Annotated in this window: 60 protein-coding genes and 2 tRNA genes (2 of these 62 only partly in view); 24 read left to right on the top strand and 38 right to left on the bottom strand. The window is 66.3% G+C overall.

Annotated features, from left to right (window positions below):
• The 6 genes from hemA to M8A51_RS14605 all read left to right on the top strand — a co-directional run.
• Positions 1–202: the 3' portion of a glutamyl-tRNA reductase gene (gene hemA / locus M8A51_RS14630; RefSeq protein WP_251779205.1), read on the top strand. The gene continues 1,079 nt to the left of window position 1, outside the view; only the last 202 of its 1,281 coding nucleotides appear in the window; its start codon lies off the left edge, out of view; its stop codon occupies positions 200–202.
• 70 nt (positions 203–272) lie between these two features.
• The gene (gene prfA / locus M8A51_RS14625; RefSeq protein ID WP_251779204.1) at positions 273–1,370 is read left to right on the top strand and encodes a peptide chain release factor 1; all 1,098 of its coding nucleotides are present in this window, start codon (positions 273–275) and stop codon (positions 1,368–1,370) included.
• 43 nt (positions 1,371–1,413) lie between these two features.
• Positions 1,414–2,274: a peptide chain release factor N(5)-glutamine methyltransferase gene (gene prmC, locus M8A51_RS14620; protein ID WP_251779203.1), complete on the top strand. Its 861-nt coding sequence runs from the start codon at positions 1,414–1,416 to the stop codon at positions 2,272–2,274.
• Positions 2,275–2,470: 196 nt separating this feature from the next.
• Entirely contained in the window at positions 2,471–3,142 is a 672-nt protein-coding gene (locus M8A51_RS14615) for a hypothetical protein (protein WP_251779202.1), read from the top strand.
• Between the two features lie 130 nt (positions 3,143–3,272).
• Positions 3,273–3,593 (top strand): Grx4 family monothiol glutaredoxin, encoded by a 321-nt coding sequence (gene grxD, locus M8A51_RS14610; protein WP_251779201.1) that lies wholly within the window; start codon positions 3,273–3,275, stop codon positions 3,591–3,593.
• Positions 3,594–3,604: 11 nt separating this feature from the next.
• Positions 3,605–4,165: a UbiX family flavin prenyltransferase gene (locus M8A51_RS14605; RefSeq protein ID WP_251779200.1), complete on the top strand. Its 561-nt coding sequence runs from the start codon at positions 3,605–3,607 to the stop codon at positions 4,163–4,165.
• Here the strand turns inward: M8A51_RS14605 and M8A51_RS14600 are convergent, their stop codons facing one another.
• Positions 4,166–4,792: a lytic transglycosylase domain-containing protein gene (locus M8A51_RS14600; protein ID WP_251779199.1), complete on the bottom strand. Its 627-nt coding sequence runs from the start codon at positions 4,790–4,792 to the stop codon at positions 4,166–4,168.
• Positions 4,789–6,534, bottom strand: a complete 1,746-nt coding sequence (locus tag M8A51_RS14595) for a proline--tRNA ligase (RefSeq protein ID WP_251779198.1) — start codon at positions 6,532–6,534, stop codon at positions 4,789–4,791. The genes M8A51_RS14600 and M8A51_RS14595 overlap by 4 nt, the downstream gene beginning before the upstream one ends.
• 112 nt (positions 6,535–6,646) lie before the next feature.
• Here M8A51_RS14595 and M8A51_RS14590 point away from each other — a divergent pair, with 112 nt between their 5' ends.
• Positions 6,647–7,240 carry an RNA pyrophosphohydrolase gene (locus M8A51_RS14590; RefSeq protein ID WP_251779197.1) on the top strand — a complete coding sequence of 198 codons (594 nt, stop codon included), beginning with the start codon at positions 6,647–6,649 and terminating at the stop codon, positions 7,238–7,240.
• Positions 7,241–7,440: 200 nt separating this feature from the next.
• Here M8A51_RS14590 and proB read toward each other — a convergent pair whose 3' ends face one another.
• From proB to rplU, 5 genes are all read right to left on the bottom strand, one after another.
• The gene (gene proB, locus M8A51_RS14585; protein WP_251779196.1) at positions 7,441–8,559 is read right to left on the bottom strand and encodes a glutamate 5-kinase; all 1,119 of its coding nucleotides are present in this window, start codon (positions 8,557–8,559) and stop codon (positions 7,441–7,443) included.
• A 32-nt stretch (positions 8,560–8,591) separates the two neighbouring features.
• On the bottom strand, positions 8,592–9,689 hold the full coding sequence (gene cgtA / locus M8A51_RS14580) for an Obg family GTPase CgtA (protein WP_251779195.1): 1,098 nt from the start codon (positions 9,687–9,689) through the stop codon (positions 8,592–8,594).
• Entirely contained in the window at positions 9,686–9,880 is a 195-nt protein-coding gene (locus tag M8A51_RS14575) for a LiaI-LiaF-like domain-containing protein (protein ID WP_251779194.1), read from the bottom strand. Before M8A51_RS14575 ends, cgtA begins: the two co-directional genes overlap by 4 nt.
• Before the next feature lie 127 nt (positions 9,881–10,007).
• Positions 10,008–10,265, bottom strand: a complete 258-nt coding sequence (gene rpmA, locus M8A51_RS14570; RefSeq protein WP_251779193.1) for a 50S ribosomal protein L27 — start codon at positions 10,263–10,265, stop codon at positions 10,008–10,010.
• A gap of 35 nt (positions 10,266–10,300) precedes the next feature.
• Entirely contained in the window at positions 10,301–10,612 is a 312-nt protein-coding gene (gene rplU / locus M8A51_RS14565; RefSeq protein WP_251779192.1) for a 50S ribosomal protein L21, read from the bottom strand.
• Positions 10,613–10,902: 290 nt separating this feature from the next.
• Between rplU and ispB the strand changes: the two genes are divergently transcribed.
• From ispB to M8A51_RS14525, 8 genes are all read left to right on the top strand, one after another.
• Positions 10,903–11,832 (top strand): octaprenyl diphosphate synthase, encoded by a 930-nt coding sequence (gene ispB, locus M8A51_RS14560; RefSeq protein ID WP_251779339.1) that lies wholly within the window; start codon positions 10,903–10,905, stop codon positions 11,830–11,832.
• A gap of 63 nt (positions 11,833–11,895) precedes the next feature.
• Positions 11,896–11,972: transfer RNA gene (locus tag M8A51_RS14555), tRNA-Pro, on the top strand.
• Positions 11,973–12,147: 175 nt separating this feature from the next.
• Entirely contained in the window at positions 12,148–13,869 is a 1,722-nt protein-coding gene (pilB, locus tag M8A51_RS14550; RefSeq protein WP_251779191.1) for a type IV-A pilus assembly ATPase PilB, read from the top strand.
• 46 nt (positions 13,870–13,915) lie between these two features.
• Positions 13,916–15,136, top strand: coding sequence for a type II secretion system F family protein (locus M8A51_RS14545; protein WP_251779190.1), 1,221 nt, complete (start codon positions 13,916–13,918; stop codon positions 15,134–15,136).
• A gap of 12 nt (positions 15,137–15,148) precedes the next feature.
• Positions 15,149–16,003, top strand: coding sequence for a prepilin peptidase (locus tag M8A51_RS14540; protein ID WP_251779189.1), 855 nt, complete (start codon positions 15,149–15,151; stop codon positions 16,001–16,003).
• 10 nt (positions 16,004–16,013) lie between these two features.
• Positions 16,014–16,622: a dephospho-CoA kinase gene (gene coaE / locus M8A51_RS14535; RefSeq protein ID WP_251779188.1), complete on the top strand. Its 609-nt coding sequence runs from the start codon at positions 16,014–16,016 to the stop codon at positions 16,620–16,622.
• Positions 16,623–16,724: 102 nt separating this feature from the next.
• Positions 16,725–17,480, top strand: coding sequence for a cell division protein ZapD (gene zapD / locus M8A51_RS14530; protein ID WP_251779187.1), 756 nt, complete (start codon positions 16,725–16,727; stop codon positions 17,478–17,480).
• 1 nt (position 17,481) lies between these two features.
• Positions 17,482–17,694, top strand: coding sequence for a DNA gyrase inhibitor YacG (locus tag M8A51_RS14525; RefSeq protein ID WP_251779186.1), 213 nt, complete (start codon positions 17,482–17,484; stop codon positions 17,692–17,694).
• 40 nt (positions 17,695–17,734) lie between these two features.
• On the opposite strand, the gene M8A51_RS14520 is transcribed toward M8A51_RS14525, so the two are convergent.
• From M8A51_RS14520 to argB, 6 genes are all read right to left on the bottom strand, one after another.
• Positions 17,735–18,160 (bottom strand): NUDIX domain-containing protein, encoded by a 426-nt coding sequence (locus M8A51_RS14520; RefSeq protein WP_251779185.1) that lies wholly within the window; start codon positions 18,158–18,160, stop codon positions 17,735–17,737.
• Positions 18,157–19,035 carry an ATP-binding protein gene (locus tag M8A51_RS14515; RefSeq protein WP_251779338.1) on the bottom strand — a complete coding sequence of 293 codons (879 nt, stop codon included), beginning with the start codon at positions 19,033–19,035 and terminating at the stop codon, positions 18,157–18,159. Before M8A51_RS14515 ends, M8A51_RS14520 begins: the two co-directional genes overlap by 4 nt.
• Before the next feature lie 55 nt (positions 19,036–19,090).
• A complete protein-coding gene (pdeM, locus tag M8A51_RS14510) occupies positions 19,091–19,711 on the bottom strand; it encodes a ligase-associated DNA damage response endonuclease PdeM (RefSeq protein ID WP_368408554.1) in 621 nt (206 codons plus the stop codon).
• 82 nt (positions 19,712–19,793) lie between these two features.
• Complete coding sequence (gene slmA, locus M8A51_RS14505) at positions 19,794–20,462, bottom strand: nucleoid occlusion factor SlmA (RefSeq protein WP_251779183.1); 669 nt, start codon at positions 20,460–20,462, stop codon at positions 19,794–19,796.
• Positions 20,462–21,148 (bottom strand): pyrimidine 5'-nucleotidase, encoded by a 687-nt coding sequence (locus M8A51_RS14500; RefSeq protein WP_407062239.1) that lies wholly within the window; start codon positions 21,146–21,148, stop codon positions 20,462–20,464. The genes slmA and M8A51_RS14500 overlap by 1 nt, the downstream gene beginning before the upstream one ends.
• Before the next feature lie 61 nt (positions 21,149–21,209).
• Positions 21,210–22,133, bottom strand: coding sequence for an acetylglutamate kinase (gene argB / locus M8A51_RS14495; RefSeq protein ID WP_251779181.1), 924 nt, complete (start codon positions 22,131–22,133; stop codon positions 21,210–21,212).
• A gap of 158 nt (positions 22,134–22,291) precedes the next feature.
• Here argB and M8A51_RS14490 point away from each other — a divergent pair, with 158 nt between their 5' ends.
• From M8A51_RS14490 to M8A51_RS14480, 3 genes are read left to right on the top strand one after another with little or no spacing between them, the layout of a single operon-like run.
• Positions 22,292–22,852: a Spy/CpxP family protein refolding chaperone gene (locus tag M8A51_RS14490; RefSeq protein ID WP_251779180.1), complete on the top strand. Its 561-nt coding sequence runs from the start codon at positions 22,292–22,294 to the stop codon at positions 22,850–22,852.
• 47 nt (positions 22,853–22,899) lie between these two features.
• Positions 22,900–23,370 carry a DUF411 domain-containing protein gene (locus M8A51_RS14485; RefSeq protein WP_251779179.1) on the top strand — a complete coding sequence of 157 codons (471 nt, stop codon included), beginning with the start codon at positions 22,900–22,902 and terminating at the stop codon, positions 23,368–23,370.
• Between the two features lie 25 nt (positions 23,371–23,395).
• Entirely contained in the window at positions 23,396–23,680 is a 285-nt protein-coding gene (locus tag M8A51_RS14480) for a copper-binding protein (RefSeq protein ID WP_251779178.1), read from the top strand.
• Here M8A51_RS14480 and M8A51_RS14475 read toward each other — a convergent pair.
• On the bottom strand, positions 23,655–24,626 hold the full coding sequence (locus M8A51_RS14475) for a LysR family transcriptional regulator (protein ID WP_251779177.1): 972 nt from the start codon (positions 24,624–24,626) through the stop codon (positions 23,655–23,657). The genes M8A51_RS14480 and M8A51_RS14475 overlap by 26 nt on opposite strands.
• A gap of 91 nt (positions 24,627–24,717) precedes the next feature.
• On the opposite strand from M8A51_RS14475, the gene M8A51_RS14470 reads away from it, so the two are divergent.
• Positions 24,718–25,737 (top strand): zinc-binding alcohol dehydrogenase family protein, encoded by a 1,020-nt coding sequence (locus tag M8A51_RS14470; protein ID WP_251779176.1) that lies wholly within the window; start codon positions 24,718–24,720, stop codon positions 25,735–25,737.
• Here M8A51_RS14470 and bioD read toward each other — a convergent pair.
• From bioD to M8A51_RS14450, 4 genes are all read right to left on the bottom strand, one after another.
• On the bottom strand, positions 25,734–26,438 hold the full coding sequence (gene bioD, locus M8A51_RS14465) for a dethiobiotin synthase (protein WP_251779175.1): 705 nt from the start codon (positions 26,436–26,438) through the stop codon (positions 25,734–25,736). The genes M8A51_RS14470 and bioD overlap by 4 nt on opposite strands.
• Positions 26,435–27,655, bottom strand: coding sequence for an 8-amino-7-oxononanoate synthase (bioF, locus tag M8A51_RS14460; protein WP_251779174.1), 1,221 nt, complete (start codon positions 27,653–27,655; stop codon positions 26,435–26,437). Before bioF ends, bioD begins: the two co-directional genes overlap by 4 nt.
• Positions 27,645–29,015, bottom strand: coding sequence for an adenosylmethionine--8-amino-7-oxononanoate transaminase (gene bioA / locus M8A51_RS14455; protein WP_251779173.1), 1,371 nt, complete (start codon positions 29,013–29,015; stop codon positions 27,645–27,647). Before bioA ends, bioF begins: the two co-directional genes overlap by 11 nt.
• Before the next feature lie 239 nt (positions 29,016–29,254).
• On the bottom strand, positions 29,255–31,252 hold the full coding sequence (locus M8A51_RS14450; RefSeq protein WP_251779172.1) for an SDR family oxidoreductase: 1,998 nt from the start codon (positions 31,250–31,252) through the stop codon (positions 29,255–29,257).
• A 187-nt stretch (positions 31,253–31,439) separates the two neighbouring features.
• Between M8A51_RS14450 and M8A51_RS14445 the strand changes: the two genes are divergently transcribed.
• Positions 31,440–31,982 carry a phasin family protein gene (locus tag M8A51_RS14445; RefSeq protein ID WP_251779171.1) on the top strand — a complete coding sequence of 181 codons (543 nt, stop codon included), beginning with the start codon at positions 31,440–31,442 and terminating at the stop codon, positions 31,980–31,982.
• 134 nt (positions 31,983–32,116) lie between these two features.
• Complete coding sequence (locus M8A51_RS14440; protein WP_251779170.1) at positions 32,117–33,367, top strand: patatin-like phospholipase family protein; 1,251 nt, start codon at positions 32,117–32,119, stop codon at positions 33,365–33,367.
• Positions 33,368–33,376: 9 nt separating this feature from the next.
• On the opposite strand, the gene argJ is transcribed toward M8A51_RS14440, so the two are convergent.
• The 9 genes from argJ to petA all read right to left on the bottom strand — a co-directional run bounded on the left by argJ (position 33,377) and on the right by petA (position 43,367).
• The gene (gene argJ / locus M8A51_RS14435) at positions 33,377–34,606 is read right to left on the bottom strand and encodes a bifunctional glutamate N-acetyltransferase/amino-acid acetyltransferase ArgJ (protein ID WP_251779169.1); all 1,230 of its coding nucleotides are present in this window, start codon (positions 34,604–34,606) and stop codon (positions 33,377–33,379) included.
• Positions 34,607–34,720: 114 nt separating this feature from the next.
• Positions 34,721–37,465 (bottom strand): preprotein translocase subunit SecA, encoded by a 2,745-nt coding sequence (secA, locus tag M8A51_RS14430; protein WP_251779168.1) that lies wholly within the window; start codon positions 37,463–37,465, stop codon positions 34,721–34,723.
• A gap of 247 nt (positions 37,466–37,712) precedes the next feature.
• On the bottom strand, positions 37,713–39,026 hold the full coding sequence (locus M8A51_RS26565) for a M23 family metallopeptidase (protein ID WP_368408553.1): 1,314 nt from the start codon (positions 39,024–39,026) through the stop codon (positions 37,713–37,715).
• Between the two features lie 106 nt (positions 39,027–39,132).
• Positions 39,133–39,208 (bottom strand) — tRNA-Thr (locus M8A51_RS14415).
• Between the two features lie 35 nt (positions 39,209–39,243).
• Positions 39,244–39,792: a ClpXP protease specificity-enhancing factor gene (locus tag M8A51_RS14410; RefSeq protein ID WP_251779167.1), complete on the bottom strand. Its 549-nt coding sequence runs from the start codon at positions 39,790–39,792 to the stop codon at positions 39,244–39,246.
• A gap of 11 nt (positions 39,793–39,803) precedes the next feature.
• Positions 39,804–40,415, bottom strand: a complete 612-nt coding sequence (locus tag M8A51_RS14405) for a glutathione S-transferase N-terminal domain-containing protein (RefSeq protein ID WP_251779166.1) — start codon at positions 40,413–40,415, stop codon at positions 39,804–39,806.
• 130 nt (positions 40,416–40,545) lie between these two features.
• On the bottom strand, positions 40,546–41,322 hold the full coding sequence (locus M8A51_RS14400) for a cytochrome c1 (protein WP_251779165.1): 777 nt from the start codon (positions 41,320–41,322) through the stop codon (positions 40,546–40,548).
• 20 nt (positions 41,323–41,342) lie between these two features.
• Complete coding sequence (locus M8A51_RS14395) at positions 41,343–42,743, bottom strand: cytochrome b (RefSeq protein WP_251779164.1); 1,401 nt, start codon at positions 42,741–42,743, stop codon at positions 41,343–41,345.
• A 27-nt stretch (positions 42,744–42,770) separates the two neighbouring features.
• The gene (gene petA, locus M8A51_RS14390; RefSeq protein ID WP_251779163.1) at positions 42,771–43,367 is read right to left on the bottom strand and encodes a ubiquinol-cytochrome c reductase iron-sulfur subunit; all 597 of its coding nucleotides are present in this window, start codon (positions 43,365–43,367) and stop codon (positions 42,771–42,773) included.
• 206 nt (positions 43,368–43,573) lie between these two features.
• On the opposite strand from petA, the gene mscL reads away from it, so the two are divergent.
• Together mscL and M8A51_RS14380 are read left to right on the top strand one after the other, a co-directional pair.
• Entirely contained in the window at positions 43,574–43,984 is a 411-nt protein-coding gene (gene mscL, locus M8A51_RS14385; RefSeq protein ID WP_251779162.1) for a large conductance mechanosensitive channel protein MscL, read from the top strand.
• A 164-nt stretch (positions 43,985–44,148) separates the two neighbouring features.
• Positions 44,149–46,620 carry a DUF1631 family protein gene (locus tag M8A51_RS14380; protein WP_251779161.1) on the top strand — a complete coding sequence of 824 codons (2,472 nt, stop codon included), beginning with the start codon at positions 44,149–44,151 and terminating at the stop codon, positions 46,618–46,620.
• Between the two features lie 17 nt (positions 46,621–46,637).
• On the opposite strand, the gene pdxA is transcribed toward M8A51_RS14380, so the two are convergent.
• Positions 46,638–47,651 carry a 4-hydroxythreonine-4-phosphate dehydrogenase PdxA gene (gene pdxA / locus M8A51_RS14375; protein WP_251779160.1) on the bottom strand — a complete coding sequence of 338 codons (1,014 nt, stop codon included), beginning with the start codon at positions 47,649–47,651 and terminating at the stop codon, positions 46,638–46,640.
• Positions 47,648–48,397, bottom strand: a complete 750-nt coding sequence (locus M8A51_RS14370) for a Nif3-like dinuclear metal center hexameric protein (protein WP_280926088.1) — start codon at positions 48,395–48,397, stop codon at positions 47,648–47,650. The genes pdxA and M8A51_RS14370 overlap by 4 nt, the downstream gene beginning before the upstream one ends.
• 12 nt (positions 48,398–48,409) lie before the next feature.
• On the opposite strand from M8A51_RS14370, the gene M8A51_RS14365 reads away from it, so the two are divergent.
• Entirely contained in the window at positions 48,410–49,552 is a 1,143-nt protein-coding gene (locus tag M8A51_RS14365; RefSeq protein ID WP_251779159.1) for a S1C family serine protease, read from the top strand.
• A gap of 59 nt (positions 49,553–49,611) precedes the next feature.
• Here the strand turns inward: M8A51_RS14365 and tatC are convergent, their stop codons facing one another.
• The 9 genes from tatC to hisA all read right to left on the bottom strand — a co-directional run.
• On the bottom strand, positions 49,612–50,403 hold the full coding sequence (gene tatC / locus M8A51_RS14360; RefSeq protein ID WP_251779158.1) for a twin-arginine translocase subunit TatC: 792 nt from the start codon (positions 50,401–50,403) through the stop codon (positions 49,612–49,614).
• The gene (tatB, locus tag M8A51_RS14355; RefSeq protein WP_251779157.1) at positions 50,400–50,882 is read right to left on the bottom strand and encodes a Sec-independent protein translocase protein TatB; all 483 of its coding nucleotides are present in this window, start codon (positions 50,880–50,882) and stop codon (positions 50,400–50,402) included. Before tatB ends, tatC begins: the two co-directional genes overlap by 4 nt.
• A gap of 66 nt (positions 50,883–50,948) precedes the next feature.
• On the bottom strand, positions 50,949–51,182 hold the full coding sequence (tatA, locus tag M8A51_RS14350) for a Sec-independent protein translocase subunit TatA (RefSeq protein WP_251779156.1): 234 nt from the start codon (positions 51,180–51,182) through the stop codon (positions 50,949–50,951).
• Positions 51,183–51,216: 34 nt separating this feature from the next.
• Positions 51,217–51,564: a histidine triad nucleotide-binding protein gene (locus tag M8A51_RS14345; protein WP_251779155.1), complete on the bottom strand. Its 348-nt coding sequence runs from the start codon at positions 51,562–51,564 to the stop codon at positions 51,217–51,219.
• A gap of 9 nt (positions 51,565–51,573) precedes the next feature.
• On the bottom strand, positions 51,574–51,951 hold the full coding sequence (locus tag M8A51_RS14340) for a DUF4870 family protein (RefSeq protein ID WP_251779154.1): 378 nt from the start codon (positions 51,949–51,951) through the stop codon (positions 51,574–51,576).
• Entirely contained in the window at positions 51,948–52,292 is a 345-nt protein-coding gene (locus M8A51_RS14335) for a phosphoribosyl-ATP diphosphatase (protein WP_251779334.1), read from the bottom strand. Before M8A51_RS14335 ends, M8A51_RS14340 begins: the two co-directional genes overlap by 4 nt.
• 5 nt (positions 52,293–52,297) lie before the next feature.
• A complete protein-coding gene (hisI, locus tag M8A51_RS14330; RefSeq protein WP_251779153.1) occupies positions 52,298–52,687 on the bottom strand; it encodes a phosphoribosyl-AMP cyclohydrolase in 390 nt (129 codons plus the stop codon).
• Positions 52,688–52,745: 58 nt separating this feature from the next.
• Entirely contained in the window at positions 52,746–53,507 is a 762-nt protein-coding gene (hisF, locus tag M8A51_RS14325; protein WP_251779152.1) for an imidazole glycerol phosphate synthase subunit HisF, read from the bottom strand.
• A 14-nt stretch (positions 53,508–53,521) separates the two neighbouring features.
• Positions 53,522–53,713 carry the final stretch of a 1-(5-phosphoribosyl)-5-[(5-phosphoribosylamino)methylideneamino]imidazole-4-carboxamide isomerase gene (hisA, locus tag M8A51_RS14320; protein ID WP_251779151.1) on the bottom strand. 558 nt of this gene lie beyond the right edge of the window, so only the last 192 of its 750 coding nucleotides appear in the window; its start codon lies beyond the right edge, outside the window; its stop codon occupies positions 53,522–53,524.

Below are 53,713 nucleotides of genomic sequence, written 5' to 3'. Positions count from 1 at the left end.
GCGGGCGCGCAAAGCACTTGCCCGCGGTGAAGACATAGAGGCCGTGCTGGAAGCGCTGTCGCGCGGCCTGACACAGAAGATGCTGCACGGTGCGATGGCAGAACTGCACAGCGCCGACGCCGAGCACCGCCGGCAGCTGGCAGACACCGTTTCGCGCCTCTTCCTGCGCGGTGTCGCGCGCCCCACCTCCGGCCGCGGTTAGCGGGGCTGCCAGCCTCCGCCGCCGCACGGGCCGACGCCCGTGCGTGGATGCCACCTCCACCCACGAGCCGATGAAACCCTCCCTGCGCCTCCAACTCGACCGCTACCTGCAGCGCCTGCAGGATCTCGACGCCGTGCTGTCGGCGCCCGACGTGCTGAGCGACATCTCCCGCTTTCGCGGGCTCACGCGCGAGCATGCCGAGGTGGCGGCCGTGGCGCAGCGCTATGAGCGCTATCTGCAGCGCGAGAACGACATGGCCGGTGCGCGCGAGATGCTGGGCGACCCGGACATGGCCGAGATGGCGCGTGAAGAGATCGCGGCGGCCGAAGCCGACCTGCAGCGCCTGGAAGGCGAATTGCAGCGCGCCCTGCTGCCGAGGGACCCGGACGACACCCGCAACGCCTTCCTCGAGATCCGAGCCGGCACCGGCGGCGACGAGTCGGCGCTGTTCGCCGGCGATCTGTTGCGCATGTACCTGCGCTACGCCGAACGGCAGGGCTGGAAGACCGAGATGATGTCGGCCAACGAATCCGACCTGGGCGGCTACAAGGAAGCGGTGGTGCGACTCGAGGGCGACGACGTCTATGCCCGGCTGAAGTTCGAGTCCGGCGGCCATCGCGTGCAGCGCGTGCCGGCCACCGAGACACAGGGCCGCATCCACACCAGTGCCTGCACCGTCGCCGTGATGCCGGAGCCCGACGAGGCCGAAGAAGTGGCCATCAATCCCACCGAGCTGCGCATCGACACCTTCCGCGCCAGCGGCGCCGGCGGGCAGCATGTCAACAAGACCGAATCCGCGATCCGCATCACCCACCTGCCGACCGGCATCGTCGCCGAGTGCCAGGACGACCGCTCGCAACACCGCAACAAGGCCAAGGCGATGGCAGTGCTCGCCGCACGCCTGCGCGAGAAGGAGCGCAGCGAACGCCAGGCCAAGGAAGCGGCCACCCGCAAGAGCCTGATCGGCAGCGGTGACCGCAGCGACCGCATCCGCACCTACAACTTCCCACAGGGCCGGCTCACCGATCACCGCATCAACCTGACGCTGTACAAGCTGCAATCGGTGATGGACGGCGATCTCGACGATGTGGTTGGCGCGCTGCGCACCGCGCGCGAAGCCGAACAGCTGGCCGAACAGCTCGACGAGCTGGAACAGGGGCGCGCATGAACGCCCCGCTTGTCGGGTCCTTGTGCAGCGCCAGGGTGCCCCGATGAGCCTCGGGCTACCGGAAGACCCGAGCAACGTCGCGCAGGCTTGGCAGGCCGCCACCCGGCTGGGCCTTGAAAGGCTCGATGCCCAGGCGCTGCTGGCCCACGTGCTGGGGCTGCCACCCGAACGCGCACGCGCCTGGCTGCTGGCGCATGACACGGACCTGCTGTCCACCGAGCGGCTCACGCGCTACGCCGAGCTCGTGCAGCGGCGCTCGGCCGGCGAACCGTTGGCATATCTCGTCGGCGAGAAGGAGTTTTTCGGTCTGTGCCTCGCCGTCACGCCGGCGGTGCTCGTCCCGCGCCCCGACACCGAAACACTGGTCGAATGGGCCATCGAACTGCTGCAGGTGCTGCCGGCCCCGCGAGTCGTCGACCTCGGCACCGGCAGCGGTGCCATCGCGTTGAGCCTGAAGCACGCGCTGCCGCATGCCGACGTGAGCGCTGTCGATCTCAGTCCGGCGGCGCTGGCGGTCGCGCGCAGCAACGGCGAACGTCTCGGCCTGCCGGTGCGTTGGCTGCAGGGTTCATGGTTCGAGCCGCTCGATGCCGGAGCGCCGCCATGCTTCGATCTGATCGTCAGCAACCCGCCCTACATCGCCCAGAACGATCCCCATCTTGCTGCGCTGCAGCACGAGCCGCAGCTCGCACTGGGATCCGGCCCCGATGGTTTGGACGCACTGAGGCAGATCGTTGCCGGTGCGGCGGCTTACCTGCGGCCCGGCGGCTGGCTGTTGCTGGAACACGGGCATCAACAAGACGCCGACGTGCGCGGCCTGCTGCGTGCCGCCGGCTTCGACGCCGTCTCGACGCGGCTTGACCTGGCCGGCCGGCCGCGCTGTACCGGCGGCGACCTGACGTAGGCGGACGACCCGATCGGTCCACCACGGTTTCAGAAAGTTTCATCCACACCGCCTGCGCCTTCGGTCACGAACCGCGGTAACACCCCCTGATTTTGTGGTTGGCGGGGCCGCACAGCAGGTCTAGCATGAGTTCGTCGTCGAGCGAAGACGGACACTGCCGGCAGGTCGGCGGCACCCTTCGCGAAGGAGCGAGACCATGAAGACGCCCCGCATTGCCTCCGGTGTTCTTGTCTCCGCCCTGCTGGCGCTCGCCGCCGCGCCGGCCGCCGCGGACGGCGTGTTGCAGTTCCGCGTCGACGGGCCCGAATTGCTTGTCAGCTACGCGCTGCCGCTGGGCCACGACACCGAATTCGGCCTCGACAGGGTGCGCCTGCGGCTTGGCGGGTTGAGGGTCTTCGAAAGCGACCTCGGCGGCAACATGCGGTCGGGCCTCGGCGACTGGTCCCTGTTGGGCGACTACTACTTCGGCAAGCAGCGACGGTTCCGCGCCACCGGTGGTGTGCTGCGCGGCGAACGACCGCGCGACGAAACCCTGGAGGTGGGCCTCGGCCGCGAGCCCGCCGGCTGGGCCTCGTCCGGCATGCACAACCGCCCGACACTGCAACTCGATGCGCGCTCCCAGGCGCTGCCCTACATCGGCATGGGTTACAGCGAGCCGACCTTCAAGGGCAGCAACTGGAACTTCTTCGCCGACGTCGGCATGGTGATGCTGAAGCCGAGGTCGAGCGTCAAACTGGGCGCAGCCTCCGGCGGCAGTTGGCTCAACCACGACCCGGCCCGCCGGGACGGCGAGCTGGACCTGCCGCGCTCACTGGGCGACTGGCGGCTGTCGCCGGTGATCCAGTTCGGCCTCAGCTACGCATTCTGAGCGCTGCGGGCCGGCCGGCGCCCAGCCCGCGCGCCCCGGCTCGGCGGGGACATGCGATCCGTCAAGGGCAGCGGGGCGGCTTTTGCTCTATAAAGTCGAACTACCTCTCTCCCTGCGACAGATCCACACCATGAGCGACGTTCAACTACGCATCGACGACCTCGTCAAGAACAATCGGGTGGTGCTTTTCATGAAGGGCACCGCGCAATTCCCGATGTGCGGCTTCTCGGGCCGCGCCGTGCAAATCCTCAAGGCCTGCGGCGCCACCGATCTGAAGACCGTCAATGTGCTCGAGGACGAAGCCGTCCGCCAGGGCATCAAGGAATACGCCAACTGGCCGACCATCCCGCAGCTGTATGTCAACGGCGAGTTCGTCGGCGGGTCGGACATCATGATGGAGATGTACGAATCGGGTGAGCTGCAGCAGGTGCTCGGCGCCAGCAACGGCTGAGCCCGCTTCGCATGCAGCGCCTCGTCGTCGGTATCACGGGCGCCACCGGGGCGGTCTATGGCGTGCGGCTGCTGCAGCGCCTGCGCGACGCCGGCGTGCAGACCCACCTGGTCGCCACGCCGGCCGGCGTGCTCAACGTGCACCATGAGCTGGGGCTCGATCGTCGCGAGCTGGAAGCCCTGGCCGACGTCGCCTACAACCCGTCCGACGTGGGCGCGGCGATCGCCAGCGGCAGCTTCGCATGCGACGGCATGCTGGTCGCCCCGTGCTCGATGAAGACACTGGCGGCCGTCGCCCATGGCCTCGGCGACAACCTGCTGACGCGCGCTGCCGACGTCGCACTGAAGGAGCGTCGCCGCCTGCTGCTGATGGTGCGCGAGACGCCGTTCAACCTGGCGCACCTGCGCAACATGACGGCAGTCACCGAGATGGGGGGCATCGTGTTCCCCCCCCTGCCGGCCTTCTATCACCGCCCGGACACCATCGCCCAACTGGTCGACGAGACGGTCGAACGCGCGCTGGCCTTGGTGGGCGTTGCACAGGCGCACCCACGCCCCTGGAACGGCCTGTAGCTATCCCTCGAATTCCCAACGCTTGCGCGCCCCGAACACCGCGTTCGGATACTCGGCTCGGCCCCGGCTGCCGTTGTAGCGCCCGAGTGCGAGGAACAAGTCGCCCTTCTCGATGTCGAGGTAGTGACGCAGGATCACGCAGCCGAAGCGCAGGTTGGTCTGCATGTGGAACAGCTTGCCGATATCCGAGTCACCGATCAGCCGGCTCCAGAACGGCATCACCTGCATGTAGCCGCGCGCACCGACGCGGCTGATCGCGTACTTGCGAAAACCGCTCTCGACCTGGATCAGCCCGAGCACCAACGAGGTTTCCAGGCCGGCGCGGCGGCTTTCGTACCACACCGTTTCCAGGAACTCGAGCCGCGTCTGTGCGTCGGGCTTGCGTTTCTTCAACCGCTCGCTCATTGCGCCGAGCCAGCGCAGGTATTTCAGCCGGTCTTCGATGTCGGTGAAGCTCGGCCTAGGCGGCGCGGTATTGGCGATCGCCGCCGACAGCGCGGTGCGCACTGCGTTCGCGAGCGGCTCCTCGACCTGCCCGCCCGCGCGGGCGGTGGGCGCCAGGCCGAACGTCAACAGCCCCGCAGCACCAGCGGCGAACCGGCGGCGCGAGAGACCGCTGCATCTCATGCCGACAGCTTCTCCCGCAGGAAGCCGAACACCTCGGCCTCGGCCACCGGGGTCGCCTCGGCGTCGCGCCGGCCCTGGTATTCGACCTTGCCGTCCTTCAGGCCGCGATCGGAGATCACGACACGATGCGGCACACCGATGAGCTCCCAGTCGGCGAACATCGCGCCCGGGCGCTCGCCGCGATCGTCGAGCACCGTGTCGATGCCTGCCTCGGCAAGTTGCTCGTGCAGCCGGTCGGCCGCAGCCTTCACGTCGGCCGAGCGGTCGTAGCCGATCGGGCACACGACCACCGTGAACGGCGCGATCGCCGCCGGCCAGACGATGCCGCGCTCGTCATGGTTCTGCTCGATCGCCGCGCCCAGGATGCGGGTGACGCCGATGCCGTAGCAGCCCATGACCATCAGTTGCGGCTTGCCGGCCTCGTCGAGGTAGGTCGCATTCATGTCTTTCGAGTAGCGTGTGCCCAGCAGGAAGACATGGCCGACCTCGATGCCGCGCTGAATTGCCAGCACGCCCTTGCCGTCCGGCGAGGGATCGCCGGCGACCACATTGCGGATGTCAGCCACGACATCCGGCAGCGGCAGATCGCGGCCCCAGTTGACACCTGTGTAGTGGAAGTCCGCGTCGTTGGCGCCGCAGACGAAGTCGCTCATGTTCGCCACGGTGCGGTCGGCGACGATCTTCACCGGCTTCTTCAAGCCGATCGGCCCCAGATAGCCCGGCTTGCAGCCGAAGTGGTCCTCGATCTCGGCGCCGGTCGCAAAGCGAAAGCCCGCCTTCAGCCCTTCGAGCTTGCCGGTCTTGACCTCGTTCAGATCGTGGTCGCCGCGCACCAGCAGCAGCCACACGATGGTCTTGACGACATCGCCCGCTTCGTTTTTCTCGTCGCTCGCAAGCACGAGCGACTTAACCGTCCGCGCCAAAGGCAGTTGCAGCAGGTCGGCCACGTCACGGCACGTGCTCTTGCCCGGCGTCGGCGTCTTGGCCAGCGGCAGCGAAGGCGCCGCCCGCTGCGCGATCAGCGGCACCGCTTCGGCCAGCTCGATGTTGGCCGCGTAGTCGGACTGCTCGCAGTAGATGATGGCGTCCTCTCCGGTGTCCGCGATCACCTGGAACTCGTGCGAGGCCTGGCCGCCGATGGCACCGGTGTCAGCCGCCACAGCGCGAAAGCGCAGCCCCATGCGCTCGAAGATGCGCACATAAGCGGCATACATTGCGTCGTAGCTCTTGTGGGCCGATTCGAAATCGCGGTCGAAGGAATACGCGTCCTTCATCGTGAACTCGCGCCCGCGCATGACGCCGAAGCGCGGCCGCCGCTCGTCGCGAAACTTGGTCTGGATGTGATAGAAGTTCTTCGGCAACTGGCGGTAGCTGCGCAGTTCCTGCCTGGCGATGTCGGTGACGACTTCTTCGGACGTGGGCTGGATCGCGAAGTCACGCTCGTGCCGGTCCTTCACGCGCAGCAGCTCGGGCCCCATCTTGTCCCAGCGGCCGGTTTCCTGCCACAGCTCGGCTGGCTGCACCACCGGCATCAGCAACTCGATCGCACCGGCGCGGTTCATCTCCTCACGGATGATGTTCTCGACCTTGCGGATCACTCTCAGGCCCATCGGCATGTAGCTGTAGATGCCGGCACCGAGGCGCTTGATGAAACCCGCACGCATCATCAGCTTGTGGCTCACGATCTCTGCGTCTGCAGGCGCTTCCTTGAGGGTGGAGATGAAGAACTGGGAGGCTTTCATGGACAACGGCCACGCCCGGCTTGGGGCCAGGGAGGATCTGGGCTTTAGGAGGGGTTGAAACCGCACCGACCAGTGCAATAATGGTTTCAATTGACGAAATCGAGGTTCGATTATGCTCGACAGGGAAGGCTTCCGGCCCAACGTCGGCATCATCCTGCTCAACCAGAAGAATCAGGTTTTCTGGGGCAAGCGCATCCGCACGCACTCTTGGCAGTTCCCCCAGGGGGGCATCAAACACGGAGAAAGTCCCGAGCAGGCGATGTTCCGTGAGCTGCACGAAGAAGTGGGCCTGAGGCCCGAACACGTGCGCATCATCGCCCGGACCCGAGACTGGCTGCGCTACGAGGTGCCCGAACACTACATCCGCCGCGACGCACGTGGGCACTACAAGGGCCAGAAACAGATCTGGTTCCTGCTGCAACTGACCGGCCGCGACTCCGACATGAATCTGCGCGCCACCGACCATCCCGAGTTCGACGCCTGGCGCTGGAACGAGTATTGGGTGCCGCTGGACGTCGTGATCGAGTTCAAGCGCGACGTCTACCAGATGGCTCTCACCGAACTGGCGCGCTTCCTGCCCCGGGTGAGCCATCACAACCGCTACCTGCGCGGCGGCGCCCGCCCCCATCATCGCGACGACCCGCGGGAAGAGCCGGCCCACAACGCCGCCGTCCCAGCCCCCGAAAGCGACGCCCCGACCGAGTAACGGGCAACGCCATGCGAGGCGTGACGCGGTCGTGTTCGTTCGAATGACGCCACGGATCCGGTCGTGCCGGTCCGCCGGCGTCGCCCGCTTGGATAACCGAGCCGGACCTGGGCGGCCCCGGCAGACAGTCCATGCCTGGCGCAGGGCCGGACGTCCCCTCTGGCATGGCCTGCCAGGCCGGCGAAACCGGGCGGACGGGTCTACATTCCGACGAGATTGTCCCGATGGATCATTTCTGGTTCGCCGGTGAAACCCAGCAGGCGCTCGAACTCGCTGGACGGCTTGCGGGCAATGAGCCTCGCCTCGCTGCTGGAATAGTTGGCCAGGCCCCGCGCCACCTCGAGCCCCACCGAAGATCGCACCGCGATCACGTCACCACGCGCGAATTCCCCGATCACCTGCACCATGCCAATCGGCAGCAGGCTCTTGCCTTCGTCGCGCAGTTTTACAACCGCACCGTCATCGATGACCACCGCGCCACGCAACTGCAGGTGATCGGCCATCCACTGCTTGCGCGCCGCCAGCTTGGGCGTCGACGCATACAGCAGCGTGCCGATCGCCTCGCCGGCGACCAGTCGCACCAGCACGTCCGGCTCACGCCCCCAGGCGATCACGGTCGACGCACCGCTGCCTGCCGCTCGTTTGGCCGCGAGTATCTTGGTGATCATGCCGCCCTTGCCGATGCTCGAGCCGGCGCCGCCTGCCATGCGTTCAAGCTCGGGCTGCCCCGCTTCCGCCTCGTGTATGAAGACGGCGGCCGGGTCCTTGCGCGGGTCGGCCGAATACAAGCCCTTCTGGTCGGTCAGAATCACCAGCGCATCCGCCTCCACCAGATTGGCGACCAGCGCGCCTAGCGTGTCGTTGTCACCGAACTTGATCTCGTCGGTGACCACGGTGTCGTTCTCGTTGATGACCGGCACGACCTTCATCCGCAGCAGCGTCAGCAGCGTCGAGCGTGCATTCAGATAGCGCTCGCGATCGGCCAGGTCGGCGTGAGTCAGCAGCACCTGGGCGCTGCCCAGGCCCTGCTCGCGCAGCTTGCTCTCATAGATCTGCGCCAGCCCCATCTGGCCGACAGCGGCAGCAGCCTGCAGTTCGTGCAACTCCTTCGGCCGCACGGCCCACCCCAGGCGCTTCATGCCCTCGGCAATCGCTCCGCTGGAGACCATCACGACTTCGCGGCCCTGCGCTGCCAGTGCCGCAAGCTGGGCGCTCCACTGACCGATGGCCTGCGCATCCACGCCGCGACCTTCGTTGGTCACGAGGCTGGAGCCGACTTTCACGACGATCCGTCGTGCGTTCTTGAGCACGTCACTCATGAAGGGACCCGATTCGAAAGCGAGAAAGGGAGTCAGCGAAAGCGTGGATCGTCGTCGGCCGCAGCGGTGTCGGGCGGCGGCGCCTCGAAACGCACGTCCGTCTCCTGCGGCACCGGCTCCCGCGTCGCTTCGATGTGTCGATAGATCGCCTGGATCAGCGGCTCGCAGCCCTCGCGCGTGAGTGCCGAGATCTGGAACACCGGCCCCTTCCACCTGAAGCGCTTGACGAAATCCTTTACCCGCTTCTCGCGCTCTTCGGTCGGCACCATGTCGAGCTTGTTCAGCACCAGCCAGCGCGGCTTCTCGTAGAGCGCGGGGTCGTACTTCTTGAGCTCGGCAACGATGGCCCTGGCCTGCTCGACAGGATCGACGCCCTCGTCGAAGGGCGCGACGTCGACCAGGTGCAGCAGCAACCGCGTGCGCTGCAGGTGACGCAGGAACTGATGGCCCAGCCCGGCCCCCTCGGCAGCGCCTTCGATCAGCCCCGGCACGTCGGCCACGACAAAGCTCTGCTCCTGCGCCACCCGCACGACGCCGAGATTGGGATGCAGCGTCGTGAACGGATAGTCGGCGATCTTCGGTCGTGCGTTCGAGATCGCGGCGATCAGCGTCGACTTGCCGGCGTTGGGCATCCCGAGCAGGCCGACATCCGCAAGCACGCGCAATTCCAGCTTCAGCTTGCGCTGCTCGCCGGGCCAGCCCGGCGTCTTCTGACGCGGCGCACGGTTGGTACTCGACTTGTAGTGCAGGTTGCCGAAACCGCCGTCACCGCCCTTCGCGAGCAGGATGCGTTCACCCGGCATCAACAACTCGGCAATCACTTCCCCGGTGTCGACGTCGGTGATGATGGTGCCGACCGGCACACGCAGCACGATGTCGTCCGCCGCGGCACCGAACTGGTCCGACCCGCGGCCATGCTCGCCATTGCGCGCCTCGTGACGCCTCGCGTAGCGGTAGTCGATCAGCGTGTTCAGGTTGATGTCGGCCTCAGCGAACACATGCCCGCCGCGGCCACCGTCACCACCGTTCGGGCCGCCGAAGGGAATGAACTTCTCACGCCGAAAGCTCACGCAGCCGCTGCCGCCGTTGCCGGCGGCGACGTCGATGTAAGCCTCGTCTACAAATTTCATGATTGCCTGTCCGGCCCGGGGGCCGTGTGCTTGCCGGAATTCGAACTTCGGTTCGCGATGATCGACCACACGCCGGCGACGATCAGGATCAGCGGCCACCACACCGACAGCCACTGCCAGCTGAGCCAGCCCAGGTTGTGGGCCAGCAGCGCCAGGCCGATGGCGATCAGCAGCAAGCCGCTCTTGTTCATCAGTGGATCTCTCGTCGCAGGTAGTCCGAAGATGGTACTTCAGGCTGCGAGCGCCAGGCTCCGTCCGCAAACGACGAAGCCCCGGCGGGGCCGGGGCTTCCGAGGGCGGCCATGCGCCTGCGCGTCGTCAGACCGGCGTGACGATCACGACCTTGCGGTTCTGCGAGCCCTTCACGTCGAAGGACACCTGGCCGTCGACCAGCGCAAACAGGGTGTGGTCGCGGCCGGTGCCGACATTGGTGCCGGCATGGAAGCGGGTGCCGCGCTGGCGCACGATGATCGAACCGGCCGGGACGACCTGGCCGCCGAACACCTTCACGCCCAGCATCTTCGGTTGAGAGTCGCGGCCGTTCCGGGTGGAACCGCCGCCTTTTTTCTGTGCCATGGTTGATTAACTCCTTGAACTGTGCCCGGCGACGATCAGGCGCTCACGGCGCTGATCTGAAGCTCGGTGTAGGTCTGGCGATGACCCTGGTGCTTCTGGTAATGCTTGCGACGGCGCATCTTGAAGATGCGCACCTTGTCGTGCTTGCCATGCGCCACCACCGTGGCCTTGACGCTAGCACCGGCAACCAAGGGCGTGCCCACCTGCAGTTCGGCACCGTTACCCACGGCGAGAACCTGGTCGATCACGATCTCTTGGCCAACTTCCGCAGCAATCTGTTCTATCTTGATCTTTTCGCCAGCAGCAACCTTGTACTGTTTGCCACCGGTTTTTATGACCGCGTACATATCAGCCCCTTACAGGCCCACAGGCCTGGATTCAACACGACAGGCCTAGCTGGCCTGAACTTTCATCGGACAAAAGGAAACCCGGCCTTTTGGACCGAGCCGGCGATTGTAGCACGCGACCACCAGCCTGCAGCACCAGGCGGTCGGGAGCGTCTCACGCCTGTCCGCGGGGGCCGGACCGCTCCCTATAATTCCGCGATTCCGCTACAAGGCCTCTCGTGTCGCCCGCCTCCTCTTCTGCTCTCGGCTCCAAGAATCCCGCCAGCGCACTGGCGATCGTCGCCCACGAGATGGCAGAGGTCGATGCCCTGATCCGTGAGCGGCTGGCATCCGAGGTGGTCCTGATCAACCAGATCTCGCACTACATCGTCAACGCGGGCGGCAAACGCATCCGGCCCATGCTGGTGCTGCTGGTGGCCAACGCACTCGGCTTCACGGGGCGCGAGCGGCACGAACTGGCGGCAGTGGTCGAATTCATCCATACCGCCACACTGCTGCACGACGACGTGGTCGACGAGTCGCAACTGCGGCGCGGACGGGAAACGGCCAACGCGCTGTTCGGCAACGCCGCCAGTGTGCTGGTCGGCGACTTCCTCTATTCGCGCGCCTTCCAGATGATGGTGTCGGTCGACCGCATGCGCGTGCTGGAAGTGCTCGCCGATGCCACCAACGTGATCGCCGAAGGCGAGGTCCTGCAGCTGCTGAACATGCACGATCCGGACATCGACGTGCCCGCCTACCTCAAGGTCATCCGCTACAAGACAGCAAAACTGTTCGAGGCAAGCGCGCAACTCGGCGCCGTGCTGGCCGGCGCACCGCCGTCCGTCGAAGAAGCCTGCGCCGACTACGGCCGCTCGCTCGGCACGGCCTTCCAGTTGATCGACGACGTGTTGGACTACGAAGGCTCGACCGCAGAATTGGGCAAGAATGTCGGCGACGACTTGCGCGAAGGCAAACCGACGCTGCCTCTGCTGCTGGCAATGAACCGCGGCACGCCGGAGCAGCGCCTGCTCATCCGTGCAGCGATCGAGCACGGAGAAGTCGAGCGGCTGCCGGAGATCATACGCATCGTCTCGCAGACCGGTGCGCTGGAAGCCACCCGTGAGGCGGCGCGCGCAGAGGCGCAACGGGCTCGGCAGGCACTCGATGCATTGCCCTCTTCGCCTTATCGCGAAGCTCTGCTAGAATTATGCGTTCGCTCGATCGACCGCTCGTCATGAGACTGGTCAGAGCGGGGCAGCGGCAGGTTCTTTGATCGAGCCGTCCGCTGCCGGACACAACCACGGGGTGTAGCTTAGCCTGGTAGAGCGCTACGTTCGGGACGTAGAGGCCGGAGGTTCGAATCCTCTCACCCCGACCAGATCTTTTTTCTCGCCGTGCTCGATTTGCCGCCAAGCTGCGGTTTTTGCACGGTCTTCCCTGGTTCGGCAGGTTTACAGTGCCCAGTGAATCAGCGATGATTCGCCGGCTTTTGGTGCCTGAACAAGGCGGATTTTGAGCAGTTTTGCTCGCCTTGCCCCGAGATTCCCCGATCCATGGACACACTGGCTGAGGCCCCGAACCCGACCCTGTCCGGCGTTGCGCGGGTGCTGGTGAATGCCGGCAAGCTGAACCCCAAGACTGCCGAGGATTTGGCGAAGCAGGCCAAGGAAAAGCGGACCAGTTTCATTGCCGCCGTGATTGCTGCGGGCGCAGTGTCTTCGATCGACCTGGCGCATGCGCTGTCCAGCGCCTTCTCGCTGCCGCTGATGGACCTGACTGCCGTCGATGCGCAGCGCTTGCCCAAAGGGTTGCTGGAAGCCAAGCTGACCGCGCAATATCAGGTGGTGGTGCTCGGCAAGCGCGGCAGCCGGTTGTTCGTCGGCGGCGCCGATCCGACCGACCAGGAAGCCCTCGAGCGCATCAAGTTCGCGACGCAACTGACACCCGAGTGGGTGGTCGTCGAGCACGACAAGCTGACAAAGCTGTTGGAAGCCAGCGGCGCATCGGCCAGCGAAGCGCTCGAGAACATCGTCGGCGGCGAATTCGAGTTCGACGTCTCCGAGGAAGACACGACCACACAGCAGGAGTCTGCGGACGTCGCGACCGACGTCGAGGACGCCCCTGTCGTGCGTTTCCTGCAGAAGATGCTGATCGACGCGATCAACATGCGCGCGTCCGACCTGCACTTCGAGCCGTATGAATTGAGCTATCGCGTGCGCTTCCGCGTCGACGGTGAACTGCGCGAGATCACGCAGCCGCCGATCGCGATCAAGGACAAGCTGGCGTCCCGGATCAAGGTCATCTCGCGGCTGGACATCGCCGAAAAGCGCGTGCCGCAGGACGGCCGCATGAAGCTGAAGTTTGGCAACCGACCGATCGACTTTCGTGTCAGCACGCTGCCCACGCTGTTCGGCGAAAAGATCGTCATCCGTATCCTCGACCCATCCAGCGCGAAGCTGGGCATCGATGCACTGGGCTACGAGAAGGACGAGAAGGATCGCCTGATGAAGGCAATCCAGCGCCCCTACGGCATGATCCTCGTCACCGGGCCGACCGGCAGCGGCAAGACCGTGTCGCTGTACACCTGCCTGAACCTGCTGAACCAGCCGGGCGTGAACATCTCGACCGTCGAAGACCCGGCAGAAATCAACCTGCCGGGCATCAACCAGGTCAACGTCAACGACAAGGCGGGCCTGACCTTTTCCGCCGCGCTGAAGGCCTTTCTGCGCCAGGACCCGGACGTGATCATGGTCGGCGAGATCCGCGACCTGGAGACGGCCGACATCGCGATCAAGGCCGCGCAGACCGGCCACATGGTGATGTCGACGCTGCACACCAACGATGCGCCGACCACGTTGACGCGTCTGCGCAACATGGGTGTGGCGCCATTCAACATCGCGTCGAGCGTGATCCTGATCACGGCCCAGCGCCTGGCGCGCCGGCTGTGCGAGAACTGCAAGACGCCGGCCACCTATCCTCGCGAGGCGATGCTGAGAGCGGGTTTCAAGGAAGCCGATGTCGATGGCACGTGGAAGCCGTATCGGGCGGTAGGCTGCACAAGTTGCAACAATGGGTATAAAGGTCGTGTCGGTCTTTACCAAGTGATGCCCATTTCCGACGACATCCAACGCATCATCCTGGCGGATGGAAGCGCGATGGACATCGCCGCCCAGGCTCATAAAGAGGGCGTGCGTGACCTGCGCCAGGCCGGCTTGGCCAAGGTCAAGCTGGGCGTGACGACGCTGGAAGAAGTGATTTCGGTCACGAACGAATAGACACGAGAGACACCGACGGTTGGGGACGGTGAGCCCCGGAGGCACTATGGCAACTGCTGCTGCGGCGAAGAAGATACAAGACATCGTTTTCGAGTGGGAAGGCAAGGACCGCAACGGCAAGCTCGTGCGCGGCGAGATGCGCGCCGGCGGCGAAGCGATGGTCAGCGCCAGCCTGCGCCGACAGGGCGTGCTGGTCACCAAGGTCAAGAAGCGCAGACTGAGCGGCGGCAAGTCCATCAAGCTGAAGGACATCGCCGTGTTCACGCGGCAGTTGGCGACGATGATGCGTGCCGGCGTGCCGCTGCTGCAGGCCTTCGACATCGTCGGGCGGGGCAGCACCAACCCCAAGCTCACGCGCTTGCTGAACGACATCCGCACCGATGTCGAGACCGGCACCAGCCTGTCTTCAGCGTTCCGCAAGCACCCGCTGTACTTCGACGCGCTCTACTGCAACCTGGTTGAGGCCGGCGAAGCCGCCGGCATTCTCGAGACGCTGCTCGAGCGCCTGGCCACCTATCAGGAGAAAACCCTGGCGATCAAGGCCAAGATCAAGTCAGCACTGATCTACCCGGTCGCGGTGTTGGTCGTGGCGTTCATCGTCGTTGCAGTGATCATGATTTTCGTGATTCCGGCGTTCAAGGAAGTGTTCACCTCGTTCGGCGCCGACCTGCCAGCCCCGACGCTGGTGGTAATGGGCATGTCGGAGATCTTCGTCGCGTACTGGTGGCTGATCTTCGGCGTGCTGATCGGGGGCACCTACTTCTTCCTCGAATCGTGGAAGCGATCCGAGAAGATGCAGAAAACCATGGACCGGCTGTTGCTCAAAATGCCCGTGTTCGGCGATCTGGTCTACAAATCGGCGGTCGCTCGCTGGACGCGTACCTTGGCGACGATGTTCGCAGCCGGGGTGCCACTCGTCGAAGCCCTCGACTCCGTGGGCGGTGCCTCCGGCAATGCCGTCTTCGCCGAAGCCACCGAGAAGATCCAGAAAGACGTCTCCACCGGCTCGAGTCTGACAATGTCGATGCAGACCACCGGCATCTTCCCGAACATGGTGCTCCAAATGTGCGCCATCGGTGAGGAATCAGGCTCGATCGACCACATGCTGAACAAGTCGGCCGAGTTCTACGAAGAAGAAGTGGACGAGGCCGTCAAGGGCTTGTCCAGCCTGATGGAGCCGATCATCATCGTGGTGCTCGGCACCATCATCGGCGGTATCGTCGTCTCGATGTACCTGCCGATCTTCAAGCTGGGCCAGGTGGTCTGAGCGATCGCAACGATGACCACAGAACTTTGGGGCTGGTGGCTCTCGCCAGCCGCCCTGGGCGTGCTCGGGGCCTGCATCGGCAGCTTTCTCAACGTCGTGATCCATCGTTTGCCGGTCATGCTCGAGCGGCAATGGAAGCGCGACTGCGCCGAAATGCTGGACCAGCCTCTGCCTGAGGATGGCCCGCCCTTCAACCTGATACGGCCGCGTTCGCGCTGCCCGCAGTGCGGGCACATGATCCGCTGGTACGAGAACATTCCTGTGCTCGGCTGGGTGCTGCTGAAAGGCCGGTGCTCGAACTGCAAGACCCGCATCTCGGCGCGGTACCCGTTCGTCGAATTGCTGACCGGCGCACTCTTTGCGCTGACGGCCTGGAAACTGGGCCCTCAGCCGGTCGCTTTGCTGTGGTGCGCGGCCATCGCGACGCTGGTGGCGCTGACCTTCATCGACTGGGACACGACGCTGTTGCCGGACGATATGACGCTGCCGCTGCTGTGGGCCGGACTCATCGCCGCAGCGCTCGGCTGGAACATTCCGCTGACCTCGGCACTGTGGGGTGCCGTCGGCGGTTACCTGTCGCTGTGGGCGGTGTACTGGCTCTTCAAGCTCACCACCGGCAAGGAGGGCATGGGCTTCGGCGACTTCAAGCTGCTCGCCGCGCTCGGCGCCTGGCTGGGGCCGACGATGCTGCTGCCGATCCTGATCGGCGCATCGGTGCTCGGCACGGTGGTCGGTGTCGCCATGAAAGCGGGTGGCGCCCTGCGCGAAGGCCGGTATGTGCCTTTCGGCCCCTTCCTCGCCGGTGCCGGCATTGCGGTGTTCCTGATCGGGCCCGAGACGGTCGCCGGCTGGCTCGGTTGGTATTGAGCGCAAGGCCATGAGCAGGCTGCGTGTGGGCCTGACGGGCGGCATCGGCAGCGGCAAGAGTACCGTCGCGCACATGCTCGGCGAGCTGGGTGCGCTGGTCGTCGACACCGACGCCATCTCGCGCCAGCTGACCGCGCCGGGCGGCCCGGCCATCTCGGCCATCTCGGCCAGCTTCGGCGCTGATTACATCGATGCGAGCGGCGCATTGGATCGTGCCCGCATGCGCGAGCTCGTGTTCCGCGAGCCGGCGGCACGCCATCGACTGGAACAACTGCTCCACCCGTTGATCGGCGCCGAAACAGTGCGCCGTGCCGCATTGGCGACTTCGGGCCAGGCCGTCGTGTTCGACGTGCCGCTGCTCGTCGAGTCCGGCCGCTGGCGCGCGCTGGTCGACCGGGTGCTGGTGGTCGATTGCAGTGCGGCGACACAGGTCGAGCGCGTCACCCGGCGCTCGCAGCTTGCACCGGACGAGGTCGAGCGCATCATTTCTCAGCAGGCCTCGCGGCCCCGCCGGCTCGCGGCGGCCGATGCCGTCATCTGCAACGACGGCGTCTCGCTGGAGCAGTTGCGGGCACAAGTCGCCGGGTTGTGGAACTTCTGGCAGCCGTCTCGACCGTAACCGAGTCTGTCGCACCCTTGGTCCCGGCCGTCGGGCTGTGAAACAATGCCGCGAGGTTTCGCTTGCGGCCTTCGCCGACGAGCAAGCCCGAGGAATCCTGCCTTGACTCTGTACGAATACCCCTTCAACGAGAGCATCCGCACGATGCTCAGGCTCGAGCACCTGTTCGACCGGCTCGGCCAGTTGATGCCCCGGGAAGCGGCGGTGGACCACCACTATGCGCTGGCGACCATGTTCGAGATCATCGATGTCGCATCGCGCGCCGACCTGAAGTCCGACCTGCTGAAGGACCTGGAGCGCCAGAAGGCGCAGCTCAACGCCTTTCGCGGCAACCCGTCGATCTCCGAGCGTGTGCTCGACGACGTGGTGGCGCGCATCGACCATGCCTTCAACGGCCTCAACGAGCTGCCGGGCAAGGCCGGCCATTCCTTGACGACCAACGAATGGCTGATGAGCATCCGCAGCCGCATCAGCATTCCGGGCGGCACCTGCGAGTTCGATCTGCCGGCCTACTACGCGTGGCAGCACCTGCCCGCTGCCCGCCGGCAGGCCGACCTGCAGCACTGGATCTCGACGCTGACGCCGTTGGCCGAGGCGCTGAAGGTGCTGCTCGCGCTGCTGCGCGATTCCGGCATGCCGCACAAGGTGGTCGCGCAGCATGGCCAGTACCAGCAGAGCCTGCCGGCCGGCCGCACCTTCCAGTTGCTGCGGGTGCGCATCGACCCGGCCCTCGGCGTGGTGCCCGAGATCAGCGGCCACCGGCTGATGGTGTCGATCCGGCTGATGCGGCAAGACCCGGAAGGCCGACTGCGCCCGGCCGGTGACGAGGATGTTTCGTTCGAACTGACGCTTTGTTGAGATGAGCAAGACGAAGAACGCGGCGGGCCGCGTCGTGCGCTGCCCCACCTGCGCGGGCGACAGCCTCTATTCGCCCGACAACCCCTATCGGCCGTTTTGCAGCGAGCGCTGCAAGAACATCGACTTCGGTGCCTGGGCCAGCGAGAGCTATCGCGTCGAAGCCAAGCCCGACACGCAAGACCTGTCGGACGACGAGCCGCACGGTCCTCATTGAGCGTCCCGGAGCGCGTTTTTCGCGCAACCTGCTAGCCCTTTCACCCGGCGTGCGTCGCCCCCTCGAAGCCGCGCTCCTCGGCAAACCAGCGCAGCACCGGCAGTGTGCCGGGCAGCACGGGAGCCACCTCGACCGGCAGCGTCTGCCACGCCATGGCCTGCTGCTCGCGCATCTCGAAATCGCCGCTCCACTGGTAGACCTTGCAGAAATGCAGCCGTACCAGCGCGTGCGGGTAGTCGTGCATCTCGACCTTCCACGGGTGGGCCGGGCCGATCGTCACGCCGAGTTCCTCATGCAGCTCGCGACGCAAGGCCTGCTCGACGCTTTCGCCAGCTTCGAGCTTGCCGCCCGGGAATTCCCAATAGCCGGCGTAGACCTTGCCATGCGGACGCGAGGTCAGCAGAAAGCGCCCCTCGGGGTCGATCAGCACGCCGACGGCCACGGCGACCGGCTCCCGCTCGCTCATGCCTTGCCCTCCGCGCGCCGGCCCGCGTAGTCGCGTGCAAACTGGTAGGCGACCCGCCCCGAGCGCGAGCCGCGCTCGAGCGCCCAGACGAGCGATTCCTGGCGCGCGTCGGCAATCGCCCGTTCATCGGTGCCGAAGCTGCGCAGCCACTGCGCGACGATCACCAGGTACTCTTCCTGGCTGAACGGATAGAAGCTCACCCACAACCCGAAGCGCTCGGACAGCGAGATCTTCTCCTCGATGACCTCACCCGGGTGCACCTCGCCGTCCTCGGTGTGCTGGTAGGTCAGGTTCTCCTTCATGTACTCCGGCAGCAGGTGGCGGCGGTTGGAGGTCGCGTAAATCAGCACGTTGGCGGTCGCGGCGGACACGGAGCCGTCGAGGATGGACTTGAGAGCCTTGTAGCCCGGCTCGCCCTCGTCGAAGCTCAGATCGTCGCAGAACACGATGAAGCGCTCGGGACGTTCGGCCACCAGATCGACGATGTCTGGCAGATCGACGAGGTCTGACTTGTCGACCTCGATCAGCCGCAGGCCCTGCGTCGAGAATTCGTTGAGGCACGCCTTGATCAGCGAGGACTTGCCCGTGCCGCGAGCACCGGTCAGCAGCGCGTTGTTGGCGCTGCGGCCAGCGACGAACTGCGCGGTGTTGCGCACCAGGCGCTCCTTCTGCCCCTCGACCTCACGGATATCGTCGAGGCGGATACCGGAAACATGTCGGACCGGATCGATGCTGGCGCTGCCCGCGCGCTTGCGGTAGCGGAAGGCAGTGGACGCGGACCAATCGGGCGCCGTCGCGGCATGCGGCAGCACCGCCTCGAGGCGGGCCAGCAGCCCTTCGGCGCGGGCAATCAGGCTTTCAAGCGAAGCAGACATCTCTGAGGAAACCGGCGACGGAACAGAACGGACGTGGGCACGCAGTGTAGCGGCCTCAAGCCGCCGGCATGGCCACGACCCGCGCGTCGGCAACCGCATAGACCCGGTCGCCTTCGGCGACCGGCACGGGATGCATGCCGGTGAAGCTGCCGAAGGCCGGCATCACACCGACGTCGCGGCCAAACCAGAAGCACGGCAGGCGCAGCCTGTCGCGGGCCCGCCCGCTCAGGCCGATGCAGGGGTGCAGGTGACCCGCCAAGGCATAGAGGCCGGCAACCGGGCGGGGGTGGTGGCACAGCGCGAGCGGGCCTAGCGGCCAGGGCTCATCGGCGCAACGGACACCCAGGGTGGCGGGCGGATCGCCGGCGCGATCATCGTGGTTGCCGCGCACCAGCACCACCTCGAGGTCCGCATGCCGTTCACGCCAGCGATGCAGAGCACCGAGCGTCGACGGCGCATGTGCACGGCGTGAATGCAGGAAGTCGCCCAGGAACACCAGCCGCGTTGCCGCCATGGCATCGATCAACCTCGTCAGCCGATCCAGCGTCTCGCCGGTTGTTCCCCGTGGCACGGGCACGCCCCAGCGGCGAAACGAGACGGCCTTGCCGACATGCGCGTCGGCGACCAGCAGAGTGTGATGATCGGGGAGGAAGGCGGCCTTCTCCGGCAGCAGCACCAGCCGCTGCCCGGCCACGTCGATCGGAAGCATCGTAGGCGTCGGGACTTGGTCACCGCCCTGCGTCGGGCGGTGCGGGTGGTCAGCCTACCAGCAGCCGCAGGCTCGCCTCCAGGTGCTCGCTCGGGGAACGCTTGAAGCCCGAGCGCGCATAGCGTTGCAGGCGCCCGACGATAAAACTCGTGAGCACGGACGCGAGCGTGGCCGCATCGACGGTCGGCGAGATCGAGCCCGCGCCATCGGCCGCCGAGCGCAGGCTCTGCCGCAACTGAGACTCGATGCGGTCGAAGAACTGATTCATCCGCACCAGCAGACGTTCGTTCTCGAAGACCAGTGCGTCGCCGACCATCACGCGTGTCATGCCCGGGTTCTTTTCGCCGAATTGCAACACGACGGCGGCGATCTTCTGAGCCTGTACCGCCCCCTGCGGGTCGCGTTCGACAATCTGATTCACCAGCGTGAAGACGCTTTGCTCGATAAAGTCGATCAGCCCTTCGAACATCTGGGCCTTGCTTGCGAAATGGCGATACAACGCCGCTTCGCTGACTTCCAGGCGGGCCGCCAGTGCGGCGGTCGTGATGCGGTCCGCCCCCGGCTGCTCCAGCATGGACGCCAGTGTCTGCAGGATCTGGATGCGGCGCTCGCCCGGCTTGGGGCGCTTGCGCGCGGGCACGCCGCCGGAACCGGTGTCCTCGTTAGGAAGATCCAGATCGGTAGCGCTTGCGTCGGGCGGAACAGGGGTATCAGACATCACAACCTGCGTAACTTCTGTAGCGAACGGATTCTCGCATGCACATACGCAGGCCTTCGGTGCACGTAAACACCTACTTCGGGACCTTGTGAATTGCGTCTCACATAGCGTTGCATCCAGACGGTGCGCATGCCCAGGCCGTGTGCCGATTTCTGGTGGGCCAGGGTGTCTTCGACCAGCACGCAGCGCCGTGGGTGCACCTTCAGCCGAGCCATCAGCGCCTGGAACATGCGTCGGTCGGGCTTGGGTCGGAAATGACCGAACATCCGCATGTCCTCGATGCTGAGGACGCCGTCGAAGCACCTCGCCAGCCCGAGCGCCAGCAACACCCGCTGCGCATAGGCCCACGGCGCATTGGTCAGTACGTACTTGCGCCCGCGCAACCGCCTCAAGGCCGCCTTGTCGTGTGCATGCCCCTGGAGTCCGTCCTCCAGCCCCGGCAGCAGGTGCGTGTGGTGCAAAAAATGGCGCGCATCGACACCGTGGTGGCGCACCAGCCCGAGCAGCGTCGCGCCGTACCGGCGCCAGTAGTCGCGCCGCAGGAAGTCGGCTTGCGGCGGGGGTACCTTCAGTTCGCGCGCGATATAAGCGGTCATCGAGACGTCGAGCATCCCGAACACGGCGCGCGAGGCGTCGTGCAGCGTGTTGTCGAGGTCGAACAGCCAGATCGGCCCGGGACGTGTCATCGGCATGCGGCAGCAAAAAGGCCGCTCGCGGCGGCCTCGATTCGTCGGGATGCGAGAGGCATCAATGCGAGCGAATCATCGTGCCATAAGCCTGTTCGGTCAGGATCTCGAGCAGCATCGAGTGCGGTACGCGCCCATCGATGATGTGCACCGAGTTGACGCCACTCTTGGCGGCATCCAGTGCGGAGCTGATCTTCGGCAGCATGCCGCCTGAAATGGTGCCGTCGGCAAACAATTCGTCGATCTCGCGTGCGGACAGGTCGGTGAGCAGATGACCGTTCTTGTCGAGCACCCCCGGCGTATTGGTCAGCAGGATCAGCTTTTCGGCGTTCAGCACCTCGGCCAGCTTGCCGGCCACCACGTCGGCATTGATGTTGTAGTTCTCGTTGTGATCGCCGAAGCCCAGCGGCGAGATCACCGGGATGAACTGGTCGTCCTGAAGCGCCTTGACCACGGATGGGTCTATCGACTCGATCTGGCCGACCTGCCCGACATCGTGTTCTTTCGAGGGGTCGTTCTTGTCGACCATCTTCAGCTTGCGTGCACGGATCAGGCCGCCGTCCCGCCCCGTCAGGCCCACCGCCTTGCCGCCGGCAAAATTGATCAGGCCGACGATGTCCTGCTGCACCTGCCCGGCGAGCACCCATTCGACGACCTCCATCGTCTCCTCGTCGGTCACCCGCATGCCCTGGATGAAGGTGCCCTTCTTGCCGATCTTCGCCAGCGCCTCGTCGATCTGCGGGCCGCCGCCGTGCACCACCACCGGGTTCATGCCGACCAGCTTCAGCAGCACCACGTCCTCCGCGAAATCCTGTTGCAGCGCCGGATCGGTCATGGCATTGCCGCCGTACTTGATGACGATGGTCTTGCCGTGGAACTTGCGGATGTAGGGCAGTGCCTGGGCGAGGATCTCGGCCTTGTCGCGCGGCGCGACATGATGCAGGTCCTGAAATGGCTGCGCGGCAGCGGGGGGCTCGGTAGACATGGAACGGTGCTCCGGTGGAACTGTGGGCAACGGCGCCGATTCTATTCGGCACCCCTTGCGGTCGGCTGAGCACCTGCTTGCTTGACCTTCCCATGTGGGCAAGGTCTATAGTGCGCCGGTTCTTGCGATGTTTCTCATCCTCAGCCACGGAGACAACCATGCCGTCCCGATTCACCACCTTGTGCCTCGCGCTCGTGCTACCCCTGGCCGCCACCGCGAACACCGACCGGTCAGGGCACCACAGGCACGATATGCCGGCACAGCCCTACGCCGGGCAACAGCAACGCGAGATCAAGTCGTTGCCCGACGCCGAGATCGCGGCGCTGCTGAAAGGCGACGGCATGGGCTATGCCAAAGCGGCCGAGCTGAACGGCTACCCCGGCCCTGCCCATGTGATCGAACTGGCCGATGCCCTTGCACTGGACGACTCCCAGCGCGCCGCCACGCGGCAATTGATGCACCAGCACAAGGCGCGGGCGCGTGAACTGGGCGCGGCGCTGGTCGAGGCTGAACGGCAGCTCGACCGTGCCTTTGCACATCGTCACATCGACGAGCGACTGCTGTCGACCCTGACCCAGCGGGTCGCCGAGCTGCAAGCGCAGCTGCGCAGCGAGCACTTGGCGACGCACTTGGCGCAAACGCGTCTGCTGACGCCGCAACAGGTGCATCGCTACAACGAAATGCGGGGTTATGCCGCAGCGGGCGGTACCACCGAATGAACTCTGGCCCGGCCGGCGGGCTCTCAGTCAAGGTACAGGAGTCACCAATGCCTACCAGAAGACACTTCCTTGGCAGCGTCGCCGCAGCGCTGGGCGGCGCCGCCCTGGGCGCCAGCGGCCTCGCCTGCGCCGCCACCGACGCGCGGCCGCAGATCGAGGTCTGGAAATCCGCCAGTTGCGGCTGCTGCCACCTTTGGGTGGACCACCTGGAGCGCAACGGCTTCCAGGTGAAGGTCAACGACGTCGCCGGCCCGGCCGACTATCGCGAAAAGTTCGGCATGCCGTCTGCCTACGGCTCGTGCCACACTGCCCGTGTGCAGGGCTATGTGCTCGAAGGCCATGTGCCGGCGCGCGAGATTCACCGACTGCTGAAGGAAAAGCCTCAGGCGTTGGGCCTCGCCGTACCCGGCATGCCGGTCGGCTCACCCGGCATGGAAATGGGCGAGCGCAAGGACCCGTACGACGTGATGCTGGTGGCGCGCGACGGCAAAGCCCGCGTGTACCAGAGTTACCGATAGACCCACACAAGGAGGGACCGACGCGATGAAGAAACTCTCCGCTCTGCTGGCCCTGCTGACCGGCTTCGCTGCCGGGCCGGCGCTGGCGCAGAACACCGACGGCGAAGTGCGCAAGATCGACAAGGCCGCCGGCAAGGTCACGATCAAGCACGGCGAGATCAAAAATCTCGACATGCCGCCGATGCAGATGGTCTTCCGTGCGCAGCCGCCCGCACTGCTCGACAAGGTGCAGGTGGGCGACAAGGTGCGCTTCCATGCCGAGAAGGTCGGCGGCGCCTACACCGTCACGGCGATCGAAGTACAGAAGTAGCACGGCCCGCCCGCAAGGTGCTGCCTGACGCCTGCAGCCGCGGCTGCACGGACGCACAGCAGGCGGCGAGGTGCTCCACCAGCGCCCGCACACGCGCCGGGATGAAGCGGTTGCTGGGCAGGACCGCATGCAATGGGATCGATTCGCCGACAAAATCCGGGAACAGCCGCACCAAGGCCCGGCTTTCCAGGTCGGCCAGGACGTCCAGTTCCGCCTTCGACGCCACCCCGTGACCCGCGACGGCCCAGCGTCGCGCGATCTCCCCGTCGTCGCACTGGCGCCGGCCGTTGACGCGCAGCTCGACCGGCTCGCTGCCGTCCGGCCGTGAGAAATGCCAGACCGCATTTCGCTGGCCGCGCAGGCGGAAGGTGATGCAGTCGTGCCCCGACAGCTCTTGTGGATGCTGCGGCGCACCGTGGCGCGACAGGTAGCCGGGCGCAGCGCAGGCGATGCGGCGCACGTCCATCAGCTTGCGGGCAACCAGGCGCGAATCGCTCAGTTCGCCATAGCGCAGCGCCACGTCGACGTGGTCCTTCACGACGTCCTGCAGCGTGTCGCTGACGCTGAGATTGATCTCGACCCCCGGGTGCGCCTGCAGGAAGGCGTCGAGCCACGGTAACAGGACGTGGCGCGTCAGGTCGCTCGAACTGGTGACCCGCACCGTGCCGTGCAGGCGCTGCGTGTCCTCTCCGATCTGCGCGCTGCCCTCCTCCAGCAACTCGAGGGCGCGGGCAGCGTAGCCTGCCAGCACGGCGCCCGCCGGGGTGGCGCGCATCGAACGCGTCGTGCGCTCGAACAGGCGCGCGCCGACTCGCGCCTCGAGCCGGCGCAGCATGGCGCTCGCTGCAGCGGGCGTGACTTGCAGCATCTGCGCCGCGCTGGACAGGTTGCCGCCCTCGGCACATGAGACGAGCAGCCGAAGCTCATCCACATTTTCAATTTTCATTTGAAATAGATCGTCATTCTGGCTTCTTATCAATTGAGGATTGAATCATCAGAATGGCGGCATCGCCACCCCTTGATATAGGAAAAGCACCATGAAAGCCGTCGGCTACCTCACGCCCCTGCCCATCGATCATCCGGAAGCGCTGATCGATCTGGAACTGCCCGACCCCATGCCCGGTCCGCGCGACCTGCTGGTCGAGGTGGCGGCCGTCTCGGTCAACCCGGTCGACACCAAGGTGCGGCGCAACCGCCAGCCTGCAGAGGGGCCGCAGGTGCTCGGCTGGGACGCCGTCGGGCGGGTCCGGGCCGTCGGCGCCCAGGTGCACGGTTTTTCCGTCGGCGACCGCGTCTGGTATGCCGGGGCCATCGACCGCCCCGGCAGCAACAGCGAACTGCATCTCGTCGACGAGCGCATTGCCGCACATGCGCCGGCCACGCTCGGCGACGCAGCGGCAGCCGCCTTGCCGCTGACGGCCATCACGGCCTGGGAAATGCTGTTCGAGCGCCTGCACGTGCCGCGCGGCGGCGACACCGACAGCACGTTGCTCGTCACCGGGGGGGCGGGCGGCGTCGGATCGATCCTGATCCAACTGGCGCGCCGGCTGACCGGCGTCACCGTCGTCACGACGGCCTCGAGACCGGAGTCGCGTGCCTGGTGCCTCGAACTCGGTGCCCACCATGTGATCGACCACACACAGGCTTTCGGACCGCAATTGCAGGGATTGTCGCTGCCGCCGGTACGCTACGCGGCGAGCCTCACGCACACGCCACAGCATTTCCAAGCCCTGGTCGATACGCTGGCGCCGCAGGGGCGGCTGGCAGCCATCGACGACTTCGACAGCAACGCCATCGACGTGATGGCGCTGAAGTCGAAGAGCCTGTCTTTCCATTGGGAGATGATGTTCACGCGGTCGCTGTTCCAGACGCCTGACATGGGCATGCAGGGCCAGTTGCTGGCCGAGGTGGCGCGACTGGTCGACGAAGGCCGTCTGCGCAGCACGCTCACCGACACGCTGGGGCCGATCGACGCGGCGCAGCTGAAACGCGCACATGCGCTGGTCGAAAGCGGCCGTATGCGCGGCAAGGTGGTGCTCGAGGGGTTCCGGCGCTAGAAGCCCGGCAGACGCTGCAGCAGCAAGGCAGCCTCGAAGCAGTCGGCGACAGCTTCGGCCGTCGGCTGCGCCATCCACGGCACCGTCGCGAGCCGAGGGGCTGCGTATTGCTCGGCCAGCAGGTGGTCCAGCGTCGCGATGTTCTCGTCCGCATGGGCCATCCGCGGGTCGATGCGGTTGGCGACCCAGCCGGCCAGCAGCAACCCGCGCCGGTGCACGGCCTGGGCCGTCAGCAACGCGTGGTTGAGGCAACCGAGCCGCAGGCCGACCACCAGCACGACCGGCATGCCAAGGTCAGCGGCGAAATCGTCGGTGCCCCAGCCCTGGCCCAGCGGCACGCAGAACCCGCCGACGCCCTCGACCACCAGCGCATCGGCGCGCTCGGCCAACAGGCGGACATGGCCGAGCAAGGCGGCCCGCTCGACCGTGAGGCCCTCGCGCTGCGCTGCGATATGCGGCGCACAGGGCTCGCGCAACAGGCAGGGGCAGACCTCGGCGGTCGACAGCTGGACCGTACTGGCTGCCCGCAAGGCCTCCACGTCGTCGTTGACCCACCCATCGCCGTGCGGCCGCAGTCCGGCCGCCACCGGCTTGCAGCCTGCCACCCGCATCCCCGCACGAGCCAGCACGGTCGACAGCCCGGCGCTGACGCAAGTCTTGCCGACTTCGGTATCGGTGCCGGTGACGAATACGCCCTTCACCCCAGGCTCCCGACCACGCAGGCGGCGCGCACCAGCGCTTCGACCAGCCGATCGACGTCGTCGAGCGAATGGGCGGCGCTCAAGGTGATGCGCAGCCTTGCCGTGCCCGCCGGGACGGTCGGCGGGCGGATCGCCGGCACCCAGAGGTCCTGCGCCTGCAGCGCCGCAGCCAGTGCCAGCGCGTCGGCATTGCTGCCCACGATCAGGGGCTGGATCGCTGTTTTCGACGGCGCCAGCCGCCAGGAACGGCCCGGCAGTGCAGCCGCGAGGCTGGCTCGCAACGCGGCGATCAGCGCCTGCAGGTGATGCCGCCGTCGGTCGCCCTCGCCACTGCCGATCAACTCCAGGCTCTTGCGCAGGGCGTGCGCGACAGCGGGCGGCGTGGCCGTGGTGTAGATGTAGGTGCGTGCCGTCTGCACCAGCCACTCGATCACCGTCGGGTGCGCTGCGACGAACGCCCCGGACACGCCTGCCGCCTTGCCGAGCGTGCCGATGTAGATGCAGCGCTCGCTGCGCAGCCCGAAGTGAGCCAGGCTGCCCCGGCCTTGTGCGCCGACGACGCCGAAACCGTGCGCGTCGTCGACCACCAGCCAGGCGTCGTGTCGCTCGGCCAGCCGAAGCAATTCAGGCAGCGGCGCCACGTTGCCGTCCATGCTGAAGACGGCGTCCGTCACGATCAGCTTCAGAGGTGTCGCGCACGCGGCCAGTTGTTCCTCGAGCACACGCAGGTCGCAGTGCGGGTACTTCACGACGGCGGCCTTCGCCAGCCGTGCACCGTCGATCAGCGATGCATGGTTGAGCGTCTCGCAGAACAGGGTCGCCGATGGCCCGCCCAGCGCGGTCAGCACGGCGAGGTTGGCCATGTAACCCGTGCAGAAGAACAAGGCGCGTGCGTCCGGCACGTGGGGCGCGAGGAATGCGGCAAGCTCCTCCTCCAGCGCCGCATGCGGTTGGCCATGCCCACTGATGAGATGCGACGCGCCACTGCCGGCGCCATATCGCCGCGCGCCCTCGGCCAGCGCCTCGATCACATCCGGGTGGTTGGCGAACCCGAGGTAGTCGTTGCTGCAGAAGGCCAGTACTTCGCGCGGTGCCTGGCCGTCGCTTTCACCCACCTGCTGGTGAGGCGCACAAGGCGTGTGGACGGTGCGCCGCCGGCGACGCAGGGCCAGGGCGTCGCGCTCGGCGAGTTGGGTTTGCAGATGCTCAAGCAGCATGAGCGCCTCCGCCCAGCACGGCATCGAGCGTCGCCCGCGTGCGTTCGCCCAGCCAGCGCGCCAGGTCGCCGTCCAGCACGTAAGGCGGCAGCAGATAGACGGTCGGCCCGATAGGCCGTATCAGCAGTTCGCGCCGGCGCCCTGCAAGGTGGAAGCGCTCCGAGAAGCGCTCGCCCGCGACACGCGGCTCGACATCGAAGGCCCAGATCATTCCGGTGCGCCTCAGATGCCGCACGCGCGCATCGTGTTGCAGCGGCGCGAGCGCCGTGTCGAGTGAGGCAGCCGCTGCCCGATTGCGCTCGAACACCGGCTCGGTCTCGAAACGGTCGAGCACCGCGAGCGCGGCGCGGCAAGCGAGCGGGTTGCCGGTGTAGGAGTGTGAATGCAGGAAGCCGCGGGCGGTGTTGTCGTCGAGGAAGGTCTCGTAGATCGCATCGCGCGACAACACCAGCGACAACGGCAGGTAGCCGCCGCTGATGCCCTTGGACAGGCACAGCAGGTCGGGCCAGACGCCCGTCTGTTCGCAGGCGAAGAAGCTGCCGGTGCGCCCGCAGCCCACCGCGATCTCGTCAGCGATCAGATGCACGTCGTGGCGGTCGCACAGCTCGCGCACCAGACGCAGGTAGAGCGGGTCGTGCATGGCCATGCCGACGGCGCACTGCACCAGCGGCTCGACGATGACCGCGGCGATGCGGTCGCCCCGCGCCTCGAACAGCGTCGCCAGCTCACCGGCCGCACGCCGCGCGACATCGACCGCCGATTCGCCGGGCAGCGCTTGCCGGGCGTCAGGCGACATCACGAGGTGTGAGCGCATCAGCAGCGGGTCGTACGCGTCGCGGAACACCGCGACGTCGGTCACGGCGAGCGCACCGATGGTCTCGCCGTGATAACCACCGCGCAGGCAGACGAACTCTTGCTTGCTGCTCAACCCCCGGTTGCGAAAGCTGTGGAAGCTCATCTTCAGCGCGATCTCGACGGCCGACGCCCCATCGCTCGCAAAGAAGGCGTGGCCCAGTTCGTCGCCGGTAAGTGCCGACAGCCGCTCAGCCAGTTCGACCGCACTCGCATGTGTGCAGCCGGCCAGCATCACGTGCTCCAGCCGTTCGAGCTGGTCGCGCAAAGCCGCATTGATGCGTTCGTCGCCGTGGCCGAACAGGTTGACCCACCAGGAACTGATGGCGTCGAAGTAGCGGGCCCCTTCATGGTCTTCCAGCCACGGCCCTCGCGCCCGAGCGATCGGCAGCAGCGGCACCTGATCCAGCCGCTGCATCTGCGTGCAGGGGTGCCACACGCTGGCCCGGCTGCGGCGCTGCCACGAGGCATTGCCTCCCGGCCGCGGTGCTGGGTTCCTGTCGTCCATCCCGCTCCCTCCTTGGCGCTTAGGCGCGATGCATGCGCCTCGAAAGGGGTGGATGTTAGGAACACCCGAGGCCCGGATCAACCGGACACCACTTGGGCGACAACACCAATCTTGTCGTCAGATGCGGGCTGCATCGCTGCAGTTGGGGCAGTCCTGCGTTGATCCTGCCACTTACTGCTCTCTTCCCGGGGCATAAAAAAAACCGGCCTCTCGCGGCCGGGCTTACTGAGCCCTCGGGTTCAGAAGTGAATGCCGCGCATCATCTGCTGCAACGCCATCGCCTCGGGCGACAGCTGGGGCCGCGCGCCCTTTTCGCCCTTGGCAGCCTCGCTGTCGGGGAACATGCGGAAGCTGGTGTTCATCACGATCTGCGCGACGCGGGGCACCAGGGCATGCAGCACCTGTCCGAAGATGCCCAGCCGGGTCGCAATGCGTACCGGCCTGAACACACACGCCTGGGCGATCATGTCGGCTGCCTCTTCCGGGCTCAGCGTCGGCACGTTGTTGTAGATCTTGGTCGGCGCGATCATCGGCGTGCGCACCAGCGGCATGTTGATGGTGGTGAAAGTGATGCCGACGTCGGCGAACTCGCTCGACGCGCAGCGCGTCCAGGCGTCCAGCGCCGCCTTGCTCGCCACGTACGCCGAGAAGCGCGGTGCATTCGTCAGCACGCCGATCGAGCTGATGTTGACGACATGCCCGCGGCGCTTCGCCGCCATGCCCGGCAGCAGCCCCATCGTCACGCGCAGGCAGCCGAAGTAGTTCAGCTGCATGGTGCGCTCGTAGTCGTGGAAGCGGTCGTAGCTGCTCTCGATCGCACGGCGGATCGAACGACCGGCGTTGTTGATCAGGAAGTCGACGCCGCCGAATTCCGTCTGCAGCCATTGCAGCAAGTCGCCGCAGCTCTGCTCGTCGGCGATGTCGGCCGAATAGCTGTGCACCCGGGCACTCTTGCCCGCGAAGCCGATGATTTCCTGGGTCGCCTCGACAAGCTTGGCTTCGTCGCGTGCGCAGATGATCGTGATCGCGCCCGCCTCGGCGAACTTCTTCGCAGCCGCCAGTCCGATGCCCGACGAACCGCCCGTCACCAGCACCACCTTGCCGGCCACCGCGCCACGCAGCGAGCGGTCGATGAAGAGGTCGGGATCGAGGTGCCGCTCCCAGTAGTCCCACAGCCGCCAGGCGTAGTCGTTCAGGTTCGGGCACTCGATGCCGGAGCCCTTCAACGCCGCCAGGGTCTCGCGGCAGTCGAAGCGCGTGGGGTAGTTGACGAAGGTCAGGATGTCATCGGGCAGCCCCAGGTCCTTCATGATCGCGTTGCGCACCCGGCGCACCGGCGCGACCGCCATGAGGCCCTTCTTGACGCTCTTGGGAATGAAGCCGAGCAGCGCCGCGTTGACGAACAGGTTCATCTTCGGTGCATGCGCCGCCTTCGAGAAGATGTCGAGCACGTCGCCCACCCGGTAGCCGACCGGGTCGACGAGGTGGAAGCACTTCTTCGCGATCGCCGCTTTGCCGTGGCTGATGTGGTCGAGTGCAGCGACGACGAAGTCGACCGGCACGATGTTGACGCGCCCGCCCTCCAGGCCGACAGCCGGCATCCAGGGCGGCAGGATCTGCCGCATGCGCTGGATCAGCTTGAAGAAGTAGTAGGGGCCGTCGATCTTGTCCATCTCGCCGGTGTGCGAGTCGCCGACCACCATCGCCGGACGGTAGACCGTCCACGGCACCTTGCTTTCACGGCGCACGATCTTCTCGCTCTCGTGCTTGGTCATGAAGTACGGGTGGTCGGTGTTCTCGGCCTCGTCGAACATGTCCTCGCGAAACACGCCCTCGTACAACCCGGCTGCTGCGATCGAACTGACATGGTGCAGATGGCCGGTATCGATCGCCTTGGCGAATTCGACGACGTTGCGCGTGCCTTCGACGTTGACCTGCACCTGCGACTCCTCGTCCGCCGCCAGGTCGTACACGGCGGCCAGATGGTAGAGGTGGTCGATCTGCCCCTTGAGTTGCTTCACGTCGTCGCTGGCGACACCGAGCTTCTTCGCGGTGAGGTCGCCGTAGACCGGGATCGCCCGCGCCTTGCCGACACCCCAGTACTCCAGCAAGCCGCCGACCTTGTTCTCGCTTTCACGCCGCAGCAGGAAGTACACGACCGCGCCCCGGCGCTCCAGCAGCTTCCTGACCAGACGTTTGCCGATGAACCCGGTGGCGCCAGTGACGAAATACCGCATGCAACTCTCCTCTTGAACGATCGACGATTCTTTCATCATCGACGCCCGGCACCGCGGGCCCACAGCGGCGAAACCCGCTGGTGTTTTCCCGGGGGCATGCCGCCATAGAGCCGGCTCACTAGAGATTTAGGCTGCCGCTCCTACGCGGCGCTTCTATAGTGGCCCGATCGATTCCATGGAGCACCAGATGGTCAAGAAACTGCAGAAGATGGCCGAGAAGAAGAGCGCGACGGCCGGCGGCCTGCTCGACAGCCAGTTCGCCGGCACCGTGCGCGACTCCGCCCAGCAGATCTGGCTGGCCGGCCTGGGTGCCTTCTCGAAAGCACAGGAAGAAGGCGGCAAGGTGTTCGAGGCCCTCGTGAAGGAAGGCGTGTCGATCCAGCGCAAGACCCAGGCGGTCGCCGAAGACAAGCTCACTGAAGTGACCAGCCGCATGACCAACATGGCGGGCGACATCTCCAGCAAGGCCGGGCAGCACTGGGACAAGCTGGAAACCATCTTCGAAGAGCGCGTCGCGAAGGCGCTCAACAAGCTGGGCGTGCCGAGTCACAACGACATCGACGTGCTCGTCGCACGTATCGACGAGTTGAACAAGGCCGTCGCCAAGCTCAACAAGACCCCTGCCAAGACGGCCCCCGCGAAGAAGGCCCCCGCCGCGAAGCGGGCGGCCAGTGGCAACGCCAAGCCTGCGGCCAAGCGCGCCGGCACCCGCAAGCCGGCCGCCGCCTGAGCAAACGCGAGGCCATTCGGGACGACGGGGTGCTTGCAGCGCCCCGTTCGCTTTTGCTGGCCGCGGGTTAGTCCCGAGCCTGATTAGGCAGGACGCCCCAGAGCAGGCAGGCATGCCGCTCCTACACTGCCGCCATGCCCCACACCGCGAAGACAGCCGTACGTCCCCGCCCCCTGGCCCGGCATCACCACCCTTCGCGTGTCGGTCTCGCGCTCGCCGGCGGCGGCCCGCTCGGAGCCATCTACGAGATCGGCGCGCTGTGTGCGCTCGACGAGTCGCTCCAGGGGCTGGACTTCACGCAGTGCCACAGCTATGTGGGCGTATCGGCAGGCGGCTTCATCGCTGCCGGCCTCGCCAACGGCATGCGGCCGCGCGAACTGTGCCGCGCCTTCATCGAGAACGAAGGTGGCGAGAACGACCTGTTCGATCCGACGCTGCTCATCCGCCCCGCCTATGGTGAATTCGTCCAACGCCTCGCCACGCTGCCCGGGCTGCTCGCATCGGCCGGCTTCCACTACGCCTTCGGCCGGCGCTCGCTGATGAGCGCCTTCGAGCGGGTCGGTCGCGCGATCCCGACGGGTTTGTTCTCGAACCGACTCATCGACCACCGGTTGCAGAGGATGTTCGCGCAACCCGGGCGCACCAACGACTTCCGCGCACTGGAGCGCCAGCTGGTGCTGGTGGCGACCGACCTCGACAGCGGGCAGGCTGCCCCCTTCGGGCTACCCGGTTGGGACGACGTGCCGATCTCGAAGGCCGTGCAGGCCAGCGCGGCGCTGCCCGGGCTGTTCCCGCCGGTCGAGATCGGCGGCCGCAGCTATGTCGATGGTGCGCTCAAGAAGACGATGCACGCGTCGGTACTGCTGGAGCAGGGACTCGACCTGCTGATCTGCCTGAACCCGCTGGTGCCCTTCGACGCCAGCCGCCCGCAGCCGTCACGCGGGACCGGCAGGCAGCGCATCCCGCGCATCGCCGACGGGGGCCTGCCGGTGGTGCTGTCGCAGACCTTCCGCTCGATGATCCACTCGCGCCTAGAACTCGGCATGAAGGGCTACGAGCGGGCCTACCCGGCCACCGACATCGTGCTGTTCGAGCCCGACCAGCGCGACGCCGAGCTGTTCCTCGCCAACACCTTCAGCTATGCCCAACGCCGCCGGCTGGCCGAGCATGCCTACCAGCAGACGCGTCAGATGCTGCGCGCGAGGCACGCCGTGCTCGGGCCGCGACTGGCACCGCACGGCATCACGCTCGACCTCGAGATGCTGAGCGACACGCAACGCACACTCGTCGGGATGAGCGCACCGGTGCGCTCGCGCGCCGGACGCGCGCTGCGCGAGCTGGAGCAGACGCTGGACGAACTGGAGCGCAGACTGGCGGTCGCGTGAGTGGCGCGCTCAGCTGCGGTAGTCGGCGTTGATGCTGACGTAGTCGTGCGAGAAATCGCAGGTCCACACGGTGGCCTGCGCGTCGCCGCGGCCCAGACCGACCTTCACGGTGATCTCGCTTTGCTTCATCACGCGTTGGCCGTCGGCCTCCTGGTACGCCGGATGCCGACCGCCGTGCGTCGCGACGTGTACATCGTCGAGATGCAGCTCGATGCCATCCTGATCGAGATCGGCGATGCCGGCATAGCCGACCGCGGCCAGGATGCGGCCGAGGTTGGGATCGCTGGCGTAGAACGCGGTCTTGACCAGCGGCGAATGCGCGATCGCATAGGCAACCTGCTTGCACTCGTCGACGTTGCGGCCGCCCTCGACGCGCACGGTGATGAATTTCGTCGCGCCCTCGCCGTCACGCACGATGGCCTGGGCCAACTGTTCGGCGACCGCGACCACCGCATCACGCAGGACGCGGCCCTGCGCCGACTCGAGCGCCTCGATCGGCGCATGGCCGGCCTTGCGCGAGGCCATGAGCATGAAGCAGTCGTTGGTCGATGTGTCGCCGTCGATCGTGATGCGGTTGAACGACAGGTCGGCCGCCTCGCGCACCAGCGCCTGCAGCACTCCGGGCGAGACGTTCGCGTCGGTCGCGACGAAGCTCAGCATCGTCGCCATGTTGGGGCGGATCATCCCGGCTCCCTTGCTGATGCCCGTCACGGTGACCGTGTGGCCGTCGATCTGCACCTGGCGTGACGCCGCCTTCGGCACGGTGTCAGTGGTCATGATCGCTTCAGCGACCGCCGCCCAGCCGTCTTCCTTCAAGTCGGCCAGCGCCGCGGGCAGGCCGGCCTCGATGCGGTCGGTGGGCAGCGGCTCCATGATCACGCCGGTCGAGAACGGCAGCACCTGCTCCGGCGCGAGTTCCAGCTGGCGTGCGAGCGCGACGCAGGTCGAAAACGCACGCACCAGGCCGTCTTCGCCGGTGCCGGCGTTCGCATTGCCGGTGTTGATCAACAGCGCGCGGGTTCCGACGTTCAGCGCAAGATGCTTGCGGGCGAGCTGCACCGGCGCCGCACAGAACCGGTTCTGCGTGAACACGCCGGCCACCGCGCTGCCCTCGTCGAGCGCGATCACCGTCAGGTCCCTTCGGTTGGCCTTGCGCACGCCGGCCATGGCAGTGCCCAGCTTCACGCCGGGAACGGGATGCAGAGCGGTCGGGTCGGGGGCCTGGAGATGGACGGGCATGAGGGCCTCGGTGCGCAAAGGGTGAAAGGAAACCGGCATTGTAGGCAGGCCGTGGGGCGCAGAAATGCACAAGGGCTCCCGCAGGAGCCCTTGTGCCGCATCAGCGCCGGACCCTCAGGCCAGCTTGCCGTGGCACTGCTTGTACTTTTTGCCGCTGCCACACGGGCAAGGGTCGTTGCGGCCGACCTTCGGCACCGCATCGCGCGCGGTGGCGGGATCCCGCTCGCTCGCAACGCTGCCGTCCTCGTTCGGGTGCGTATACGTGACGTTGGAGATCTGCTCGGCCTGGTCCTCGATGGCCTCGGCCGCCTGCGCGATCTGCTGCTCGGACTGGATGCGCACCGTCAGCAGCAGGCGTGTGACTTCCATCTTCACCAGGTCGAGCAGCTGCGCGAACAACTCGAAAGCCTCGCGCTTGTACTCCTGCTTCGGGTTTTTCTGGGCATAGCCGCGCAGGTGGATGCCCTGGCGCAGGTAGTCCAGTGCTGCCAGGTGCTCGCGCCAGTGCGAGTCGAGCGACTGCAGCAGCACCATGCGCTCGAACTGCGTGAACTGCTCCTTGCCGACACGCTCGACCTTGCTCACGTAGAGCGCGTGACCCGCCTTCACGACCTTCTCGACGATGTCCTCGTCGGTGATCGCCTCGCTCTTCTCGACCTCGGCCTGCAGCGGCACCTCGAGCTGCCATTCTTCGCGCAGCGTCTTCTCCAGGCCGGGCAGGTCCCACTGCTCCTCGACGCTATCGGCCGGCACGTAGGTGCGCACCACGTCGGTCAACGCACCTTCGCGCAGATTCGCGATCTGGGCGGTCATGTCGCTGGCGTCGAGAATGTCGTTGCGCTGCTGGTAGATCACCTTGCGCTGGTCGTTGGAGACGTCGTCGTACTCCAGCAACTGCTTGCGCACGTCGAAGTTGCGGGCTTCGACCTTGCGCTGCGCGCTCTCGATCGAACGCGTCACGATGCCGGCCTCGATGGCCTCGCCCTCGGGCATCTTCAGCCGGTCCATGATCGCGCGCACGCGATCGCCGGCGAAGATGCGCATCAGCGGGTCTTCCAGCGACAGGAAGAAGCGCGACGAGCCCGGGTCGCCCTGGCGGCCCGACCGGCCGCGCAACTGGTTGTCGATGCGGCGCGACTCGTGCCGCTCGGTGGCGATGATGCGCAGGCCGCCCAGCGACTTGACCTGCTCGTGCAGGCTCTGCCATTCGTCCTTCAACTTCTGCGCGCGGGCCTGTTTTTCGGTCTCGGGCAGGCCGTCGTCGGCCTCGATCAGCTGGATCTGCTTCTCGACGTTGCCGCCGAGCACGATGTCGGTGCCGCGGCCGGCCATGTTGGTCGCGATCGTGACCATCTTGGGCCGGCCGGCCTGGGCAATGATCTCGGCTTCTTTCGCGTGCTGCTTGGCGTTGAGCACCTGATGTGGCAGGCCGGCCTGCGTCAGCAGCCCTGAGATCAGCTCGGAGTTCTCGATCGACGTGGTGCCGACCAGCACCGGCTGGCCGCGTTCATAGCAGTCGCGGATGTCCTGGATCACCGCTTCGTACTTCTCGCGCCCCGTCTTGTAGACGAGGTCGAGTTCGTCCTTGCGCTGCGTCGGCTTGTTCGGCGGGATCACGACCGTCTCGAGGCCGTAGATCTCCTGGAATTCGTAGGCTTCGGTGTCGGCCGTGCCGGTCATGCCCGCCAACTTCGCGTACATGCGGAAATAGTTCTGGAAGGTGATCGAGGCGAGCGTCTGGTTCTCTGCCTGGATCTGTACGCCTTCCTTCGCCTCGACCGCCTGGTGCAAGCCCTCGGACCAGCGGCGGCCGGCCATCAGGCGGCCGGTGAACTCGTCGACGATGATCACCTCGCCGTTCTGCACCACATAGTGCTGGTCGCGGTGGTACAGGTGGTTGGCCCGCAGCGCTGCATACAAGTGATGCATCAGCGAAATGTTCGCCGGGTCGTAGAGGCTGGCGCCCTCGGCCAGCAGACCCGCCTGCGACAGGATGCGCTCCGCGTTCTCGTGGCCGGCTTCGGTCAGGTACACCTGCCGCGTCTTCTCGTCGACCGTGAAGTCACCCGGCTCGACCACGCCTTCGCCGGTGCGCGGGTCGGCCTCGCCGATCTGCTTCTTCAGCAGCGGCACGACCTTGTTGATGCGGATGTAAAGCTCGGTGTGGTCCTCGGCCTGGCCGCTGATGATCAGCGGCGTGCGCGCCTCGTCGATCAGGATCGAGTCGACCTCGTCGACGATCGCATAGTGCAGGCCCCGCTGCACGCGATCGGCGGTCTCGTAGACCATGTTGTCGCGCAGGTAGTCGAAGCCGAATTCGTTGTTGGTGCCGTAGGTGACATCGGCCGCATAGGCCGCCTGCTTGTCCTCGCGCGGCATCTGGGGCAGGTTCACGCCCACCGTCAGGCCCAGGAAGTTGTAAAGCCGGCCCATCCACTCGGCATCGCGGCGAGCCAGGTAGTCGTTGACCGTGACCACGTGCACGCCCTTGCCGGCCAGCGCATTCAGGTAGACCGGCAGCGTGGCCATCAGCGTCTTGCCCTCACCGGTGCGCATCTCGCCGATCTTGCCGTTGTGCAGCGCCATGCCCCCGAGCAGCTGCACGTCGAAGTGCCGCATCTTCAGCGTGCGCTTGCTGCCTTCGCGCACGACCGCAAAGGCCTCGGGCAGCAGATCGTCCAGCGCCTCGCCCTTGCCCACGCGCTCCTTGAGTTCCTGCGTCTTGCCGCGCAACTGCTCGTCGCTCAGCTTCTCCAGTTGCGGCTCCAGCGCGTTGATCTTCTCGACCACGCGCCGATACTGCTTGAGCAGGCGATCGTTGCGACTGCCGAAAATCTGGGTAAGAAGCTTGGGCAACATGGATTCGGTTCTTGGATGAGTGGGACGGCCGGCCCGTGGCCGGCAGCCGCAGGCGCCGAAGCCGAAAGGCAGGCCCGCGAGGGACGTGCCGAGGGCTCAGGTCGAAGGGTGCTGCGCGGCGGGAAGCCCGGCCGTTCGGACGCCTTTCACGCGGCGCAGGCTGCCGGGCAGGCAGGCCGCTCCAAAAGCGTCGGAGTTTAGCACCGGGGTCGGCCGCAGGCCCGGCAGGGGTGTGCGGCGCTGACGCTCAGTTGGCAACCGGCACGGCGTCTGCTACGCCGAGGCTGCGAGCGGCGCCGTCGCGATCGGATTCGACGGCAGGACGCGAGGCGCCCGCGATCACCCGGTGCGGCGTGCGCCCTTTGCCGCCAGCCAGGAATTTCGCAGGGTCCTGGGGCACCCCACCGACCAGCACCTCGAAATGCAGGTGCGCACCGGTCGAACGGCCGGTCGAACCCACATGGGCGATCGCCTGCCCGCGCTTGACCAGGTCACCGCGTTGGACAAGCAGCTTCGAGGCATGGGCATAGCGGGTAACGAGCCCGTTGCCGTGATCGAGGTCGACCATGTAGCCATAGGCCGGGTGGTATTCGGCTGCCACTGCGACACCGCCGGCGGCCGCCTTGATCGGCGTGCCGCTCTGCGCTGGAAAGTCGAGCCCGGTATGCAGGGCCGACCGCCCGGTGAAGGGATCGGAGCGGAAGCCGAAGCCGGAACTGGTATGCCCGTTGACGGGTCGGGAGTTCGGCACCATCAGGGACTTCATCTGCTCCTCGAACAGACGCGATTCGATCATCGTGAAGACGTCGGCACGCTGTGCGGAAAATTCGTCGAGCCATTCGATGGCCTGATTCAGGTCTTGCAGCGACGGCTTGTCCATCGGCACGTAAGGGCCTCCCTGGCCCGGCGCCTTGCCGCTGAGCTTGATGTCCTCCAGCTTGATGTCGTCCGGCTTGAGGCCCGCCAGGCCCGAGACGCGCTCGCCCATCGCTTCGAGCTGGATGAGCCGCGCCTGCATCTCGCCGACCCGCTGCGCCATCGCGTCGAGGTTTTCGCGCATGAAGCGATCGCGCTGCGCGAACTCGTCCTTCACGACCAGTTTCACGAGCGGGCTCACGACCGGCCAACCGTCGCGCGCTGCCTTCAGGAAGATGAAGTGGTAGATCGACCCGGAGAGCGCCAGCAGGCAGGTCCCCAGCGCCAGCGCGAGGCACGCGAGCTGCCACCGGCCGAGCTGGAGCACGTGCGTCCGGGCGAGGCGCCCGTGGGTGATCATGATCTGCATCGCTACACTCCTTCCATGAACCAGCGCGCACCACATACGCTGCCGATCCATGAAGCCCTGGACCGCCACACCGGACTGGCGCGGCTGCAACAGCTCATGCGCGAGTCCAACGCTCGTTTTGAAGTGGTTCGCCCTCTCCTGCCATCCGCTCTCGCGGCCCATGTCAAACCTGGGCCTGTCGATGAGCAGGGATGGTCCCTGCTGGCCCCGAACGGGGCCGCTGCCGCGAAACTCCGGCAGTTGCAGCCGCGCCTGGAGGAGGCGCTGCGGCAACATGGCTGGCAGGTTAGCGCGATCAGGGTGAAGGTTCAATCCGCCTGAGGCCGTGCAGCGGAAACTGCCAGTAACTCGGCGGTAAGCTTTCACGCTCGACGGGAAAAGATGGTGCCGGCTATCCGACTCGAACGGATGACCTACCGCTTACAAGGCGGTTGCTCTACCAACTGAGCTAAGCCGGCGCACGGTGCCGGAGCACCCGCGGGAAGCCGCGATTTTACTTGACCCGCTTCAGCGAAGGCCTGGGACCGGACGGCGGCTGGGGCGGCTCGGGCGGAGCATCCTCGCCGCTGGCCAGCGGTGCCAAAGCCCCCGGCTCCTGGGTGGGCGACGGCGCCAGCTTGAGTCCGGGAACGCCGGCCTCCACCGGGCCGGAGCCCTCGACGCCAGGCTCGCCGTCGGCGTCCTCGACACTCTCGACACCTGCCTCGGTCGGCACCGGGAAGGCCATCCCCTGGCCGTTCTCGCGTGCATAGATCGCGATCACGTGATCGACCGGGACGACGATGTCGCGCGGCACGCCGCCGAAGCGGGCACGGAACTCGATGTACTCGTTGCCGAGCTGCAGGCCGCTGGTCGCGTCGAAGCTGACGTTGAGCACGATCTCGTGGTTCTTGACGTACTCCACCGGCACCTGCACCGAACGGTCGACGTACACGGCCAAGTAAGGCGTGTAGCCGTTGTCGGTGCACCAGTCGTGCAGCGCACGGATCAGGTAGGGCCGTGTGGAACTGCCCGCGCTGCCGGTCGATTGGAGCTTCGTCATGATGCCGCGGATTACTTGCGCATCACCTTTTCGGAAGGCGTCAGCGCCTCGATGTAGGCCGGCCGCGAGAAGATGCGCTCGGCGTACTTCAGCAGCGGCGCGGCGTTCTTCGACAACTCGATGCCATAGTAGTCCAGGCGCCACAACAGCGGCGCGATGGCCACGTCGAGCATCGAGAAATCCTCGCCGAGCATGTATTTGTTCTTCAGGAAGATCGGCGCCAGCTGTGTGAGCCGGTCGCGGATCTGCGAGCGCGCCTTCTCGAGCTGTTTGTCGGTCGGCTTGATGCCGCGCGACTCCAGCACGTTGACATGCGCGAACAGCTCCTTCTCGAAATTCAGCAGGAACAGCCGTACACGGGCACGGGCCACCGGGTCGCCGGGCATCAGCTGCGGGTGCGGAAAGCGCTCGTCGATGTACTCGTTGATGATGTTCGACTCGTACAGGATGAGGTCGCGCTCGACGAGGATGGGCACCTCGTTGTACGGGTTCATCAGTGCGATGTCTTCGGGCTTCGCGAACAGGTCGACGTCGCGGATCTCGAAGTCCATGCCTTTTTCGAACAGCACGAAGCGGCAGCGGTGGGAATACGGACAGGTGGTCCCGGAGTAAAGCACCATCATGATGGCGTGCTCCTTGATCTGGAGGTTGAGGGCTGCGCGCCCTGATAAACACAAACGGAGTGGGCGCCGCCTAAGCCACCCACTCCGAGCAATGCAGCGCTGCCTTTCGGGCCGGCAGCGCTGCGCCGGGTCACTTCACGTCTTTCCAGTACGCCGCATTGAGGCGCCAGGCGATCACCGCGAACAGGCCGAGGAACAGCAGCACCCACACGCCCAGGCGCACCCGTTCCTTCTGCACCGGCTCGCCCATCCACTGCAGGAAGGCCACCAGGTCGGCCACCGCATTGTCGTACTGCTGCGGCGTCATGGTGCCCGGGGTCAGTTGCTCATAGCCGGCAAACACATGGGTCACCTTGCTCGGGTCGTGCGGGTCCTTGTGCTCCTCGAACTTCGCGACACGCTGGCCCTGCAGCTCCCACAGCGCGTGCGGCATGCCGACGTTGGGGAACGCCAGGTTGTTCCAGCCGGTCGCCTTGGTGTCGTCGCGGTAGTAGGTGCGCAGATAGGTGTAGAGGTAGTCGGCGCCGCTGCCACTGGCCGAGGCACGCGAGCGGGCAATCACGGTCAGGTCGGGCGGTGTGGCGCCAAACCACTCCTTCGCCTGCTTCGGGTCGATCGCCGCCTGCATCGTGTCGCCGATCTTGTCGGTCGCAAACGCCAAGTTGTCCTTGATCTGCTGCTCGGTCAGCCCGATGTCGCGCAGGCGGTTGTAGCGCATGAAAGCCGCCGAGTGGCAGTTCAGGCAGTAGTTGACGAACAGCTTCGCGCCGTTTTGCAACGCGGCGAGATCGGTCACGCGCTCGGTCGGAAACTTGTCCAGGACGATGCCGCCTTCGGCCGCGCGGGCTGCGGTGGCACCGAACATCAGGCCGAGCGAGGCCACCAGGGAGAGGATCAGTTTTTTCATCGTGGTTGTCTCCGGCGGGCTCAATGGGCGGTGAAGACCACGCGCTGGGGCACCGGTTTGAAGGTGCCCAGGCGGCTCCACCACGGCATCAGCAGGAAGAAACCGAAGTAGAACAACGTGCCCACTTGCGAGACCAGTTCGCCGATCGGCGACGGCGCCTGAATCCCGAGGTAACCGAGCACGAAGAAGAAGACCACGAACACGCCGTACAGATACATGTGCCAGCTCGGGCGGTAACGGATCGACTTGGCCGGGCTGCGGTCGAGCCACGGCAGGAAGAACAGAATGACCACGGCGCCGCCCATCACGACCACGCCCCAGAACTTCGCGTCGAAGGTCTTGAGCAATGCGGCTGCGATCAACGCACCGACGACGACCGCCAGCTTGCCCTTGGCGCCGAAGCCGCCCTTGAGCACGCTCAGCACCGCGCCGAGCCCGATCACGACCACCAGCACGTTGACCATCTGGTCGGTGGTGGCGCGCAACATCGAGTAGTACGGCGTGAAATACCACACCGGTGCGATGTGCGGCGGCGTCTTCAGCGGGTCGGCCGGGATGAAGTTGTTGTACTCCAGGAAGTAGCCGCCGAACTCGGGCGCGAAGAACACGATGGCGGTGAAGACCATCAGGAAGATCGACAAACCGAAGATGTCGTGCACCGTGTAGTACGGGTGGAACGGAATGCCGTCGAGCGGGTAGCCCTTCGGCCCCGGAGTGGCCTTGATCTCGACGCCGTCCGGGTTGTTCGAGCCGACTTCGTGGAGCGCGATGATGTGCGCGACGACCAGGCCCAGCAGCACCAGCGGAATCGCGATCACGTGGAAGCTGAAGAAGCGGTTCAGCGTGGCGTCCGAGACGACGTAGTCACCGCGGATCAGCAGCGCCAGGTCCGGACCGATGAAGGGCACGGCCGCGAACAGGTTGACGATCACCTGTGCGCCCCAGTAGGACATCTGGCCCCACGGCAGCAGATAGCCGAAGAAGGCCTCGGCCATCAGGCACAGGAAGATCGCGCACCCGAAGATCCACACCAGCTCGCGCGGCTTGCGGTACGAGCCGTACAGCAGGCCGCGGAACATGTGCAGGTAGACGACGATGAAGAAGGCCGAGGCCCCCGTGGAGTGCATGTAGCGGATCAGCCATCCCCACGGCACGTCGCGCATGATGTATTCGACCGAAGCGAACGCGAGGTTGGCATCGGGCTTGTAGTGCATCACGAGGAAGATGCCGGTGACGATCTGGATCACCAGCACCACCAGGGCGAGCGAGCCGAAGATGTACCAGAAATTGAAATTCTTGGGCGCGTAGTACTGGCCCACGTGCTCGTTGTAGAGCTTGCTCAACGGGAAGCGGTTGTCGACCCAGTTGAGCAGCTTTTGGGCGGCGCCTGCGTCTGCCGGAGCTTCTTTGAATTCAGCCATGGAAAGTCACCTCGAAACTGGGAGCCGTCAGGCCTTCTTGTCCTCGCCGATCAACAGCGTGTTGTCGGAGAGGTACATGTGCGGCGGCACTTCCAGGTTGTCCGGCGCGGGCTTGTTCTTGAACACGCGCCCGGCCAGGTCGAAGGTCGAGCCATGGCAGGGGCACAGGAAACCACCGGGCCAGTCGCTCGGCAGCGAGGGCTGCGGGCCCGGGGTGAACTTGCTGACCGGCGAGCAGCCCAGGTGGGAGCAGATGCCGACACCGACGAAGACCTCGGGCTTGATCGAGCGGTACTCGTTCTTCGCGTAGTCGGGGGTCGGATACTGGTTGCGCTCGGAGTTCGGGTCGGCCAGCTGTGCGTCGTGCTTCTTGAGGTCCTCGAGTTGCTCGGGAGTGCGCTTGATGATCCACACCGGCTTGCCGCGCCACTCGACCGTCATCATCTGGCCGGGCTGCAGACCGCCGATGTCGACTTCAACCGGGGCGCCAGCGGCGCGCGCCTTCTCGGAGGGCTGGAAGCTGCTGACGAAGGGAACTGCGGTGGCCACGCCGCCGACGGCGCCCGCGCCACAGGCAATGGCTACCCACGTGCGGCGGCCTTTGTCCACTTGCTGGTCACTCATGGGGATCCTCAGAAAGCTCTTCTATGATTAGGGGCAACCCGTGATTCTAGCCCACCGGCCTTGCCCGAAACCAGTGCCGCCCCCATCACGCGCGCACGGGCGCACACGCGGGCCGTCTCCCGCTTGAGCAGCGACGCCCGGCTCGGCAATACTCGCAGCGGGCCGGGGCGCCGTTGCCGCCGGCCCGCCAATCGCAGGAGCATCCGATGGGATTCATGACAGAGTTCAAGGAGTTCGCCGCCAAGGGCAACGTGATCGATCTGGCCGTCGGCGTCATCATCGGTGGCGCCTTCGGCAAGATCGTCAGCTCGATGGTCGACGACATCATCATGCCGCTCGTCAGCCGCATTTTCGGCGGGCTGGACTTCTCGAACTACTTTGTTCCGCTGGCGGGCCAGACGGCCGAGACGTTGGCCGAAGCGAAAAAAGCGGGCGCCGTCTTCGCGTACGGCAACTTCATTACCGTCGCGATCAACTTCCTGATCCTCGCTTTCATCATTTTCGTGATGGTGAAACAGATCAACCGACTCAAGCGGGAAGCCCCGCCGCCCGCGCCTGCCGCGCCTCCCGAGGAAGTGATGCTGCTGCGCGAGATCCGGGATACGCTGCGCAAGTAACAAAAAGCAACCCGACTCGGGTGTCCTGCTGAGGGGCCTCGAGCCGCGCGCAGCCACGCTTCGGGACCGACTTTCGGTGGCGAACTGCGCACTCGCGGGCATTTGTCCGGATGGGTCGCGTGCACTTTTCGCGCCATACTGCTTGCCTTGCGAAGCCAGGTGAGATGAGCCTTCCCGACCCGCGACTCCACGCCGCGATGCAAGCGGCGGTGCAGATAATCCTGTCCACCGTGTCGACCGCCTCCAGTCGGATGGTCGACGCGCTGGGCATGCTGGCGCTGTCGGCCGCCAGCAATGCGCAGCGGCAATCCTTCATGTCGGCGCAGTTCGATTTGCAACGCAAGTTGTCGGCGTTCAACATGAGTTTCACGACGGTGTTGAACGAGAAGGTCGCCAAGGAGCTGAACCCGCGCGTCGCCCGCTCGCTCGCTGCCACCGACTGGGCATCCTTGAGCCTGGTCGGCGACTCCGAGGTCGAGGAACAGGTGACGGCTCATCGCCTGAGCCTCGAGATCGAACACGAGTGCGAGTGGGAACTGCGTGAGCTGGACGCCTATATCGGCTCGCTGCTCGGTATCGGGCGCGCCGACCCGGAGCGCAACCCGATTCGACCCGAAATCCTCGGCCAGGCGCTGTTCCGTTCGATCGAGGCCGTGACACCTGACCCGGGCGTCCGCAAGACACTGGCTGCCGAATTGGGTCGCGCGCTCGCGAAAGCGATGCGGCCATGCTACGGCGCGATCGTCAGCGACTTCGGCGCGCGAGGCATCCACCCGGTGGGGTTGGCCGTCAAGGCCGGGGTGCCCGGCGTGGCGGCAGGCTACGACCCCACCGCCGCCCATGCCGGGGGTGCGGCGCCGATGCCGCCCGCGCCCCCAGGACTCAAGCACGACTGGCAGCAGGCCGCGCAGGCGCTGGGCTCGATGTTCGGTATGGCGGTGCCCGCGAACTTTGGCGCCACAGGAGCAGGGGCCCTGGCAGGAGGCTTCGGCCCGACCTCCTCGGGTGGTGGCACGCTGCACAGCGGCCCGGGCAGCCTCGGCGCGGGTCGTGCTGCCAGCGATGCCCACATGCTGGATGTGATCCGGCGCCTGGCTTTCGCCGCCAGCACCCCGGGCGCGCTCGACGCCGTCAGCGGCTGGGCCGCCGGCGGCACGGTCTCGCCGGCCGGGGCAGGGCCCGCCTCGGGGCCCGGGACGCTGAGCGGCGCACTGAACAACGGGTTGAGCGGCCTGATGGCCGTCAACCTGATCCGCACGCATCGCGAAGAGCTGATGCGTGCGTCCACCGGCGCACTCGATCACATGGTGATCGACATCGTGGCCTCGCTGTTCGACCAGATCCTGTCGGACACCAAGGTGCCGCCGCAGATGGCACGGCAGATCGCCCGGCTGCAGCTGCCGGTGCTGCGCGCTGCGCTGAAGGACATGCAGTTCTTCTCGTCGCGCAGCCACCCGGTGCGCCGCTTCGTCAACCGGATGGCTTCGATCGCCTGTGCGTTCGAGGACTTCGACGAAGGCGCTGGCAGGCGTTTCCTGGAACTGGTGCGCGAACTGGTCCAGCAGGTGGTCGATGGCGATTTCGACCAGATGGACCAGTACGACACCAAACTGCGTGCCCTGGAAGCCTTCGTGCACGAGCAGTCGCGCGACGAGGCGCAGGCCCACGTGGAAGCCGTCGAACTGCTGGCCCAGAAGGAGGCCAAGCTGCGCATCCATGCCCGCTTTGCCGAGCAGATGCAGTCGATGCTGCGGCCGGTCGCCGTGCAGGACTTCATCCGCGGCTTCTTGCACGACACCTGGACGCTCGTGCAGGTCGAAGCGGCCCTGCGGCACGGTCCCGACTCGGACGTCGCCAAGCGTCTGCGCGGCATGCCGCGCCAGTTGATCCTCAGCGTCCTGCCCAAGGGAACGCCCGCCGAGCGCAAGCAGTTCATCCTGGCGCTGCCACAGCTGATGAAGGGGCTCAACGAAGGCCTGGCGCTGATCCGCTGGCCGGAGGACCGAAAGAAGGCGTTCTTCGGCGAGCTGCTGCCGTGCCACGCCCAGTCCTTGAAGGGGCAGCCGCTGACGGATTTCCAGTACCGCCAGCTCGACACCCAGTTGCAGGCGCTGGACCACATGGCCATTCCGACGGCCGAAGAGGTGCCCCTCTCCCAGGCTGCTGCACCGACCTCGGAGCAGATCACGAGCTTCTCGCTGGAAGAGGCCGCGCAGGTGGGCCTGGTCGAGGAGGCGGCGATCGACTGGGACGGCAACGTCGACATCGACCTCGAAAGCCTGGACTCGTCGTCCGGCGAACTCGATATCAACCTCGAGGGACTGGGGCCGGAGATGGCCCCCGAAACGCCGACCAGAGGCGTGCAGCTCGCGCAGTACGTGCAGGCAGGCGTGGCCTACCAGATGCACACCGAAGAAGGCTGGCGCAAGGTTCGGCTCAACTGGGTCAGCCCGGGGCGCACCTTCTTCATCTTCAACCACGGCAAGAAGCACCAGAAGATCATCTCGATGACCGGGCGCATGCTGACCAAGCTGTGCGAAACCGGGCGGTTCCGGGCCTTCGAGCAGGCGTATCTGATCGAGCGGGCGGTGGCGCGGGCAAGGAAGCAGCTGGCGGCACTGAGCAGCAAGAGCTGATTCGGCGCCGGCGCCCGCTACCGCCCCGCCCCCATCCCCAAGCGCCTGGCCATCTCGATGGCCGCCATCAGGCTCGCCGGATCGGCCCGCCCGGTCCCGGCGAGATCGAACGCCGTTCCATGATCCGGACTCGTCCGCACGAACGGCAACCCCAGCGTGACGTTCACGCCGCGCTCCACCCCGAGGTACTTCACCGGTATCAGCCCCTGGTCGTGATACATCGCGACCACGAGGTCGAACTCGCCCGGGTGTTCCAGCGTGTTGCGCGCCCGCATGAACACGGTGTCGGGCGCATACGGCCCTCGAGCGTCGATCCCTTCTGCCTGCGCGGCTTCGACGGCCGGCCGGATGACGCGCTGCTCCTCATCGCCGAACAGCCCCCCCTCACCTGCGTGCGGGTTGAGCCCTGCCACGGCGATGCGCGGCTGCGGCTGCCCCCACAGGGCCGCGCTGCGGTGGGCGATGCGCAGGGTCTGCAGCACGCTGTCGAAGCTGACCCCTTCGATGGCTTGGCGCAACGACATGTGGATGGTGACCAGCACCGTCTTGAGTTCGTCGTTCGCCAGCATCATGCGGACATCGGGTGCTCCGGCATAGGCCTGCAGCATTTCGGTGTGTCCGGGAAAGTGCACGCCGGACGCAGCCAGGGCCTCCTTGTGGATCGGCGCGGTCACGACACCGCTGACCTCGCCGGCCACGGCCATCTCGGCGGCGCGCCGGATGCAGGCATGGGCCGCGGCGCCGGCGCGCGCATCGACAACCCCGAACGCCGGCAGTTCGGGCAGATCCACCACCGGCACAACGGGAATGCAGGCAGGCGGGACATGCGCCACATCCTCGGCTCGCTCGAGCACGGCCACCGGCAGCATGCCGCCGGTGCACTGCGCGGCACGCCGCAGCACGGCCACGTCGCCGAGCACCACGGTGTTGCGTGCCACGCCCAGGCGATAGGCCTGGGCCACGATCTCGGGCCCGATGCCGGCCGGGTCCCCCATGGTCAGGGCCAGAGGCCGCCTGAGAGGGGCGCTCATGCGGGGTTGTCCACGTCGATGAATCGATGCTCGATGCCGAAGTGCGAGGCCACGTGCGCGGCGACCGCAGGGGCGCCGAAGCGCTCGGTGGCGTGATGCCCGCACGCGAGGTACGCGACCCCCGTTTCGCGCGCGTAGTGCGCTTGCGGCTCCGAGATCTCCCCGGTCACGAAGGCGTCGGCGCCGGCGGCGATCGCCGCTTCGAAGTACCCCTGCGCACCGCCGGTGCACCAGGCCACCCGGCGAATCGGCCGGCCGTCGCCCTCGACGACGACAGGTGAGCGGCTCAAGCGGGCCTGCAACAGCGTGGACAGCGCTGCCAGGGTCAGCGGCTGCGCCGGTGTGCCGAGGCAACCGAGGTCCTGCTCGCCGAACCGGGACTCGATGTTCAGCCCGAGCCGGTGCCCCAGTTGCGCGTTGTTGCCAAGTTCGGCGTGGGCGTCGAGCGGCAGGTGATAGGCGTACAGGTTCACGTCAGCGGCCAGCAGCCGGTGCAGACGCTTTTTCATCCAGCCCACGACACGGCCGTCCTGACCGCGCCAGAACAGGCCGTGATGCACGAGGATCGCGTCGGCACCCGCGTCGATCGCCGCTTCGATCAGCGCCAGACTGGCGGTCACGCCGCTGACCAGCGTGCGGACCTCCGGCTTGCCTTCGACTTGCAAGCCGTTCGGCCCATAATCCCTGAATCGGTCCACCGCCAGCAGGCCTTTCAGGTAGGTATCCATTTCATCGCGGTGGATCATCTGTCACGTCCTATGCGCAAAACCTGGCTGATTTTCTCCCAAGCCGTCACGGTCGCCGTGGCGGCGCTGTTCGTCGTCGCCACGCTCAAGCCCGAATGGTTGCAACGCAACCCGTCCGGGGTGGTGCCCACCATTTCGGTCACCGAAGCCCCCGCGGTGACGCCGGCCGCTGCGCCGAGCAGCTATTCGGCCGCCGCCAAGCGCGCCTCGCCGGCGGTGGTCAACATTGCCACCAGCAAGGCGCCTACCCGCAACCCGCAGATGGAAGACCCGTGGTTCAGGTTCTTCTTCGGCGAGCAGGGCGCGCAGCCCCAGGTGGGGCTCGGTTCAGGCGTGATCGTCTCATCCGAAGGCTACCTGCTGACCAACAACCACGTGATCGAAGGCGCCGACGACATCGAAGTGATGCTGAGCGACGGCCGCAAGACCAGTGCGAAGGTGGTCGGCAGCGACCCCGAGACCGACCTCGCGGTGCTGAAGATCGAACTGGACAAGCTGCCCGCCGTCACGTTCGGCGACTCCGATGCGCTCGAGGTGGGCGACGTGGTGCTCGCCATCGGCAACCCCTTCGGCGTGGGCCAGACGGTGACGTCCGGCATCATCAGCGCGCTCGGGCGCAACCAGCTCGGCATCAACACCTTCGAGAACTTCATCCAGACCGATGCAGCGATCAACCCCGGCAATTCCGGCGGCGCGTTGATCGACGCGGGCGGCAACCTGATGGGCATCAACACCGCGATCTACTCGCGCTCGGGCGGCAACATGGGCATCGGCTTCGCGATTCCCGCCTCGACGGCCCGCCAGGTGATGGAAAGCCTGATCCGCGACGGCCAGGTGACGCGCGGCTGGATTGGTGTCGAGCCCCAGGATCTGACGCCGGAGATGGCACAGACGTTCAACCTGCCAGTCGAGGACGGCGTGCTGATCACCGGCGTGCTGCAAGGCGGCCCGGCTCAGCAGGCCGGCGTGCGGCCCGGCGACGTGGTGGTCGCGGTCGCCGGCAAACCGGTCAAGAGCACGGTGCAATTGCTGAACGCAGTGGCTGAACTGAAACCCGGCAGCGAGGCCGAAATCGGGGTGCAGCGTGGCAGCGAGTCGATCGAGATGCGAGTGAAAGTGGCCCAGCGGCCGAAGGTGCAGCGACAGCTGCGCTGAGGGTCGCCTGCGGCGAGGCGACCGGCTACCGCCGCCTCGGGAGGTTTCAGAAGGGCCCGTCAGGCGGTGTCTTCTTCAGCGTCCGGGGCGCGCGTGTGCTTGATGAAGATCTGCGCCGCCCAGATGCCCACTTCGTAGAGCAGGCACATCGGGATGGCCAGCGCCAGCTGCGAGATCACGTCGGGTGGCGTGACGACAGCCGCGATGATGAAGGCCACGACAATGAAGTAGCTGCGAAAGGCTTTCAGCTTCTCGATGCTGACCATGCCCAGGCGTGCCAGCACCACGACGACGATCGGCACCTCGAAAGCCAGGCCGAAGGCAAGGAACATCGTCAGCACGAAGCTCAGGTAGGCCTCGATGTCCGGCGCGGCCGTGATGCTCTTGGGTGCGAAGCTTTGGATGAAACTGAACACCTTGCCGAACACGAAAAAGTAGCAGAACGCCACCCCGATGAGGAACAGCAGCGTGCTGGAGATCACCAGCGGCAGCACCAGCTTCTTCTCGTGGGTGTACAGCCCCGGCGCCACGAAGGCCCACACCTGGTAGAGCACCACCGGCAGTGCGATCAGGAAGGCCGCCATCAGCGTGATCTTCAGCGGCACGATGAACGGCGAGATCACGTTGGTGGCGATCAGCGTGCTGCCTTCTGGCAGATGGGCCACCAGCGGTGCGGCCAGCAGGTCGTACAGCCCTGCCGGCCCGGGCCAGAAGAACAGCGCACCGAACACGACACCGATGGCGATCACCGCCCGGATCAGGCGGTCGCGCAGTTCGATCAGGTGGGAGACGAAGGGCTGCTCGGTGCCTTCCAGTTCGTCGCGGTCTTTGTGGGGAGTGTTCTGGCTCACGAGCCGACTTTCGATGACGGCCGGTGCGGGCGGAAGCGCGCAACCCGGGCAGCGCCCGACTGCGCGTGCGTGCGCACGCCCTGGCGCTGCTTGTACCACTGCGGCGTCGCACCGCGCTTGAGCCGCCAGTTTTTCTTCGGGTGCTTGTATTCCGGCGGGGGCGGCTCCCAGCCGCCGCCCTGCTCGATCGCGCCGGCACTGCCGGTCGCGTCGGTCCAGGCTTTCTCGAAGTCGCCGGTGGCCTGGGACACCTCCTGCTCGACGTTGCGAGCGGCGTCCTCGAATTCGGTCTTCATCTTCTTGAGCTCGTCGAGCTCGATGGACCGGTTCACCTCGGCCTTGACGTCGGCGACGTAACGCTGCGCCTTGCCCAGCAAGTGCCCGACGGTGCGGGCCACGCGGGGCAGCTTCTCGGGGCCGATGACGATCAACGCCACCGCCCCGATCAGGGCCAGCTTGTCGAAGCCGAAATCAATCATGAGGCGAGGGAAAAAGGAAGGCCGGCGCGGGCGGGCAGCTCACGCCGGCGACACGCTGGGTGGAAATCAGGACTTGGTCTTGGCTTCGACGTCGATGGTCGACTTGTCGGCCGACTTTTCGCTCGTGACCTGCTGCGGCGGCGCTGCGGCGTCGCCGGACGAGCCGTCGCGCATGCCGTCCTTGAAGCCCTTGACCGCCCCGCCCAGGTCGGAGCCCATGTTCTTGAGCTTCTTGGTGCCAAACACCAGCACGACGATCAACAGCACGATCAACCAGTGCCAGATGCTGAAGGAACCCATGTCTTTCTCCTAACGACGAATACGAATTTTACGTTCAGCCCAGGTTCCAGGGCCGGGGACCGCCCATGACGTGGACGTGGAGGTGGTAGACCTCCTGCCCGCCATCGACGCCCGTGTTGATCACCGTGCGGAAACCGTTCGAGGCACCCTGCTCGCGTGCCAGCCTGGGCGCCAGCGTCAGGATGCGGCCCAGCAACGCCTGGTGCTCGGCCGTCGCCTCGTTGAGCGACGGCACATGCAGCTTCGGGATGATCATGAAGTGGATCGGCGCGTGCGGGCGGATGTCGTGGAAGGCGAAGAGCTCTTCATCCTCGTAGACCTTCTTCGACGGGATCTGCCCGGCGACGATCTTGCAGAAAACGCAGTTCGGGTCGTGGCTCATCTCTTGGCGTCAGGCTTGGATCGCGCGATTCTCGTTGAGGTTCAACCAGCCGCGCACGATACGGTACAGAAACCAGATGGAAATCACGAACCACGCAATCCATCCGGGCACGATCAACAGAAACCACAGCGGCAGCGTCAGCAGATACAGCGCGCCGGCCCACACCACCGTGCGGATGCGCCAGCGAAAGTGCGATTCCTGCCAGGTGCCGGCCGCGTCGTCTTTCTTGACGAGATCGAGCACGAAGGCGATCAGCAGCAGCACGATGCTGGCCTGCACGGTCGGCACCAGCGCGGCAACCGCAACGATGGCGTGCAGCAGGTAGCTGATGATGCCGATCGTCTTCAGGTGCCGGTCGCGTTCGCCCAGGTCGATGGTGTCGCTCATGGTGTGTGGCCTCCAGCGGGGGTACCGCGCTGCGCGAACTCCTGCAGGCCGGACAGGCCCTCGCGCCGCGCCAGCTCGGCCAGCACGTCGGCCGGGCGCAGGTTGAACGCGGCCAGCGCCACCATCGAGTGGAACCACAGGTCGGCCACTTCGTAGACGATCTTCTGCGGGTCGCCGTCCTTGGCCGCCATCACGGTTTCGGTGGCCTCCTCGCCGACCTTTTTCAGGATGGCATCGGTGCCCTTGTGGAACAGGCGCGCGACGTAGGACGTGTCCGGGTCGGCGCCCTTGCGCGATTCGATCACCTGCGCCAGCCGCTCGAGCGTGTCGTTGGAGGTCATGCCGGTCATTTGTAGATCCGCTCGGGGTCTTTCAAGACCGGTTCGACCACCTGCCATTGCCCGTCGCGGTAGACGTTGAAGAAGCAGGAATGGCGCCCGGTGTGGCAGGCGATGCCCGGCTCGTGACCGAGCTGCGTCACCTTCAGCAGCACGACGTCAGCATCGCAGTCGAGCCGGATCTCGTGCACCTTCTGGATGTGGCCGGATTCCTCGCCCTTGTGCCACAGGCGCTGGCGCGAGCGGCTCCAGTACACGGCCTCGCCCCGTTCGGCGGTCTTGCACAGCGCCTCGCGGTTCATGAAGGCGAACATCAGCACGTCGTTGCTGCCGACTTCCTGCGCGATCACCGGCACCAGACCTTGATCGTCCCACTTGACTTGTTCGAGCCACTCCATGGGGGGCAGTGTAGCAACCGCTTGTGACCGGATATCCAGCCTTGACGGTGCGGGTTTCTCAGCCCCTGACAGGGATACCGCGCCCGGCCATCACCGCCTTGGCCTCGGCCACCGTGTAGTCGCCGTAGTGGAAGATGCTGGCGGCCAGCACCGCGTCGGCGTGGCCCTGCTGGATGCCGTCGGCCAGGTGCTCCAGGTTGCCCACCCCGCCGGAGGCGATCACCGGCACCGGGACCGCGTCGCTGACCGCCCGGGTCAGCGCCAGGTCGAAGCCGCTTTTCGTGCCGTCGCGGTCCATGCTGGTCAGCAGGATCTCGCCGGCTCCGTGCTCGGCCATCCGGCACGCCCAGTCCACCGCGTCGAGCCCGGTGTTCTTGCGCCCGCCATGGGTATAGACGTCCCAGCCGCTGCCGTCGTCGCGGGCTTTTGCATCGATCGCGACGACGATGCACTGCGCACCGTATTTGTACGAGGCATCGCGGATCACCTGCGGGTTAACCACCGCGGCCGAATTGAAGCTGATCTTGTCGGCGCCGACGTTCAACAGCCGGCGCACGTCCTCGACCGTGCGCACACCACCGCCCACGGTGAGCGGAATGAACACCTGGCTGGCGACCGCCTCGATGATGTGCAGGATCAGGTCGCGTCCGTCGCTGGTCGCGGTGATGTCGAGGAAAGTCAGCTCGTCGGCGCCCTGTTCGTTGTAACGGGCGGCGATCTCGACCGGGTCGCCGGCGTCCCGCAGCTCGACGAAGTTGACGCCCTTGACGACGCGACCGCCGGTCACGTCCAGGCACGGAATGATGCGTTTGGCCAGCATGCCGGTGCCGTCGATCAGGCGAGGCTGCCGTTGAGTTCGTCGGCGCGCTGCTGGGCCTGCGCGAAATCGAGGTCGCCGCTGTAGATCGCGCGGCCGCAGATCACGCCTTCGACGCCTTCGTCCTGCACCGCGCACAGACGGTCGATGTCGGCCAGGTTGCTCAGCCCGCCGGAGGCGATGACCGGAATGGTCAGCGCCTGCGCCAG

This window comes from Caldimonas mangrovi (assembly GCF_023721835.1).
GTDB classification, from domain to species: domain Bacteria; phylum Pseudomonadota; class Gammaproteobacteria; order Burkholderiales; family Burkholderiaceae_C; genus Caldimonas; species Caldimonas mangrovi.
The sequence above is the reverse complement of the archived record's forward strand: the minus strand, read 5'-3'. Positions and strand labels throughout refer to the sequence as shown.

What these genes read in the sequence shown, in the direction of transcription:
- bioA (WP_251779173.1), bottom strand. Translation starts at nt 29,015, where the DNA reads ATGGACGACAGGAACCCAGCACCGCGGCCGGGAGGCAATGCCTCGTGG.
- M8A51_RS14450 (WP_251779172.1), bottom strand. Translation starts at nt 31,252, where the DNA reads ATGCGGTATTTCGTCACTGGCGCCACCGGGTTCATCGGCAAACGTCTG.
- M8A51_RS14545 (WP_251779190.1), top strand. Translation starts at nt 13,916, where the DNA reads ATGGCAACTGCTGCTGCGGCGAAGAAGATACAAGACATCGTTTTCGAG.
- M8A51_RS14370 (WP_280926088.1), bottom strand. Translation starts at nt 48,397, where the DNA reads ATGATCCACCGCGATGAAATGGATACCTACCTGAAAGGCCTGCTGGCG.
- prmC (WP_251779203.1), top strand. Translation starts at nt 1,414, where the DNA reads ATGAGCCTCGGGCTACCGGAAGACCCGAGCAACGTCGCGCAGGCTTGG.
- M8A51_RS14595 (WP_251779198.1), bottom strand. Translation starts at nt 6,534, where the DNA reads ATGAAAGCCTCCCAGTTCTTCATCTCCACCCTCAAGGAAGCGCCTGCA.
- tatB (WP_251779157.1), bottom strand. Translation starts at nt 50,882, where the DNA reads ATGATTGATTTCGGCTTCGACAAGCTGGCCCTGATCGGGGCGGTGGCG.
- bioF (WP_251779174.1), bottom strand. Translation starts at nt 27,655, where the DNA reads ATGCTGCTTGAGCATCTGCAAACCCAACTCGCCGAGCGCGACGCCCTG.
- M8A51_RS14600 (WP_251779199.1), bottom strand. Translation starts at nt 4,792, where the DNA reads ATGAGATGCAGCGGTCTCTCGCGCCGCCGGTTCGCCGCTGGTGCTGCG.
- M8A51_RS14340 (WP_251779154.1), bottom strand. Translation starts at nt 51,951, where the DNA reads ATGAGCGACACCATCGACCTGGGCGAACGCGACCGGCACCTGAAGACG.
- hisF (WP_251779152.1), bottom strand. Translation starts at nt 53,507, where the DNA reads ATGCTGGCCAAACGCATCATTCCGTGCCTGGACGTGACCGGCGGTCGC.
- M8A51_RS14380 (WP_251779161.1), top strand. Translation starts at nt 44,149, where the DNA reads ATGAGCCTTCCCGACCCGCGACTCCACGCCGCGATGCAAGCGGCGGTG.
- M8A51_RS14335 (WP_251779334.1), bottom strand. Translation starts at nt 52,292, where the DNA reads ATGACCTCCAACGACACGCTCGAGCGGCTGGCGCAGGTGATCGAATCG.
- M8A51_RS14400 (WP_251779165.1), bottom strand. Translation starts at nt 41,322, where the DNA reads ATGAAAAAACTGATCCTCTCCCTGGTGGCCTCGCTCGGCCTGATGTTC.
- M8A51_RS14345 (WP_251779155.1), bottom strand. Translation starts at nt 51,564, where the DNA reads ATGAGCCACGACCCGAACTGCGTTTTCTGCAAGATCGTCGCCGGGCAG.
- rplU (WP_251779192.1), bottom strand. Translation starts at nt 10,612, where the DNA reads ATGTACGCGGTCATAAAAACCGGTGGCAAACAGTACAAGGTTGCTGCT.
- M8A51_RS14525 (WP_251779186.1), top strand. Translation starts at nt 17,482, where the DNA reads ATGAGCAAGACGAAGAACGCGGCGGGCCGCGTCGTGCGCTGCCCCACC.
- grxD (WP_251779201.1), top strand. Translation starts at nt 3,273, where the DNA reads ATGAGCGACGTTCAACTACGCATCGACGACCTCGTCAAGAACAATCGG.
- pdxA (WP_251779160.1), bottom strand. Translation starts at nt 47,651, where the DNA reads ATGAGCGCCCCTCTCAGGCGGCCTCTGGCCCTGACCATGGGGGACCCG.
- M8A51_RS14590 (WP_251779197.1), top strand. Translation starts at nt 6,647, where the DNA reads ATGCTCGACAGGGAAGGCTTCCGGCCCAACGTCGGCATCATCCTGCTC.
- pilB (WP_251779191.1), top strand. Translation starts at nt 12,148, where the DNA reads ATGGACACACTGGCTGAGGCCCCGAACCCGACCCTGTCCGGCGTTGCG.
- M8A51_RS14540 (WP_251779189.1), top strand. Translation starts at nt 15,149, where the DNA reads ATGACCACAGAACTTTGGGGCTGGTGGCTCTCGCCAGCCGCCCTGGGC.
- rpmA (WP_251779193.1), bottom strand. Translation starts at nt 10,265, where the DNA reads ATGGCACAGAAAAAAGGCGGCGGTTCCACCCGGAACGGCCGCGACTCT.
- prfA (WP_251779204.1), top strand. Translation starts at nt 273, where the DNA reads ATGAAACCCTCCCTGCGCCTCCAACTCGACCGCTACCTGCAGCGCCTG.
- argJ (WP_251779169.1), bottom strand. Translation starts at nt 34,606, where the DNA reads ATGCCCGTCCATCTCCAGGCCCCCGACCCGACCGCTCTGCATCCCGTT.
- M8A51_RS14405 (WP_251779166.1), bottom strand. Translation starts at nt 40,415, where the DNA reads ATGATGGTGCTTTACTCCGGGACCACCTGTCCGTATTCCCACCGCTGC.
- hisI (WP_251779153.1), bottom strand. Translation starts at nt 52,687, where the DNA reads ATGGAGTGGCTCGAACAAGTCAAGTGGGACGATCAAGGTCTGGTGCCG.
- M8A51_RS14490 (WP_251779180.1), top strand. Translation starts at nt 22,292, where the DNA reads ATGCCGTCCCGATTCACCACCTTGTGCCTCGCGCTCGTGCTACCCCTG.
- M8A51_RS26565 (WP_368408553.1), bottom strand. Translation starts at nt 39,026, where the DNA reads ATGTTGCCGCAGCGCCTCCTCCAGGCGCGGCTGCAACTGCCGGAGTTT.
- coaE (WP_251779188.1), top strand. Translation starts at nt 16,014, where the DNA reads ATGAGCAGGCTGCGTGTGGGCCTGACGGGCGGCATCGGCAGCGGCAAG.
- mscL (WP_251779162.1), top strand. Translation starts at nt 43,574, where the DNA reads ATGGGATTCATGACAGAGTTCAAGGAGTTCGCCGCCAAGGGCAACGTG.
- M8A51_RS14410 (WP_251779167.1), bottom strand. Translation starts at nt 39,792, where the DNA reads ATGACGAAGCTCCAATCGACCGGCAGCGCGGGCAGTTCCACACGGCCC.
- M8A51_RS14480 (WP_251779178.1), top strand. Translation starts at nt 23,396, where the DNA reads ATGAAGAAACTCTCCGCTCTGCTGGCCCTGCTGACCGGCTTCGCTGCC.
- M8A51_RS14500 (WP_407062239.1), bottom strand. Translation starts at nt 21,148, where the DNA reads ATGACACGTCCCGGGCCGATCTGGCTGTTCGACCTCGACAACACGCTG.
- M8A51_RS14605 (WP_251779200.1), top strand. Translation starts at nt 3,605, where the DNA reads ATGCAGCGCCTCGTCGTCGGTATCACGGGCGCCACCGGGGCGGTCTAT.
- slmA (WP_251779183.1), bottom strand. Translation starts at nt 20,462, where the DNA reads ATGTCTGATACCCCTGTTCCGCCCGACGCAAGCGCTACCGATCTGGAT.
- M8A51_RS14365 (WP_251779159.1), top strand. Translation starts at nt 48,410, where the DNA reads ATGCGCAAAACCTGGCTGATTTTCTCCCAAGCCGTCACGGTCGCCGTG.
- M8A51_RS14475 (WP_251779177.1), bottom strand. Translation starts at nt 24,626, where the DNA reads ATGAAAATTGAAAATGTGGATGAGCTTCGGCTGCTCGTCTCATGTGCC.
- M8A51_RS14520 (WP_251779185.1), bottom strand. Translation starts at nt 18,160, where the DNA reads ATGAGCGAGCGGGAGCCGGTCGCCGTGGCCGTCGGCGTGCTGATCGAC.
- M8A51_RS14615 (WP_251779202.1), top strand. Translation starts at nt 2,471, where the DNA reads ATGAAGACGCCCCGCATTGCCTCCGGTGTTCTTGTCTCCGCCCTGCTG.
- ispB (WP_251779339.1), top strand. Translation starts at nt 10,903, where the DNA reads ATGGCAGAGGTCGATGCCCTGATCCGTGAGCGGCTGGCATCCGAGGTG.
- M8A51_RS14515 (WP_251779338.1), bottom strand. Translation starts at nt 19,035, where the DNA reads ATGTCTGCTTCGCTTGAAAGCCTGATTGCCCGCGCCGAAGGGCTGCTG.
- proB (WP_251779196.1), bottom strand. Translation starts at nt 8,559, where the DNA reads ATGAGTGACGTGCTCAAGAACGCACGACGGATCGTCGTGAAAGTCGGC.
- M8A51_RS14440 (WP_251779170.1), top strand. Translation starts at nt 32,117, where the DNA reads ATGCCCCACACCGCGAAGACAGCCGTACGTCCCCGCCCCCTGGCCCGG.
- secA (WP_251779168.1), bottom strand. Translation starts at nt 37,465, where the DNA reads ATGTTGCCCAAGCTTCTTACCCAGATTTTCGGCAGTCGCAACGATCGC.
- M8A51_RS14445 (WP_251779171.1), top strand. Translation starts at nt 31,440, where the DNA reads ATGGTCAAGAAACTGCAGAAGATGGCCGAGAAGAAGAGCGCGACGGCC.
- M8A51_RS14485 (WP_251779179.1), top strand. Translation starts at nt 22,900, where the DNA reads ATGCCTACCAGAAGACACTTCCTTGGCAGCGTCGCCGCAGCGCTGGGC.
- petA (WP_251779163.1), bottom strand. Translation starts at nt 43,367, where the DNA reads ATGAGTGACCAGCAAGTGGACAAAGGCCGCCGCACGTGGGTAGCCATT.
- argB (WP_251779181.1), bottom strand. Translation starts at nt 22,133, where the DNA reads ATGTCTACCGAGCCCCCCGCTGCCGCGCAGCCATTTCAGGACCTGCAT.
- M8A51_RS14470 (WP_251779176.1), top strand. Translation starts at nt 24,718, where the DNA reads ATGAAAGCCGTCGGCTACCTCACGCCCCTGCCCATCGATCATCCGGAA.
- tatA (WP_251779156.1), bottom strand. Translation starts at nt 51,182, where the DNA reads ATGGGTTCCTTCAGCATCTGGCACTGGTTGATCGTGCTGTTGATCGTC.
- M8A51_RS14395 (WP_251779164.1), bottom strand. Translation starts at nt 42,743, where the DNA reads ATGGCTGAATTCAAAGAAGCTCCGGCAGACGCAGGCGCCGCCCAAAAG.
- M8A51_RS14575 (WP_251779194.1), bottom strand. Translation starts at nt 9,880, where the DNA reads ATGAACAAGAGCGGCTTGCTGCTGATCGCCATCGGCCTGGCGCTGCTG.
- cgtA (WP_251779195.1), bottom strand. Translation starts at nt 9,689, where the DNA reads ATGAAATTTGTAGACGAGGCTTACATCGACGTCGCCGCCGGCAACGGC.